Below are 40881 nucleotides of genomic sequence, written 5' to 3'. Positions count from 1 at the left end.
GACACCTATCGTTCTCTCACCGTCCGCGAGCGCCCACTACTCGCGGATACGGGTCAGACCCCACATCCAGGCCCTTTCACCACACATCAGCTGCGGAACCCGGGCGCGAACGTGGGTTGGAGCAGGCGGCCCGACACGACCAGCTCGCGCGCGGTGGCCATCAACGCGCGAGTGAGGCCCCGCTTTAAGGAGTCAGATCGCAGCGATCTCATCCACAATGTCGTCCAGCTGGTTCATCGCGTCGTCGAGATCCTGAGCGAGCCGGGTCAGCTGGCTGCCGCGGGCCGACGCCGCAGCTTCGCCGGCCCGCTTCGCGGCCAGCACGGTCTCGACCTCTTGGCGGAATGTGGCGAGCTGGGCGTCGAGGCCCGCGAACACTGCGACACGAACCTCGTCGAGTTGTTTGGCCAACCGGGCAGCCGCCTCCCGGCTGTCCTTATGCAGGCGGCCGCGCAGTTCGTTCGCCATCTCCTCGCCAACCGTCTGCTTTAGCCTCCGCTCGGCACCCTTGAGCATCACAGGCGCTCCGACAATGGCCTGCGCGACCAGCGCGGCAGCAAGCACACCCCACCCGAACGGCGTGAACAGCCAGACCAGATGAATTGCTAGGCCGGGCAGCAGGGCCTTGGCCATCTCGCGTGTCCCGAACCGCGCCCCGGCGAGTCCCGCCGCTGGGCCCGCGATGATGCCGCCGCCGACTGCGGCCAACGTCCGGGTCAAAGGGGTTTCATCGTCCTTGGACGCCCGGGAGCGGACATCAGAGGCGGCACCGCTCATATCAAGCCGCAGCGCGTCGAGATCTTGCTCGAAGCCCGCGACCTGTGCGTTCAGACTTTCCGCCATCCGCTCCATCCGCTTGGTGAGGTCGGCTTGGAGCTCGGCCCGAACCCACTCACTGAACTCAGCCTCGACCCGCCGCGCAGTGATTTCCGCGATCTCCCCGGCGACGGCCTCGGCTTGCTCCGCGGTCTTCCACGGCTTGAGGCTAAGTTTTTGGTCCGGGATGGCCTCGACCGCGAACCCCGGAACGGAAACAGTGAGCTGGCTGAGCTTGCCCTCGATCCGCCGTGCGACCTCGTCCTCGAGGTCGCCCAACTGATTGGCGAGGTCGCGTGAGATCCGCTCCGCGTCCTGCTCTAACTGCTGGAGCGGTACCTGTGCCTCGGCGTAGCGGCGGGTGAGGTCTTGAAGGTCCTCGGTAAGCATCGCCTGTTGCTTGGCGATGCTCTGCCCGACCTCGCGCCGCAGCACCCGCAGCTGACGGGCCGGAAGCAAGATCTTGATCTTGTGCCGTTCGGTGGTGAGGAATAGCTCGAGGTCGCGCTGAAGCTTGGCCACGCCCGAGGCGTCCCATGCTGCGACGTTTTCGTCCTTGCGGGCGCGGATTCCGGCCAACGCGTCGACCCAGTAGATCCGCCGCTCATCAGCAGGGTGATCCGGGCGCGCCTTCTGGAGTCGTACGAATGCAGAGCGGCGGACTAGCTCCTGCTCCTCGGGCTGGATCTGGTTGATGAAGTTGAGGATGAAGAACGGGTCGTGGCTGTCCAGCTGCGAGGTCATGAAGTCGACCTCGTTGCGCTTCATGTTGGCGCGGGCGTCAAGCACGAACACCACCGCGTCGGTCCGCGTGAGGTACTCCATTGTGAGCTCTTCGCGCAGCGGATCTGCGTTCAGCCCCGGTGAGTCGACGAGTACGACGTTATTGCGACACAGCTCCAGCGGCCACCGCACCTCGGCGCGCGCGTACGGGCTCTGCGCCTCGGGCTCGTCGACGTCGACGACGATCAGCTCACTCAGCCGGTTGATGTCGGCCGGCTCCGGATCCTCCGCGACACCGCCATCGGCGGTGCGGGGGTATAGCAGGGCTGCGGGCTCGTCACCCCATCGGACCTCGGTGAGCAGTGCTGTACATTCGATCGGTAGCCGCGGCAGGGTGTCGGCGCCAAGCAGCGCGTTAATGAGCGTGCTCTTGCCAGTGTTGAAGTCGCCGAGGACGGTTACGACGAAGGCGTCACTGCGAACCCGGTCAGCCGTCCTCTCCACGCCGTCCGCGAGGGCGTCTAGGCTGAGGTCGCGTGCGATACCGGTCATCCGGTCTGCCACCTCGATCAGCTGGGTACGGCGGCGTTCTGCAGCCGAGTATCCGTCCAGTCCCGGACGGGACGCCGTCGCAGTCATGAGTCCTCCCGTGAGGTGCCGCAGTCGTCGGCGACGGCGGCGCGGATCGTAGTGGCGAGTGCGGTGGCTCGATCGGCAAGCGCTGAGTGCTGTGTTGCGGATCTTGTCGGTTCCGCCGAGGCGGCAAGCCGGCTTCTACGCCATGCGGCGCGACGGGCGCTCATGCCATCAAGGATTTCCGCGTACAACGAGCGGATGCGGAGGGCGGCCTGCTCGGTGACTTCCGCGATGGCGGCGTCAACCGCCTGGCGCAGCAGCTGGTCGACGACCTGGCGCTGCCCCTCGGTTGCGTTGCGAAGAGAGCGTTCCGCCAGTATCGCCGCGGCAAGCCCGCCAGCCATTGCGAGGGCGACCGGCGGCATGGCCAACCCGACGGCGCCGGCGAGGACGTAACCTGCGACGGTTCCGCCAGCCGCCCCGATCCGGGTCATCATCTTGCGCCTGCTTAGGTCGGTCATATCGGCCTCGGGCAGCGGTGTATGCGGTGCTGCGAGTCGTGCTGCGGGTCGCGTGGTAGGGGTGACGACGTCGAACCGCTCGGCCAGCGTGGTATCGAGCCACTCGATGTCGGAAGTCATGCCAGCCAGGACCAGTGACTCGTACTTATGGGCGAGTGCCGCAAGCTCGCGACGGAGCCGGTAGGGCGCGTCATGTTCCCAGTACGCTTTGGGGTCCGGTGCGCGCAGCAACTCGTGGCGCAGGGCGCCGACGAGGACGTCAGCGTCCCCCGAAAGGGAGTCGCTCACCCGGCGGACCAGTGCTCGCCGCCGCGTCTCAAATTCGACACGCAATCCGTCCCACATTGCTGCATCACGCGCCAGCTCGGCCCGCTCCCGCTCAACCGCAGCCGTCCGCTCAGCGTCGTGGAGCGCAGCAGCTACGGCTGCTTGCCCGGCAACGTCGGCCACTGCCTCGGCGATGTCGGCAACGGCGGAGGCGATCTTGTTAGTGCGCCATCGCCTGTCCTCATTCTTCTTGGCGTAATCGGCGATGAGGTCGCGGATCGCAACCAGCTCGTCCTCTCCGCCTACCGGCCCGGGGCTTGTGAGAACCGGCGTTTCGGGAGCGAGCTGCTGAACCTTCGAGCGCACGGAACTCAGCGCCGCCGCTCGGTCCTCGGGGGGAAGCTGGTCCAGGAAGCCGACGACAACAGCGAAGAACGGGACATGCCGCCGCAATACCTCCTGCGCAATCAACTCCCGCTCCGACCGGCTTAGCGGGCTGGTCGCGCTCACAGTTAGCAGGACAGCGTCGGAGAGCGTCACAGCCCGCCGCACCTCTGGTGTGCGGTCCTCACCCGCCTCGTTCGTCCCTGGGGTGTCGACCAGCTCAGTGTCTATTGTGGCGAGCCAGGCGCAGGGCACCGCGATCTCGTGGTCACCGGCTGTCCTGACGCTTCCAGAGGCTGCATCCTCCGCCATGACGACCACGAATAAGGCGGTAGTCGGTACCGGTCCCGTGGCTACAACCTCGTGGCCTACTAGCCGGTTCACCAATGTTGACTTGCCCTTGTTGAACTCGCCAACCACTGCGACACGAAAGCCTGGGCGCATCCGCTGCTCGGCGAGCATCTCGAGCTGCGCGCCCAACGCCGGAGCGTTGGTCTCCGCGGCGATCGCGGCGACATCACGGATCCAGCCTCCGAGTGCGCTGCCGACGTCGGTATGCCGAGGCAGAGCCCACGTCTGCTGGTCAGGTAGCCACGGCACCGCTGCCGGTACAAGGGCCTGATACCAGGCGATCGCCTGCGAGGGCAACGCGGAGCGGTAAAGCTCGGTCAGGTTTGGTGTACGGCCCGCCGCGAGCTCGTCGAGCGCGGCGCACACCGTTCGCATTCTGTCTTCGCTTTCCGGCAGCGGCCAGGTAGTGTCCGTTCGTTCCGCTCCCGTGACGGTTTCCGGCAGCTCGGTTCCCCATTCACTGAGCTGGACGACGCTCCCGTCCGAGGGATTCCAGGTCACTGTGCCGAACGGCCGGTGGACACGAGTGCGATCCGCCGTGGGAACAGCGAGCAGTGCGGAGATCAAGAGCCGGCCGTTCTGCCGATCCGGTACCGGAGGCAGCGCAACGGCCTCAATGGGCAGTCGGGCAGTTACCGGATCCCGGTGCAGCCCGGCAACGAGCCCCGCGACGCCCGCTGGCCGGTCGACCGATATCGAGGCGGCCGCGGTGACCAGTCTGTCTCGATTCTCGCTCATGTGCGGGCTCCTGTTTCTGCAGGGCTCAACGGGGCCGCGTGTCCTCCTGCGAACACGGCCTGGTTGCCGTAGTCGTCCCAGGCGTTGACGAAGTCGGCTAGCGCGACGGTCTCGGCCCGTCCGCCTTGGTGACCGCTATCGTTCAGCACGACCTTCCACTCGCCGTTCGAGTTCTGCTCGATACCGGTCAGCCAGACCGCGTGACCCGCAGGCTGGAGCGACTCCAACGGGGCGCCTGTGGCGGGGTCGTGCACGGGATGCCAGATCTCGTTCGCGTCAAGGGTGACCATGACCTTGTCGCCAGCGGCTAGTGCGTCCCACAGCCCCCCGACGGTGGTCGATCCCGACGCCGTCGGCACATGGTAGGCTTGGAAGAGGCGGGTAACGTCCTCCGGCCGCGTGCCCGTGGCTGGGTCGTACCACCCTTGCTGCTCGAGCCATCGAGTGGCGGCGGCCTCGTCGAACGGAACACCGGTGAGCGACTCGATGATCGAGCCCTGACTGACCACCGCGCAGGCCTCCTCCGGACCTTGAAAGTGCCAGTGGACGGCGTCGGCGTCCGGCGTACCGACCCCGCAGACGACCTGGGTGCGGTCGTGCAAGCCAACCGCAGGGTCGGTACCGCAAAGGTTGTGCGGCGGGTGGATCAGGCCGTGCGGCTCGACCTCCGGCGAGAATGAATCGGCGGCTACGACTGCGGCTCCCTCGACGTCTGGGTCGACGGGATTCAGGTGATTATGCGCGTCCAGGGCAAGGTCCGTGAAGAAGTCACCGATCATTAGACCCTCCCCGACGTGCCAGGAGCTCAATCCGCCGGACCGCAAGACGGCTGAGCCGCTCGTCCGCCTCCCGTTCGGCTTGGACCGCACGCGCATGGACCTCGGTAAGCTTGGCGCGCCGGCAAGCTTCCTCCGCCACCAGTGCGCTAACAGGACTGGCTGCGACGCGACGGAGACCGGCGAACGCGGCGGCGCACCGCTTCTCTTCGAGGGCGCGCCTTTTGTCCAGTGCGGATCGCAGAGCTTGTGCAGCCTGCTGGACCGCGGACCGCGCGCCGTTGCACAGCGGACCCTGCACCTGCGCCTTGGCCTTGGTGACCTGGTCGCCGGCTGCGGCGCCGATTACCGCGCCAATAAGACCTCCGATCACCGTGCCGATGCCCGGGAGCAAGATCGTGCCCACGACGGCGGCAGCCGTTGCCGCCCCGCCCATAGCCCAGTTCTCCGTCGAAAGGGACGACGCGACGCCTGCCGCAGCGTTACCGAAGTCGATTTCCACGGCGGGAGACGAACGCTCAGCCGGAACTGCCGGAACGATCATCGCTTGGGGTGCTCGGCCGACGATGGCGGCAAGGCGCCGGTACTCGGCAGCGAAGGTACGACCTGCCTGGGCAATTTGCTCGTCCGCGATACCGGATAGTCGCGCTCCGAAAGCGTTCTGCCGGGCACGGCACCATTGCTCGACGTCCTCACGCACGAGCGGGGCGGCCGTCTCCCGGACAAGGGCCGCGACCTCCTCAGTGGTCTTGCACGCGGCCAGCATCTCCGCCAGCCTTGTCGCGAGGGCCTCGCCGCGGGTGGACGCGTGCAGGTCGATCTCGCGGCGCTGTGCCCGGGACTCCTCTACGAGCCTGCCAGACGCCTTGGCCGCCGCACTTGCGACGAAGCGCCCGAGGTCAGATACCTCTAGCCGATCGAGCTCGCGATGGGCGCGGGCGATCTCGTCGCGGCGCTCCTTTGCTGACGATGCGGCCGCCTCCAGTAGACCGCCAACGAGGTGGGTGGCGCTCATGTTGACAGCGATGACATGGTCGCTCCGTGCCATGTCGGTAAGCGCCGCCTCCAGCCGCAGGAAGTCGTCCGTCTCTGCGTCCTGCGCAGCCGGGGCGGTGAGTCGATCGAGAGCGGCGTTCCCGCTTGCGCCGTAAACCTGCGGGTCCGGTACCCCGGCCCTTTGCAGCCGTACCCCCACGGCCCGCACGAGCAGCGCCCGTTCGGCCGGGTCGACATCGTCGAGCTTGGTTACCACGAACACACACCGGTCCAGGTGACGCTCCAGGGTGCCGGTCAAGAACGTCGTGAGCACTCGGGATACTGGAGAGCCCGCCGGGACGAGCACGACGGCGAGGTCAGCGGTCTCGGCGACCACCCGCTCCACGACCTCGGCGTGCAGATCGTCCGTTGCATTTATCCCTGGAGTATCGACCACTACGACGTCTTGCCCAAGCAGCGCCGCGGGATGCCCGATAGCTACCGTTTCGATCCCGCCACAGACCTGCGGGTCAGCGATCAGTGTCCGTACTGCGTCGCGTGCGTCGAGTGGCAGTACTGCGTGGGGTGAAATGCGACGCAGAGCGCGCAGGAATCGCTCATCTTCCGCTTGCCGAGTGACGGGGTAGGTCACGCGTTCCCCCCCGCGAGATGTAAAGGATACTGACAAATGTGCGGCGTATCGGATTTCTGTTGCTGTTCCGGTGGTCACGACGGGCGCCGTCGGCAACAGCCGGTCCCGCAGCAGCATGTTGATGAAAGTGCTCTTCCCGGAGTTGAACTCACCAACTACAGCAATATATAGCGCGGGATCCCGCAGCCGCTTCCGCACCCGCTCGGCATGTCCAGTGACAGCCGCCAGCGCGGCATCGGACAACCCGAGCTCGTGACCGGTCTTGATCGCCCAGTCAATATCAGCACTCAGCTCTGCGTTGATATCGACCACGGCGGACGGTGATTGCCGATGTCGGGTCACGTGAGGGCCTCCTGTCCGGGCCAGGTGATGAGACGGACTTCCGAACGGTCAGAGTCCCTCCAGGTTCGAGGAGATACATGGCAAACGGTGCCACGGCATGACAGCAGTGGCTCCTCGCGAGGGCGGCCGATTCGTACAAACCCGGCAATGCACCTGAGTCGATCCAACAACGCGTAGATCAGGACCGGCCAAATCCGCTGGTATGTGCCAAGGTTCGGCACGGCTCGTCCCGCCCAGCAACGCAGGAGTTTGGTGCCACAGCCACGAGAGCAAGAACGCGAATACGAGCAAGAGGTACCGGGAGCGAGGGGTACAGCACGACGTCACTTGTCACTTGTATTGGGATCCACGCAAAAGTCAACCACGATCACTCCTGCAGCGAGAGGCTGAGAAGCTCCCGCCCGCTTGACTAAACACCTATCGTCGAGCGGCTCGTTTACCGCTGTCGGATGGCCTGCTCCGCCTGGGGCACAGGTTGCAAAGGGGGCCTGATCGGGCAGCCCATCATTATGCCGCTCCCGACTGCGGCCTTCCTGCGTTCCAGAGCTACCAACCGCCCTCCCCGCAATCGTCGATCCGCCCTTTGGGCGTATGGCGAAGTCTCACAGAGACCAAGGCTAGACGGGGGCTTGACGGCCACCGGTACGTAGATGTGCGTATTGCGACTCGTTCGTCAGGCTCCCGAACAGCCTGCAGCTGCTTGACGTGGTAGACGGCCGCTCCGGGACCGTGCTGGCCGACTGGCTCGCTGCACAGCGCCGGACATGGCGGGAGGCGGTGGGCGCCGTGTCGCTGGAGCCGTTCCGCTCCGATGACCCGGGCCATCGCGCTGGCCGTCGACCTCCCTGATGCGGCGCGGGTGCTCGATTCGCTTCCACGTCGTGCGCCTTGGACTCGCCGCCATGACGACGTCCGCCGCCGGAAACAACGGGACACCCTTGGCCACCGCGGCCGCACCCACGACCGCTCTACGGTATCCGCCGCCGCGACCACCTCAGCGCAACCACCGCCGCCCGGCTGATCGCCGGTGAGCTCACCCTGGCCTGGCCCATCGCCGAGGACCTGACGAACCTTTACCAGCTCCACGAGCCCAAACAGGCCGGTGCCCAGCCGAGCAGCTGTTAGCGCGCATGCCCGATCCCGGAACTGATCCGGCTGGATGCACGCCGCTCGGTTAGCGGCGAGCTCCCACGCGCTTCACCACCCAGATGTGACCGACGGAGAAGGAAGGCAACGAATCTGCACAATTCTAGTGGAAGGATGCTGCAGTAGGCTTTTCAGATACACCTTCAGCGCATCGACAGAAACATCATGCACTACTCCGACCACGTCATCGCAGTCTTAGCAGTTTGTCCGAGAGTTCTAGAATCGGCCTACATCGACAACTCATCCTGTTAGTCGCCTGCGTCGCGCTCGCGCGACCGCCAGCTATGCCCGCCGGGGGGTGCTGCTCAACCACTGACGCCCCCATACTCTACCTTGTAGATCTAAGCACATACGCACATCTACGTACGTCGAGGGCCTCCATCCTATGGCTCATACTCCATTCCAGTGAACGGTATGGGTAGCCGTGGAGATTTGCTGGCATGTTGTATCGACACGCGCGGAGTCTTGCAGCAGGCTTGGCCTGGCCATGTAGGCAGGGCGAGGGACGACACTTCCCGGTGAGGGGTGACAGCTTGGATCCTCAGGTCGGGATGGGCTCGATCGTTCGACATCGTGTACGTGGGCTCGTGGTTCCCGTTAGGGCTGGTTATACGAGTACGCGTCGCTGTGCGTGGCGATTCACTCGCGAGCCAAGAGATGCGTCGGCTCGCGGGACTATCGCGCGGCCGGTCGACACCTCTTTCGTTAGTAGTACTTGCGTGCGACGACGGAGACCGAGTATGGCAGCCACCAGCGTTGTCCCGAGCACCCGCGGTGTGAAGTTCACGAATTGCTGGCCGGGGGGAACGCCGGACCCGATCGTGCGCACGGGCATCGGCACGCTCGCCATCGGCAAGGCGACCGCGGGCCCGTGCCTCACCGCCTGCGACCTCTTCGACGCCCCCTGCCGACGCCGAGCGAGGGCAGACCGCCACCGACCGGGTTGGCCCCGATGACCTATCTGGCCGAGCGCCTGCTTGCGAGCTCGAACATCCCGGAAGACGTCCTCATCCACATCGCCTCGGCCAACGCCTCCAGTCACGACATCCTTGGCGGCCTCCGGCGGGGCCTAGGCGGGATGACCATCCATGTCCAGATACCGAAGCTGGCGGCCGGCACCGACCAGGGCAAGCCCTGTACGCTCGGCGTGGTCTCCGTGTACAACGCGGACGCGGCTCAGCACGGCCACCGCCACGTGGTCCTCGCCTATGCCTACGCTTGGGGCGGTGCACGTTTCCGCACGCAGGTGTACGACCCGAACAGGCCCGGACGAGACGACATCGCTATGGGGCTAAACACGTCCGGCCCGTCCCGCACCACCGTCTTCCACCACAACGTAGACATTGCTCATCCCCGGCAGGGATCCCCCTGCGCGGTAGATTCCATCCGAGAGCGGTCAGCGATCTTGGGCTTCCGCGGGAAGCCATCGGCCGAGGCCGCGGCGTGACCCCCGACGACACCAGGCTGATCGAGATTAAGGAACGGGCCGCCGCGGCGCTCATGCGGCTGCCCGGAGTCACGGGGGTGGGCGTCGGCGGCCGGGAACGCGACGGGAGGCCCACCGGCGAGATCGTGATCAAGGTGTTCGTGCGGCGGAAGCGGGCCGCCGCAGAATTGCCGCTAGGCGAACTGCTGCCGCCGTCGTTCGAGGGCGTCGGGATCGATGTATCAGTGCTCGGAGAATCCCACCTTGACACAGCTCCCGATGCCGACGAGGTGGCCACCATACCCGGATCGCAGCTGGTTGCTGAGAACGACACGGACGCCACGAAGTACCGGCCGTTGATCGGCGGCAGCCGGCTCCAGGTCGATCTCACGGGTGCGGGGTTTGGCACGCTGGGTTGCTTCCTCGTGCACGAGACCGATCCGAACCAGGTCTTCGCGCTGACCAATTTCCACGTCGTCTGCGCGAACAACGTGAAGGTCAAGCCCACGAAGGACACGACACGGGCTGGGCAGCCGACCAACCAGGCCAGCTCGACGAAGTGCTGCTCGGACCAGATCGGCGTGTTCGCCGCCGGCAACGACGAACAGAGCAGGGACGCCGCCCTCGTCCGGCTCGATCCCGGTACGCAATACCTGGCGGAGGTCGTCGGCATCGGCCGACTGAACGGCCCCCGCAACGTCACTACGCAACAAATCGCCGCCCTCGACTACCAGGTCTTCAAGCGTGGGGCCAGGACGAAGCAGACAGGCGGGGTCGTCCTGGCTCTCAATACGACGCATACGGCGGACGACGGCGTCACGCACGACAACGTGATGGTCGTCCGGCCCAATCCCAATTCGGCGATCAAGGCGACCGACTGGACCTACTTCAGCGACCGAGGCGACTCGGGGAGCGTCGTGGTCAACGACAACAGCGAAGTAGTCGCCCTGCACTACGGTGCGGCACCGGACTCCAAACTCAAGACGAATAACGGTCTGGAGCTCCCGATCACGACGATCCTCGGTCTGTTCGGCAGCGCCGACGGGATCCCGGTGCGGATCGCCACCGCCACGGCGGACGGGGTCGTACAGACCGTGCCGGCCAACCACACGTTGCGCATCCCCGCCGAGCTGGCACCTGCTCTGGCCGGACCCCCACCGGGCGTCCGTGTACTCGCGCCCCCGGACGTCCCTCTGCTGCCGAGCACGCCCTCACCGACGCCGGAACTATTGGCAGGCATCAGCGCCCAGCTCCGAGCGTCGCCGGGCGGCAGACAGATCGCCGCGCTCTGGCTGGAGCACCAGCCGGAGCTGGTGTCGTTGGTGAACGAGCACCGCAGGGTCGCCATCGTTTGGCAGCGCTCCGGCGGGCCGGCCTTGGTCCAGACCCTGATCCGGATGGTCGATCGGCACGACATCACGTTGCCTGCCAAGGTGAACGGTCAACCGCTGGCTAGCTCGGTGAGCCGGATTCACGATGCGTTCGCCGCACAAGCGAGCCCCGGCCTGCGCAACGCTCTAAGCTCGGCGCGGGCGGCGCTGCCCGACCTCGCAGGGCTCTCCTTCCCCCAGATCATCGCAGCGCTGGGCGCGGACTGAGGAGGGCAATACGATGCCGGACCGAAACCTCGAGCCCGACTCCGCACGCATCGCGCACGCAGAGCAGGTCCACCGGGACGCAGCCCAACGGCTACTGGCGATCCCCGGCGTCAGCATGGTCGCCTTGGGTAGCAAGGAAACCGGTGGCCAGCCGACCGGCGAGCTGGTGATCCGGGTGCACGTAGCGAACAAGCGGCCGCTCGAGGAGATCCCGCCGGACGAGGTGATCCCGGCCGAGATTGACGGTGTGGGCACCGACGTGATCGAGAGCGACGGCATCGTGCTCGTCGCCGCGCCGCCGGGCGGCATAGTGCGCGACGACTCGACCGACGACAAGACGGAGCGACCGCTCAAGGGCGGTACGCGCATACAACCCGCCCTCTCCTCCGCCAAGGGCGAGAGGTGGGAAGGCACGCTGGGCTGTCTGCTGTGGCTCAAGTCGAACCACGACGTTGGCTACGCGCTGACCAACCAGCACGTGATCGACGGCGCCGGCCTGGTGGCTGCGACCAAGGGCAGTACGGAGGTCGGCCAGCCGACATCCATCTCGAGCTCCAGCTGCTGCAACGATATCATCGGCGTATACAGGGCCGGCGAGCGGACAGGTGCAGACGACCAGGCCGTTGTGCAGTTGCGGGCAGGCACCACATGGCAGGCGCAGATTCTCGGCATCGGCCTCGTCAGCGGTACCCGCAGCCTCAGCACCGCAGACGCACTCGCCCGGCTGCCGGTACGCAAACGGGGCGCGCGCACGCGGTTGACCGGGGGCGTCGTCACCGACGTCAATGGCGTATCAGGCACGGCGCACAACGCGATTCTCATCCAGGCCAACGACAATCCGGACCGAAAGCCGGGCGAACTGCTGTTCTTCGACGAGCACGGAGACTCCGGCTCTGCTGTCGTCGACGACCAGAATCGGGTGTGCGGTCTGGTGTTCGCGCGCCGCCGGACCCGCGCGGAAATCACGGCCCGGGGCGGCACGCCGCCCGCCCTGCCCCCGGACGGCATCGAACGCCCGCTCGGCGTCGCCTGGCCGATCGCGGACGTGCTCGCGCGGTTCGCCGCCGGCACGCCGTCACTGACGTTGGAGGTGGCCACGGCGACCTCGATCGACGAGGTGCACACGGTGCCGGGCGCGGCCCGCGTCGCGGTGCCCGCCGAGCTGGCACCCGTGGTGGCGGCCGAACCGGCCGCGTTCCTCGGTGCGGTCGCCGCGGACGGGTTGCGCGCACCCGTGGGTCGGCCGTGGTTCGCGGCAGACCGGCCGCTGTCTGAGACGCTGGCCGAAGTCCGGGCCGCGCTGGAGGAATCTGCGGCAGGCCGTTATCTGACGCAACTGTGGCAGCGCCACCGCGTCGAGGTCACCCGACTTTTGCGCGACGACCGCCGGGTCGCCGTAACGTGGCACCGCGGTGGCGGCGCAGCGCTGTTCCAACTGCTGTCGCGCATGGTGAGCCGCCCGGAGCTCGCCCTGCCCGAGACTGTGCGCGGCGTGCCCGTCCAGGACTGCGTCGACGCGTTCGCCGTGGTCCTGATCGACCGCGCGAGCGCTTCGCTGGGCGCTGACGTGCGCCAGGCGCGCGAGGTACTGCCCGACCTCCCAGGGAGAACGCTGGCCGAACTGGTCGCCGCGCTCGACGCGATGCCGATCGGGGTCGGCGGCCATGCCTGACAAAGCGGGGACTCTCGAGCGGCTGACGATCGAGCTCGGAAGGCTGTTTCGGCGGTTCGCGGACCGGTTGGGCGATGACGGGGTGCTCGACACGCTGGAGGAGCTCGGCGTTCGGTTCCCCGCCGACTTCCTCACCGATCCGACGATCACCGCCGCCCGTAACACGATCGTGGGCATGACCGGCCAGCTCGATGGGCTGATCGAGCAGGTCGCCGCAGCCATCGAGGCGGACGATGCCGCGGGCATAGTGGCCGCGGGCGCCGCGGTGATCACCCAGATCGGCCGGATCGGCGATGCGATTCCGGAGTTCGTCAGCGCGGTCCAGTCTGGCGGGGCCGCCCTGCCGGGCATCACTGCCGCGCAGATCACCGATCTGACCACCGACCTGGCGCGCAAGATCACCGACCTCGTGCTGGCCGACCTGCTCGAGCTTAGCCCCGGGGCGGGCGCTGTGCTGACCGTGCTCGGCATCGTCGACCGAACCCCCGACCCGGGCGACCCGACCGACCCGACCCGGCCACCCCGGGACGTCGTGGCAGTCCACCTCGATCGGGTGCTGCCCGCGCTGACCAACCCGGTCGCCCACCTCAAGATGCTGTACGGCTGGGGCGGCGCCCTGGACGTTGTCCGGCTGCTGACCGTGCTGGAAGGGGTCCTCGCCAGGCTCGGCCTGCCTGTGTTGCTCCTGCCCGGCGGCAATGGCACCCCCCCGCAGCTCCAGGCGTTCGGCCTCGACCTGCAACCAACCCCGGACGGCACGGGCCTTGCACTGTCGTTGGTGCTGCGCGCTTCCGTCGACACGACCTTTGACTTCCCGGTGTCCCCTCCGGCGTGGACCGCGCACGTCGCGATGCACGGCGAACTGGACGCCGGAACGTCCGGCAGGCTGCAGCCGCCGTTCGACGTCAGCATCGCGACACCAAACGCTCAGCTCACGGGTGCGGTCACCGTCGGGTTAACGGCGAAGCCAGCCGACCCGCTCGTGGTGCTCGGCCAGGCGGGCGGCAGCAGGCTGGAGTTCGCGGAGCTGAGTGTGGACGCGGGCCTCGCCCTGACCTTCGACCCCGGCACCGGCAGCTTCACGGCGGCGCCGACGGCGGCCGGTGAGATCACGGGCGGCAAGCTGGTCATCGACACCTCCAGTGGCGACGGGTTCGTCGCGACCCTGCTCGGCGGCGCGCGGATCGATTCGGACTTCGGCGTCGGGTTCGGGTTCGCGCCGGACACCGGGCTCAAGTTCCACGGCAGCGGCGCGTTGGAGATCGCCGTGCCGGTGCACGTTGAGCTCGGGCCGATCGAGATCCAGACTGTGTACCTGGCCGCGAAGATCAACGGCGCGGCTGTGCCCGTCGAGCTCTCCGCGGGGCTGTCCGCCCACATGGGGCCGATCACCGCCAGCGTCGACCGGCTCGGCGTCGTGGTGAACCTCGGCTTCCCGCCAGGCGGCGGCAACATCGGGCCCGCTGACGTCGCCTTCGCCTTCAAGCCGCCCAACGGCGTCGGGCTGGAGCTGAAGGCGGGCCTCGTCGCGGGCGGCGGCTACCTTTATGCCGACCCCGACCGCGGCGAGTACGCAGGAGCGCTGGAGCTGGAGTTCGCCCAGTTCCTCGCGCTGAAGGCGATCGGCCTGATCACCACCCGCATGCCTGACGGCTCCCGGGGCTTCTCGCTGCTGGGCGTCATCACGGCCGAGTTCGGCGGCACCGGCATCCAGCTCGGGTACGGGTTCACGCTGTTGGGCGTCGGCGGTATCCTCGGCCTTAACCGGGGTGTGAACCTGCAGGCTCTAGCCGAGGGCGTGCGCACCGGCGCGGTCGAGTCGGTGATGTTCCCTACCGACGTCGTGGCGAACGCGCCGCGCATCCTGTCCGATCTGCGCGCCTTCTTCCCACCGCAACAGGGAACGTTCCTGATTGGCCCGATGGCGAAGATCGGTTGGGGAACGCCGACCCTCGTCAGCGTGTCGCTCGGTGTGGTCATCGAGATCCCCGGCAACACCGCGATCCTAGGCGTGCTGAAGGTCGTGCTGCCGACCGAGGAGCTGGCGCTCCTCGTGCTCCAGGTCGACTTCGCCGGGGCATTGGAGTTCGACAAGCAGCGCCTGTGGTTCGTCGCGGAGCTGTTCGACTCGCGCATCCTCACGATGACGCTGTCCGGCGGGATGGGTCTGCTGGTGGCGTGGGGCGACAGCCCCGACGTCGTGCTCACCGTCGGCGGATTCCATCCGTCGTACATGGCGCCGCCGCTGCCCTTCCCGGTGCCGGACCGGCTCTCGGTGGACATCCTCAACCAGCCCAACATGCTCATTCGCGTCTCCGGCTATTTCGCGGTGACGAGCAACACCGTGCAGTTCGGCGCGACGGCGCAGCTGCGGCTGGGCTTCGACGACTTCGGCATCGAGGGTCACCTCAGCTTCGACGCGCTGTTCCAGTTCTCCCCGTTCCGGTTCGTCATCAGCATCTCAGCGGGCATGTCGCTGAAGGCCTTCGGCGTCGGCCTGTTCTCGATCGACCTGCAGTTCCAGCTGGAGGGGCCGTCGCCGTGGCGTGCGCACGGCCGGGGCTCGGTCGGATTGCTGTTCTTCGAGATCTCCGCCGACTTCGACATCGCGTGGGGCGAGGCGCGCGACACCACGCTGACGCCGGTCGACGTGCTCCCTCTGCTGGCCAACGAGCTATCCAAGCTAGAGGGATGGCGCACACAGCTTCCGGCAGGCCGTACGCCCCTCGTGACGCTCCGGACGCTCCCGCCGACCAACCAGCTGGTGCTGCACCCGCTGGGCACGCTCATAGTCCGGCAGCGCGCCGTGCCGCTGGACATCCGGGTGGACAAGATCGGCGGGCAGCGGGCGCACGACGGCAAGCGGTTCAGTGTGACGCCCGCACCGGGCAGCGGCCTGAGGCAGGTGTCCGTTGCAGCGGAAAAGTTCGCGATCGCGCAATTCCAGGACCTGACCGACGCGCAGAAGCTGTCGCTGCCGTCCTATGGCGACCAGGATGCCGGGGTTGAGCTGGCGGGCGCGACCGGCATGGTGGCGTCGGCGCGGGTCGTGCGGCGCAGCGCCCGCTTCGAGATGATCGTGCTGGACAGCCGGGGCCGGGCAAGCGCGAGCCTGGTGCGGACCCCCACCGACGCCCGACCGAGGACTGCGGCGCCACGGGCCGCCGTCGGCGCAGGGGTGCCGGCGCCGAGGAAACTCACCTCGGTCAGCCCAGCGGTGTATCGGCAGCTGCTGGCGGGCAGCAGCACGAGCCGTTCCCCGCTCTCCCGCCAGGACGCCGACCGTCGGCAACCCTTTGCAGCCCAGGACACGATCCGGTTGTCCGACCAGCGGTTTATCGTCGCCTACGTGCGGAACAACGTGCAGGCGTTCCCGCCGTCCGCGGCCCGCCTCCCGACGACCGACGCCGGCGGTGCCGCAGTCGCGACCTTCCGCAGCCAGGCCGCCGCCGCCGACGCGCTGGCCGACTGGGTGGCGCGGCTGCCGAACCTCGCGGGCACCCTGCACGTCATCCCGGCCGCGGACGCCTCGGTGCCGCTCGCAGTGCCCGGCACGTGGTCGACAGCAGGCGGTCTCCCCGCTCCGACGGCCGGCGCGCCCGCGGTGCGGTTGGCAAGCGGGCGGGTCCTTCTCGCGGGCGGCGCGGGTGCCCCCTCGGCGGCCGCGCTCTTCGACCCGGTCGCGAACCTGTGGACGGCCGCGGGCCCGCTGCACACCGGCCGGGAGAACCACGCCGCCGTGCTCCTCGCCGACGGCAGGCCCGCGGTCCTCGGCGGCCGCGCGGGCGACCCGCTCGCGTCGGTCGAGGTGTACAACGCGACGGCCGACACGTGGTCGACGCTGGGGACCGGGCTACACACCGCGCGACACGGGCACTCGGCTACCGTTCTCGCCGATGGCCGCGTGCTTGTGGCGGGTGGCACGGGCGCCCGGGGCCCGACCGGCTCGGCCGCGCTGGCCTCGGCCGAGATCCTCGACCCGGCGACCGACACGTGGACCTCGGCCGCGCCGATGCACGACGCCCGGTCCGGGCACGAAGCGGTGCTCCTGCAGGACGGCCGCGTGCTGGTCGTCGGCGGCGCCCTGTTGACCGGCGGCCCGCGCAGGCCGATGGCGTACTGCGAGCTGTTCGACCCCACGACGGGCACGTGGGCCCCGACCGGCGAGCTGGCGACGGCCCGGATCAGCCATCAGGCGACCCTGCTGGCCGACGGCACCGTGCTGGTCACCGGCGGCGACCCCGCCGGTGACCAGCACGGGAGGATCCGGGCCGACAGCCTGAACAGCGCTGAGCAGTACGACCCAACGACAGGGCAGTGGACGCCCGTCGCCCCGATGCCCGGCCCCTTCGGCAGGCATCGCGCGGTGCTCCTGCGGACCGGCCTTGTCCTGATCAGCGGCGGCACCAGTGGGCCCACCTTCACCGCGGGCTACCGCGCGGCGGCGACATACAACCCGGGCTCCGGCCGGTGGACCGCCACCGGCGCGCTGGCCGACGGCCGGTGGGCGCACACGGTGGTCGAGCTCGCCGACGGCCGGATCGTCGTCACCGGCGGCGTCCACACCGCGGCCCCGGCCGCGGTCGGCCCTGCAAGTCCGGTGTTCGCCGCAGGCACCGAGATCTTCACACCCTGAGCAGCAGCCACCAGAGGGATGCCGATGCCCAACCCAACCACGACCGTCACCAGCACCTGGTCGACGACCGCCGACCTGCCGATCCCGGGGAGTCTCGCAGGCCAGCACGATGGTCCCGCGCTCCTCCCCGACGGCACGGTGCTGGTCGCCGGTGGCGGGGACGCCACATCGGCCGCGCTCGCCCGGGCGGCCCGCTACGACCCGACGGCCGGCCACTGGAAGGCGACCGGAGCCATGCATGCCGCGCGCAGGCTGCACTCGGTCACGGTGCTCGCCGACGGCGGGGTCCTCGTGGCCGGCGGCACGAGCGCGGGCAGTCAATTCCCGCCCTCGGCGCTGGCCACCGCCGAGGTGTACGCGCCGACGACGGGCACGTGGACGGGCACGGATGATCTCCAGGTGGCCCGCTGGGACCACAGCGCCGTGGCCCTGCCGGACGGCTCCGTACTGGTGGCGGGCGGCACCGCCGTGCGGTCGGGTCAGTCGGTGAGGGCGCTGGCGTCGGTCGAGCGATGGGACCCGACGACCGGAAAGTGGACGTCGGTGGCCCCGATGACTGATGCCCGCACCGGCCATCCCGCGGTGCTGCTGGACAACGGCCACGTGCTCGTCGTCGGTGGCAGCGTGCCGACCGGCCGCGATTCGGCCGCTGACCTCGCGTTCTGTGAATTGTACGACCCAGCCACCGACACGTGGACGCCGACCGGAAACATGACCGTCGCGCGCGCCGGACACCGAGCGGTGGCCGTCTCGCCGACGTCGGTGCTGGTCACCGGTGGGCGCCCACCCGGCCGCGGCGGCGACGGCACGTTCGACCCGTTCAGTCGCGCTACCGCCGAGCTGTACAACCAGGGCACCGGCGCCTGGACGGCGGTCGCAGCGATGCCCGCGGGCCGGCAGCTGCATCGCGCGGTCACGCTGGTCGGCGGTCGGGTGCTACTGGTCGGGGGCACCGACGGCGGCGCCAACGCTGTCGGGTACGCGAGCGCCATCGAGTACGACCCAATCGCGAATATCTGGACCGAGGTCGGCGGCCTGGCCGCGGGGCGGTGGTCGTTCGGCGCGGTTGCGCTCACCGACCACACCGTGCTGGTTACCGGCGGGATCGGGCGAGCGGGGCTGGCTGCGGCCGGGGCTCCGGAGCTGACCGCTGGCACCGAGATCTTCACGGCGGGACCCGATACGCCGTGACCACGAACGCCTACTCCTTCCTGCCCTGGTTGCGCACCGGCCTTGCGACACAGATCACCACGCCGCCGGGCACGGCGGACCGGGCGAGCGTCCGCGTGCGGCTGCGGATCACCGGCGACGCGATCGCCGGCGGGATCCTTACGCAGGACGTCGAGCAGGCCGTGCACCTATACGGCCCGGGCGATGTGATCGGCATCGACCCCCGGGCGATCTTGCGCACCGAGCCCCGCGACTGGATAACCAACGCGGAACCGGACTTCCTCGCGCACGTCGAGTTCTACGACGAGGACTTCCCGTGGCGGTACAGCCCCGCGGTGCCCGATGCGGCGACGGTCCGGCTCTCGCCATGGCTTGCGCTGGTCGTGCTAGCAGGCGGGCGCAACCCGAAAGACCCACACGCCGAGTTCGACGACGGCGTCAGCCCCGACCGGCCCCTGCCGTTCATCACCGTGCACGAACCCGCGGCGACGCTGCCACCACCCGACCAGCTCGGCGCGTGGGCCCACGTGCAAGTCAACGGGGCCATCGTCGACGGTGTGACGTCTGACGACATGTCGGTGGCGCTGCCCGCGATGCAGGCTGTGCTGGCCGAGAACCCGGACAACGCCTGCGCCCGCCTGATGTGCCCCCGCCACCTCGCCCCAGACACCGGCTACCACGCGTTTCTGGTGCCGGCGTTCGAGACCGGGCGGCTCGCGGGCCTCGGCCTCGACCCGGCAGCCGCTCCCAGCGCGCTGCACCCGGCGTGGGGCGTGTCCTACGCCCACCAGCCGCTGTCGGGAATGCTGCCGTACTACTTCCGCTGGTTCTTCACCACCGGCAGCACGGGCGACTTCGAGACGCTGGTCCGGCTGCTGCAGCCCCGCCCGCCCGACGCGTTGACCGGCCGCCGCGACGTCGACGTGCACAACTCCCCCGGGTTCGGGCTGCCGGGGATCACCACGCCTGCCGCGCTGGGCGGTGTGCTGCGGTTGGGCGGCGCACTGCAGGTGCCCGGTAGGCCCCCGGACGTCTACGACACGTGGGACGACCAGCCGCCGGCCCAGCCGTACCCGCACCCATTCCAGCGGACCCTGGCCGCGCTGATCAATTTGGGCGACGCCTACCTCGACCAGCCACCCGCGACGGCGAACGCCACGGTCACGCCCGCAGGCCCCGTCGACCCGGTGATCACCCCGCCGCTCTACGGCCGATGGCATGCGCTCACCTCCCGGCTGCTGAACAACCGGGACGGCACCCCGGTCACAAACGAGAGGAACTGGGTGCACCGGCTGAACCTCGACCCCCGATTCCGGGTTGCCGCAGGCTTCGGCGCACGTGTAGTGCAGGAGCGGCAGGAGGAGTTCATGGCCGCCGCTTGGGCTCAGGTGGGCGACGTGCTCGCGGCCAACGCCCGGATCCGGGCCGCCCAGCTGGCCCGGGAGGTCGGCCACGTCCTGCAGACCAAGCACATCGACACGCCGGTCCAGGCCGGCCCTGTCCGAGCGGCCGCGGCCACGGCGGGGTTCGGGCGCGCGCTGCGGCTGACGGCCCCAGTCCATCCCCGGCTGACCACCCCCGCAGCGCCGACGGTGGCCGGTCGCGCCGACGCGCCACCGGCCGAGTCCGTCACGGTGGCGTTCCGGGTCGGGGAGAGTCGGGTCGGTTCGGCTCCGGTGTCGGCGGCGATGCGGCGCATCGCCCGCCCCGGCGCCCGGCTGATGCGGACCCTGCCGTTCACCGACCAGCAACCGCCGGACGCGCTGCTGTCCAGGATGGACGCGACGTCCGGCGAGGTGACCGCCGCGCCGCCGAAAACGACGCCGCCGGGTGTGGTGACGACCGACCAGCTCGACGCGGCCCTGCATCACACGCCCGACGCCGCCCCGGCGCCCGCCTCCGGCCACGGCGCCATCGACGACCTGCCCACCAGCTCCGACTTCATACTCACGCTGCCCGGCGATCCGCGCGTGCCGACACCGGGCGGCCCGGACAGCCCCGAGGCCGTCCGGTTCAAGGTCGCGCTGCGCGACCTGTACGACGGCCGTGCGGCGGCGGAGCTGGGCGGTCAGGTCGACGCCCGCCCGCCGCTGGACGTGTCGGACGCGACTGGTTCCCTGCTGGACGGGCTGCGATCCGATCAGACCGTGCCCAAGACGCTGCTCGCCACCGTCAGCCTGCCGGACCGACTGCAGCCGTTCGCGCAGCGCTTCATGGAGGCGATGGCGTACCCGGTGATCGACCTGCCGATGTACCAGGCGTTGCTGAACCTGTCGGTGGATACCTTCGTACCCAACCTGACGGCGCTGCCGCCCAACACAATCACCCTCCTGGAGACCAACCAGGAGTTCATCGAAGCGTTCCTGGTCGGCCTGAACTACGAGTTCGCACGCGAGCTGCTCTGGCGCGAGTACCCGACCGACCAGCGGGGTACGCCGTTCCGTCAGTTCTGGGACCCGCGCACGGTGCTCCCGGTTGCGGGTGAGACGGAAGCCCAACGCCGGGAACGGCTGTACGACATCCGGCCGATCCACACATGGCCTGCGTCCGCGGAGCTGGGCAAGAACGACAACGATGAGGCAGGCGGCCCGCAACAGGACGACCTCGTGCTCGTGATCAAGGGCGAGCTGCTGAAGAAGTTCCCAACGGCGGCGATTTACGCCCAGCGGGCGCGGTGGGATCCGGACAACGCCCACCCGAACCCTGACCTGGAGCGCGTGCCCGTCGACCTGCTGGACGAGAACCACCCGTCCGCCGAGGAGATCCGGCTTCCTCTGTACGAGGCCAAGGTGGAGCCGGACATCACCCTGCTCGGCTTCAACCTGACGGCCGGAAAGGCCAAGGGCGACGGCCCGGGCGGCGATCCGGGTTGGTTCTTCGTCATCAAGGAACGGCCCGGCGACCCCCGGTTCGGGCTTGACGCGGGGCCCGCGGTGCCCGTGGAGACCTGGAACGACCTGTCGTGGCCCAACGTGGATCCGGACAACCGCGGGTTCATCGAGCTGGGTGGCGCGACCCCGACCGTGCCGCTGCTGCCCCTCGACGATCCGGTCGCCGACGAGGAGAAGAGCCAGCAGCACGACGAGGACGTCGCGCTGCCCTCGTGGCACGGCGGGCTCAGCTCGGCCGACCTGGCCTACGTGCTGTTCCAGGCGCCGGTCCTGATGGCCGTCCACGCGCAGGAGATGCTGTCATGACCGCCCCGGCACCTCTCAGCGACGACTTCCCCGTGCTCCTCGGCCCCGTCCGGGTGCAGACCCGCTTCACGGCGTCGGAGCTGCTAGTCCGCGTCTTCCCCGACGACTGGTCGGTGGACAAGTTCGAGCCCTTGCCGACGGTCGCCGAGCTCACCGCGTTGGACGCCTACTGGACCGCCGTGTGGCAGGCGGGCGGCAACGGGGCCGCCAAGCAGGCCGCCTGGGAGGAGTTGATCGGCCGGGTGCCGTCCGGGCGGGCGGCGTGGCTGTTGTCGAGCCGACAGCCCGCCAACCCCGCTGATCAGCCGACCGGTGTCCCGCCCAGCACGACCGTTCTGGTCGTCCTGACGCCGACCCCCGTCGCCGCCGCTGACCGGCAGGCCACCGTCACGTACTGGACGGCAGTGTGGCGTGCGCACGGCGACCGCGCCGCGACCGGGACCGCCAACATCGCCCTGACCACCTCGGTCGGCGCCACCCGCGGCGCCGCGATCCGGGGTCTGCGCCCCGCCGGGATCGACGCTGCGCCGAGCAATCCGAGCGACGCTGTCCAGGTCGCGTTCCTCGTGCTGCCCGAGCCTGCGCAGGGGGCCACCGCCGCGCAGTCGTGGACGAAGGCGGCGCGGGCACGGCTGCTGCCCGACCGGTTCACGGTGCTCGGCTACGTCGGCGGCCAGCGGGTGATTTCCGTGACCGGGGCGACCATCCCTCCCGAGCTCGTGGTCAGCCCCGACCCCGGGACCACCGACCAGCTGACCGTCGACGAGCAGACCGGGGTCCTCCACGTCCCGGACGACCTGCTCTGGCTGACCGACTTCGACCGGGCCGTGCAGGTCGGTATGGGGGTGCGGATCCCGCTCGACGACAACACCCGGGCAGGCGTGGACCGGCTGGTCGTTTTCGGCATGCGCCGAGCGTCGACTCCGGACCAGACGGCGACGGACCTCGCCGACCTGATCACCCGCCAGATGCGCAGCCCTGCCGGGTTCGCCTTCGTGCCGCAGGGCACGCCGACCAACAACACCGAGCAACGGCCAGCAGGCCAAGACCCGACCCCGTTGGCGCCCCCGGCGGCGGCTTCCCCGGCCGCGCCCACGGACTGGTCGACCAAATCCGACGGCCGGTGGTTCGCCGAGCTCGTCGGCGTCGACCCCGCGATAGTCGCCGGTGCCCACCACGCCGACCAAACCGACCACCGGGACGCGCGGGCCGCGAACGTCGCGCTGTGGCCCGCGACCTGGGGCTCCTACCTGCAGACCATGCTGCACCCCGTGCTCGGCGCCGCTCCCGTCGACGCCACCCGCGACTTCTTCACCCGGCACGTGTCGGGGCGCGGCCCGGTTCCGGCCGTACGAATCGGACGCCAGCCCTATGGAGTACTGCCCACCACCGCGTTCTCCCGGCTGGCCTGGCCGGACGCGGCCGCCACGGCGCCGCACCGCCGCGCGCTGCACCAGCTGCTCACGGCGGCCGCGGCCGACTGGCGGACGGCCAGCGCGAAGGTCGCCCGGCTCGGCACGGGCGGCGACCCCCACCAGATGCTTCTGGACATCCTTGCTCTGCATCCGACATCGGCGGAGTTCTATCAGCGGTACGCCCAGAGCGTCGAGGACGTCTACAACCGCGAGAACCTCGGTGGGCTCGGTCCGACCGTGCTACCCACGTTGGACGAGCTGCACATGCCGCAGTCGGTCCGCGCGCTGCTGGCCCGCCTCGGCCACGTCGGGGCGCCCGACCCCGACCTAATCCGCCGGCTCTTCGTGGGCGCGCAGTACCCGTTGCTCGCGCCGCTCGTCGACGACCGCCCGCTGTCGGAGACCGACCCCGTTCGCGCGTACACCACCGACCAGCGCAACTACCTGCGCTGGCTGGCCGACCTCGCAGGAACCGATCTGGAGACGGTCCGGCTCGAGAAGGGCTTCATCGCCGACCGCGCCCCTGCGGCGCTGCTCTACCTGCTGCTGCGGCACGCCGTGCTGCTCGGGTGGGCGGACGCCGCCCGACGACTGGCGCTGGCCGCAGGCAGCGCATTGGCGCAGGACCCGGTCGACCCACCATTCATCCACATCGGATTAGCCGATCCGGCCGCACCAAGCGAGAGCCGCTTCCGCCAGCTCTACACGCCCGACCCGGCTGTCACCGGAAGCCCCTCCACCCTGCCGGTGGACTACCTGCCGACCGCGCTGGACGGCCGTCTCGCCACCGCTCAGCTGGCCGAGCAGGTGCAGGCACTCGGGCTGCTCGCCGACGTCCCAACGGCTCGCCTGGAACGGGTACTGGTCGAGCACCTGGACTGCGCGACCTACCGGCTGGACGCCTGGCAGCTCGGGCTCGCCAACGAGCGGCTCGCCGAGCTGCGGTACGGGCCCGACGGCACCGCGGCCGCGCGGACCGGCCTGCACCTCGGCGCGTACGGCTGGCTGGAGGACATCCGCCCGCGCACCCGCCAACTCAGCCCCGTCCAGCTCACCGGCGATCTCGCCCAGCTGTTCACGCCACCGGGATCGAGCCCGCTACTGCACGACCCAACCAACGGCGGCTACCTGCACGCTCCGTCACCGGCGCAAGCGCGGACGGCCGCCGTGCTGCGGGCGGGGTACCTGGCCAACGCGACGCCAGAGAACCCAGGCACGTTCGCCGTGAACCTTAGCTCCGACCGGGTCCGGGCCGCGCTAGCGGTGTTGAACGGGCTCCGCTCCGGCCAGTCTCTCGGCGCGTTGCTGGGCTATCGCTTCGAGCGCGGTCTACATGATCGGTTTGCGGAGGCCGAGCTGGACACTATTATCGCCGCACTGCGGGGCGCCTTCCCGCTGCGGGCCGGGCGGCTGGAGGAGACGCGCCCAGCGACCGGGACGTCCGCCGATCTGGTCGAGGCACGCAACGTCGTGGACGGCCTCGAACTGGTGCGGCGCGTCACCCGGACACAGGACACCACCTACCCGTTCGGCGCAGTCGGCCTGCCCGTCGCGACCGACGTGCAGCTAGCCGCGATCTCGGCGGAGGTACAGCGGCTGCTCGACCTACATGACGCGGTTGCCGACCTTGCCATTGCCGAGAGCACCCACCAGACGCTCGCGGGCAACCCGGACCGGGCCGCTGCGACGCTCGACGCGTATGCCAAGGAAGGCTTCCCGCCAGATCCGGCCGTAGTGCGGACCCCTCGCAGCGGGGTGACCCTGACCCACCGGCTCGGCCTGCAGTTCACCCCGGGCCTCCATCCCCCGGTCGAGGGCGCCACCCCGAGAGCACAGGCGGAGCCCGCCGTGAACGACTGGCTTCCGGGTCTCCTGCCTCAAGCCTTCAACGTCGTTGCAACGGTCACATGGACGGATCCGGTCAATGGCCAGGCCCAAAGCAGGGTGGTCAGCCAGCAGGACGTTGGGCTCTCCCCGATCGACCTGCTGTGGGCCGTGCGACCCGCGGACGAGGCGGCGATGACCGATCTCGACGACCGCATCCTCGGCGTCGTCGTCGAGCGGGACGGCCCCCGCCCCGACGCACTGCTCAGCATCCGCTACACCCAGCGCGTCACCAACCGGATCACGTTTTTTGAGCTCTCCGGCCTAGTCGCCACGCTGCGCAGGCTACTCACGACGTCCCGGCCGCTGCGGCCGAGCGACCTCGTGCCCGCCGCGGGTTCTGCCACCGTGGACCGCGGCGCGGATGACGTTATCTCGCTGTCGCGGGAGCGGCCTGCAGCCGTGCGCGCGTCGCTGAACAAGCTCGCCGGCAACGTAACGAGCTACATCAGCGATCTCGGCGCGCTCCTGCAGCTGACCTCGACGGAGCCGCAGCGCACACAGGTGATCAGTGGTATTGACACGTTCCTACAGCGCTACGCGGACCTCGTTGGCACGGCGAGCGGCTTCGGCCTGGTGCGCAGCAGTTGGGGCGAGCTGATCAAATGGCGACGAGACGTCTTCAGAGACGTGCTCGCGGCCGTCGCCGCGACAGCCGACCGGATGGGCCGCTCGCTAGCGGCGGCCGACGCGCTGATCCACCAATACGACGCGCTAGCCGCCACCGCGACCGACGAGGCCCGGTTCGCCCTGCTGCAACAGGCCGAACGGCTGCTCACCACCAGCCCCACCAGCCCTCGCCCGGCCACGCCGAGCCAGCTGCGCGCCACGGTCGCCACCCGCAGACAGGCCTTCGACGCCCGCCTACAGGCACTGCGACGGCAGGGAGGCACCGGCCGAAACACGCTCAGCGGCCTGCTAACCGAGGTCGCCGCGAAGCTTCCGCTGACCGACCTCGACCCTACCGGCCTCGACCTCACGTCCTTCCACGACCGGGTGATCGAGTTCGCTCGTGACCTACTCAATCGGGTGACCGCGCTGCAGTCCGAGATCGCCCGCAGGCTGACCGCCGCCGACGCCGCGCTGGCGGTATACGACCAGGTTGTCAGCGGTCTCGACCGGGTCACGGCGGGAACCGCGGCGCTCTCTGCCCTGCTCGGCGACGACGTGCTGGTCGTGCCTGAGTACACGCTCGGTGATCAGCAGGCCGCCGAGCTGCAGCAAGCCCGCCGAGCGAGCGACGACCTCGTTGCGCACCTCGTCCACGACGTCGGCCGGGACATCCCCGTCGACGACTGGATACACGGCGTTGCGAGGGTGCGGGACAAGGCGCGGCTGTGGGAACGCGCCACCCTGCTCAGCGACGCGCTGCGGGGCGAGCCCGGCCCGTTGGGCGACCCGCCAGGCGTGCACGACCCGACGCTGGTACCGATCCAGCTCCCCGTCCAGCCTGACGATCATTGGCTGGCCATGGAGTTCGCCGCGGGCGCCACGATCACCGAGGACCGGCTGCTCTACACGGCGCACTACGCGAGCACGTTCCTGCCGCAGAATATCCTGTGTGGGCTGCTCCTCGACGAGTGGACGGAGGTGATCCCGGCCGACGGCGAGACGACCGGCATCGCCGTCGACCTGGACAGCCCTGACTCCGAGCCGCCCCAGGCCATGCTGCTGGTCGTACCCCCGGTCCGGACGGGTACCTGGAGCGATGACGACCTGGTCGCCGCGGTCATGGAGACGTTCGATCTCGCGACGCTGCGGGCGGTCGAGCCGGGCCACCTCGACGACACCGCATATGCCCAGCTGCTCCCGGCCACGGTCCTGTCCGCCACCCCACGTCCTATTACGATCAGCACCGACCTCGCGGTCGCCAACCTGCGCTGGAAGAGTCGTGACTGAGTCAACCCGCATCGACGACCTGCCCGCCGCGCTCGCCGACCGGCAGTTTCCGACGGTCGGCGTGTGGAACCGGCTGGAGGGCAGGCCGCGCACCATTGGCTTTGACCGCGCCCTGAGCGCCGAGGTCCGCGATCCGCTGTGGCTGCTCACTCGCCAGTGGCAGATGGGCGAGCTCCTCGGCCAGGACGCCGGATCGCCGGTGACGGTGACGTACTCGATCGGCACATCGACGCCGAGTCGGTTCCGCCCGGGCGTCGGCCAGGAGCCGATCGAGGACCTGCCCAGTGACCGTCCGCTGGAGACGTTGGCAACGCGGCGGCGGGTCCCGTTCGCGTTCGGCGCCGAATCGATCGCGTTCGACCTTCGCCTCATCATCGGTCGTCGCTGGTTCAAACTCCTCGAGCGATCCATTGGGGACTTGAACTCCCTGGAGCTCTTCCGCACGCAGTATGTCCAGCTCTACCCCATCGCGCTCCCTGACCCGTCTAACGACGCCGACACGCAACAGGTGGCCGACCCGGAGGTGTGGGCAACACTTCAGGCTGTCGCGGGCCGCCGTATGGATGGTTACCTCCTCTACCAGCACCTCCTGGGCGGGGGACACGCATCGGACAACATCGTCGACCAGCTGATGCTCTACAGTGGCTTGCTCGACCACCTCGGCACCCGGCTCGTCTCCTGGTTCGACGGCCTCATCGACCAACCCGCGGCCGAAGCCGCCTGGGATGCACGTCGGCTGGAACACCGCTTCTCGGTCGCCGCGGCGGACCCCACCGGGGAAACCGTGCTGACCGCGCCCGAGTTCCCCGGGGGTGAACTGGACTGGCACGCGTTCTCGATCGATCCGAGCGGGCCGCTCGACGGAACAGCATCAGGACCACCACCGGTGAATCGCACGGCGTTCCCAGCGCCGGTGCGGTTCACCGGAATGCCGCTGTCGCGCTGGTGGGCGATCGAGGACGGGCAGACCAACTTCGCTGACGTTCAGCCGGACAGCGCCGACCTGGCCAGGTTGATCTTCCTAGAGTTCGCGCTGGTGTACAGCAACAACTGGTTCCAGCTCCCGTGCGACGTGCCGGCGGGCGTGCTGGTTCGGATGCGAGGGCTGGCGGTCACCGACGTCTTCGGTCAGCGGCTGTGGATCACCCCGGCCGGTGCAGGCGCCGACGAGGACTGGCAACGGTGGTCGATGTTCACGCTGGGCACCCGTGACGCGGCCCCGATCGCGGACACCCGGCTGTTCGTGCCCACGACGGCGCCTAGCATTGCAACGGGTCCCGGGCTGGAGGAGGTCTCGTTAATCCGGGACGAGAACGCCAACCTCGTGTGGGGTGTCGAACGCACGGTCCGCGTCCCCACCGGCGAGAGCCGCCGTGGCTCGGAGGTGTCGGCCGAGGTCGTCGCCCAGCGCCAACGCTTATTTCCGCCGCAGCAACCGACCGACCCTACCGCGGCCGCCGCGTACGCGGTGATGAGCACGATTCCCGAGAACTGGATCCCGTTCATCCCGGTGCACGTGCCGGGCGACACCCGAAGCGTCCAGCTGCAGCGCGCCACGCTGCCCAGCGTCGTCGACGGCCAGCCGGTCCACCCAAGGACATCGTTGCTCCGGGAGGGCCTCGACAACGGCGCGCGGTATTTCATCAACGAGGAGGAGGTGACCCAGACAGGCACCACGCTGCGTGTCGCGTACAACCGGGCCCGCTGTCGGCAAGGGAGTGTCGCGGTGTGGCTGAGCGCCGCTCGAGGCATCGGCCGCTGCTCCGGCTCCAGCGGTCTACGGTTCGACTTCCTCGCCGACACGCAGCCGAGCTGACCGCGTCGGTGAGTGCGAGGCAACAGTCAAATTGACTATAGACCCGACAGGAACGAGCGCGGGCGCCGTGCGCCCGGTGGCCAGCCAGCCTTCTGACGAACGAAGCGGATCAGGTCCACGCGAAGACCGGGAGTACCTCCATATGCTCGAACGTGAGATCGAGGCGGTGATTACTTCGAGACCCTCGTGCCAGGACTCCCTCGCCTTCGACGGCGATCCCGCACTAGTGGGCCGCAGCCCGACCGGCTGGGCCGCCTGCTCGCTGTCCGTCGTCCCCGATCCGCGCGAGGGACAATTCCCCGCTCCGCCGGACCGGTCTCGAGGCCCGGTGCGACCCTCCGCGGCGGGGCCCACGGGCCTCGGGCCGCAGCGCCACTCGATGATTGGCACTGTGCTGTATCAGGACGAGCACGCACGGCCTTCCTACCTGGGCACCGCAAGCAAGCGGCGGGGGACCGGTTCCACGCGGCGCCACCGATCGGCTCGTCGACGCGGGGTCACTCGTCACGTCACGACGAAACTGGAGTTCAGGAATGTCGGACACGGTTCGCGCGGTCGAGCAGGGCCCGGATCGGGCTCTCACCGCGCTGCCTCCGCCCGCTGACGGCGTGTTGGGCAAGTCGTACGCCTACCTGCGTGTGGCGATCGTCGGCCTGTTGATCGCACTCGGCGTCACGGTCACCTGCCAGAGCTCGCGGCAGGGATCGTTCCCGGCGTCGGTCAGCGCCTACTACTACACGGCGTCCCAGGCCGCGTTGGTCGGCGCGCTGATCGGCCTGGGCGCGGCGATGATCGCCCTGAGGGGGCGGCACGCGGCCGAAGACACGCTCCTCAACCTCGGTGGTGTGTTCGCGGCGGTCGTGGCGATCGTGCCGACCTCACTACGTCGCCGCGATCCTGCTGTTCGTCTGCATCCTGGTCGTCGCCGTGATCAACCCGACGCGGCGACGCACGGAGGAGGAGGACGCCGGCGCCCCGGTGCCGGGTTGGCCCCTGGACGCGCCGACGGTCGGCCGGGCCATGCAGCGCAAACCGAGGCAGTTCGACCGCTACGCATGGGTCGCATGGGTCATGCTGATCGGCGCGGTCGCCGGAGGCGCCCTGTGGGGGGCCGGCGTCATCAGCCTGTTCTGGCTCGAGATCTTCGTAGCCCTATTGTCCGCCGTGTTCTGGATAGTGCAGAACCGTCGAGCAACTGCCGCCCCGGCTGCCGAAACAGGCAACCACCACAGACACCACAACATCCTCGTCGATCCATTACCCCTCGCCCGGTTGACCAACCCCCGGGCACCAGAAACAGGTCCCCAGTTGCCCCGTCCAACGGTCGACTGACAGCCGGAGACCGGCTGCGCGATCCCCGGAGGAGGCGAGGCCGTCGATTTCGGATCGAGACCCCGCCGGTACAAAGCGGACCGCGACGGGCTCCCGGAGTACAAGTGCCAAGTTCGCAGAGATTACATCCGCCTAGTGTTTCTGAGCGGGTGTTTCGCGTGTTTCATCCCGGATCTATCACCACCTTTGAGGGTTCCGCTCCCCCACAGCCACGAGACCTTCCTACTCAGGTCGCCGGATTCGGCAGCGGGTCGAGCCGCAGGATCTGCACCAGGACGGCGAAGACCACCACTGCCGCGGTTCCCATCCAGCCTGCGTACCAATTTGTCGTCGCGAACCAGCCTCCGATTGCGAAGCACCAAATCACGAAGGCCAGGGCGCTCATCCCAGCCTGCTGGGCGCGCTGGACCGCTAACACTCGACGGGAGAAGAAGTAACTTGCGACAGTACCGAGGACGAGCAGCAGGCCGAGCCCCCATGACCGCGCTGTCGAGCCGGCTGGGTAGGCGGACTGCACCAGGCCTTGGAGGATCAGATATGCGCTGACCATTTCCACCGGCACGTACTTGATGAACTTTGACCAGTAGTCGTCAGCGGCGGGGGGCGCGACGGGAGGAGGGGCGACAGGTCCCGTTCCGCGGGTCACCCCCGGCCTGGCTCGGCGCACGTCGGCTGGAGTGATGATATTGCGCTGCACGGATCCAACCTTTCGGAGCTACCAAGCACTGCGTCGGCAGCAGCACCGTACGGGGATCTACGAGCGGCGTCAACAAAATGGAAAGGACTCAGATGAGCGTCTCCCGAAAGTCCGCCGTCACTATTTCATGTGGATGCGGTTCGACGACGACTATGTTCGCTTGGGCCGTGGTCTCACTCGAGGAACATCCCGAGGTTCGCGCTGACCCGGCAGGGTTCGGCTCACTGCCGTGCCCGGGCTGTGGGACCTTACACGTGGTCCCAGCACCCCTGGTAGCGATCGGCCTGCTGCCCGATGGGCTCTTCCTTGCCTGCCCCGAAACCGGCTCCGATCCGCACGTACTTGTCAGCTCGATGTCGGGCATGTCGGTTCACCCCTCGCTCGGCACCGTGGTCCGCGCCCACCGCTCCGCCGCCGACGAGATTCTCGCCGGGCACGGTGAGTCGCCGGCCTACCAGGCTTTCCTTGCCGAGCTTGGTGACGCGCGTGAGCTCGCGGAATCACATGCCGCGTTCACCGAATCCATCGCTTTCACCGACGCCGACGCCCTCCGGGCCATTCTTGAGCGCCATCCCATTAGTCTAACCGACGAATTCCTGGACTATCTCGACTGCAATCTCGCTGTGGTGGATCCGGAAGACCCCTTCGACCGCCACCTCTTCCACTCCCAGCGAACGCTGTTCCAGGACCTCCGAGACGGCGTTTCCGTCGACGAGGCCGTGAATAATCTGGCTCGCATGAGGACCACGTATATCGAGAACGTTATGGCGCCGGAATTTCTTGCGGTGATGACCCGGCTTGCAACGCCTGGGCCGCTGACCCCGGAGCGCAATGCCGACTTCAAGCGCGCTATCACACTTTGCATTCAGCAGGGCCGGGTTGAGCTGCAGCAGTTATTGCATTCCCGGCGGGCGACCGAGCGGCTTGATGGCGGTTCGCTATTTACCGAAGAGGACGCCGCGGCGGCCGTTGCCGATCTCCGTGCGGCCCGCGATCTTGCGCCGGAGGGGACGATCGAGCGGGCAGGCGCCAGCAGCGACCTCGCCTTGGCGCTGGCTCGCTCCCCGCTTGGCACGCCGGTTGCCCGGTCCGAGGAGGCCATCGCCCTCTGCGAGGAAGCCCTGCAGTCCTTCTCTCGAGACGAGTACCCCGAGCAGTGGGCGATGATTTCCACTAACCTATCGATCCTGTATCTGGAGCGGGAGGGAGGAGATCCGCTGGCCGATGCCGAGCATGCAGCCGCGCTCTGCCGCAGCGCATTAGAGTTGCGGCCTCGGGACTTGGAGCCGCTGGGCTGGGCCTACTCCACTTTCAACCTCGGCCACGCGCTCGTCAAGCGGGCCAACCGGCTCTCCCGCGAGACGGACCCGGTACCAGTTTTCGCAGAGGCGGACGACCTGCTTGACCAGGCGGCGACCGGGTTTCTCGACTTGGACATGCAGTTCCAGGCGGGACGCGCATTCAGCGTGCGGGCAGGCGCCATCCTGGACGCGGTTCAGGACTCGATCGCCCGACGGCGGCGCCGTGTGGACGCGCGTGTGGACGCCGAGGATATACAACCGGACTTCGCCGTCACACTGGCGGATCTCGCGGTGCTCAATCCGGCGGTCTTTGGGCTCGACGAGCCGCCGCGCTGGGCCGTCGGGGGTCAGGCCGACCGCACACCGCGCCCCGACGAACAAGCAGCTCTTGAGAGGGCTCGTACGTACGCCGGAAAGGCATTGGAGTTGACGCCTTCCGGCGGGGACAGCGCGATGACACGCCACGTCCTAGCCGACATCGAGCGCCTGCTCGGCGCCAATGACACCGAGGTCCGCGGACACCTGGAGGCGGCGCTGGTGGACCTCGCGGGCTATGACGTGCCGTCGACCCGAATCGCGGTCTCTGCCAGTCTCGGGACTATTGCCGCTCGCCAGCGAGACTGGTCGGCGGCGGCCTCGGCGTTCCTAGGCGCTATGGAGGTGGTCGACGACTTTTATGTCCTCAGCAGGTCGAGCTCTGTGTTTGAGAAGCAATTCGCTGACTACTACAAGATCGTCGAATGGGCGGCCTACTGCTTGACTCTTGCAGACCGGCCTGCAGAAGCCGTGCAGATCCTGGAGGAGGGGCGCGCGCGCACGCTGTCTGCAGCCGTCATGCGGGACGAACCGGCCATGGACCGCCTCAGCGCCACAGACCCCCACCTCGCGCACCAGGTGACCAGGGCGCTGCTCTCGGCGACCGGCGCGCCAGGACCTGCGGCGCTTGCCGAGCTGATCCCGCAGGTCCGAGAGCTTCCCGGGCTGTCGGGGTTCCTCCGGCACGCCTCGCTGGACGAGGTCGTGTCCGAGTCGGAAGCCGGCCGCCCCCTGGTTCACCTCGTGTCCACCCCGGCGGGCTCGGTATGTCTCCTGGCGGTGCCCGGATCCACGCCCCCGGCCGTCGAGATCGTCTCCATCAGTTCGGTCACCAGCGCCGATCTCGTCGCCTGCCTTCTCCAGTTCGGCGACGAGGTGGGCGGCCTGCTGGGCAGTGACGCGCGCCGCGACGCGGCGCTCGACCGCATCGGCCGACTGTTGGGCATGATGTTCGGCTCCGCGCTCGCGGAGCGGCTAGGCGGGATAGGCGCGACGGAGGTGGCGATTGTCCCCGCTGGAATCGTTGGTGCGCTCCCCCTTGGCACGGCCCTGCTCGTGCCCGATGACCCGGCGGGGAAGCGCCTGGCCGACGTCGCCGCGGTGACCGTGGCACCGTCCGGGGGTGTGTTGACGGCCTGCCGGCGGCGGCTGCAGCGCATCGGGTCCGCTCCGGCGCACTTTGTGGGGATAGCGGATGCGGAGGAGGCCCGTCCGCTGCCCGGTGCCCGGGCCGAGCTCTGGGCCGTCGGGCGCGGATTCGGCCAAGCTACGACAGTCGCGTATGGGGCGGCCGCAACCCGCAGCTTTGTGCTCGACCACGCGATCACGGCCACGCACATTCACCTGGCCTGCCACGGCACGAACAATCTCGGTGATCCGCTGGGATCGACTCTTGGGCTCGCCGACGGGCCAGTCACTGTACGGGAGCTGTCCGAGCGGCAGCTGACGATGTGCCGGCTGGTGGTCGCCTCGGCCTGTGAGTCCGGTCAGATCGGCATTTTCGGATCGACAAACGAGGTCATCGGGCTGCCAAACGCGATGATCACCGCCGGCGCAGCGGCCACCGTGGCCAGCCTGTGGCCAGTCGATGATGTGGCAACCACCGTACTTATGAGTCGGTTCTACGAACGATTACGTGAGCTGGAGGGCGAGTGCCCGGCCCGCCCCGGCGCGCCGGCAGTCGCCCTTCGCGATGCTCAGGCCTGGACGCGCAGCGTCCCGAGCCGAGAGCTGGATCGCATAGCCGACCGGATCGAGGGCCACGCCGCGGACACTCCCGACGGAGTCGTTAGCAGTGAGCGCGGACTGGTGGCGACACTGCGTGCGATCGTCGGCAAACCCGACACCCGTCCGTTCGAGCATCCCCGGTATTGGGCTCCATTCGTCGTGATTGGGCTGTGAAGGACGTCTACGGCGCCGCTCAGAAGCCACATTCGACGACGTTGCGCCGCTTTTGGGGGGCCTTATCGGCCTTATAGAACGCGGCGGATTCGGCTTCGGCGCGGGCGGTGTCGATCGCCGCCAAGACGGTGGTGGCGTCGGCGGCGAGGCGGTCGATCGTGCGTGACACGGTCGGGTCCGAGGCGGCCGGACCGAACAGGGCGGGTTCGGCGCGCAACAGCGCGATATCGGCCAGACAGTCCCCGCCCGCCGCCAGGCCGAGGGCGAGGTCGAGCAGGATCTTCGTCGGGTCGTGCACCGCGAACCGCGGCCGCCACGGCTCCAACACCGCCCGACAGCGCCCGGTCCAGCCCGACCTTCCCGATCGTCTCGGTCAACAGCAGCGTCTCCGTGTGCGAGACCACCGCCGTCCGGCCGTGTCGATGTCCGGGCACGGGTAGAACCCTATAACCTTCTTCACCTGGAGGGTGCTCCTGCTCTTGGGACGATAGAGACTTCAGCAATCCCTATTCTCCCTGGTCAGCAGCACCCTCTAGCCTACTGACACGCCCCACTCGGTGAACCGCGATGAAAGCCCCGGGTTAGCCCCAAAGCGTTCAGTTAGCCCGTCAGCCACCACCTGAAACCCCAGACGACTGCCGACCCCTAGCGACCGACGATTGCCTAGGGATTGGTCGTGTTGCCAAGCACGTTGAGCGCCTAGGCCGTGGCAGACGACGCTTGGGTGCTCTGTTCACTCGCCGCCTTGACCTCGAAATACGCAGCGGTCAATGACGTCAGGGAGGCCAACGCAGCGCTGGCGAGAGCGGCGATAGTCGGCGCGTTCGGATCGGCCATCACCGGAGTACCAGAGGCTCCATTCGCGGCCGGAGTGGCTGGTATAACATTCAGCTTCAGAATGGCCTAGATGAATATTCCGAGAATGCTGACTGCCACCACGGACACGACAATGCGGTATACCCGGGCCGAATCCAACCCGAGGGATCATGCCCGACGAATGTCCTCGTTATTGTTGGCCTAGCGGTCGCCACCGGGGCTCCGCTCGCTTTGGGAGGCGCGCTCGTGGTCGGGGTAGCGCTTGTAGCCGGGGTGCCGGTGCCGGCTGGAGTGCCACCACGGGTTGGAGTGCGCCGCCACCTTGCGCGGCGCCACCCTGGTCGAGATCATTGTCCATCAGAATTCTCCTTCCTCGGCCACTGAAAGCTTCCAATCTTGGATCTATCACGATATCGAGAGATGCGCGGAAGCGCCTGCTGCGCGGTTGGATCGTGGTCACTGACGCCATGATCGATCGCTTTAGAGGCTCTGCCAGCCCAAGGTGGGATTTTCGCGGCGGTTGTCGCCGGGGGCCTGCGCGGCGCCAACAAGAGGTGCCATTCGTCGGTCGACGGGCGCGTCAGTGGCGTCGCGGTGCTACGTGCCAATCCCACTGCAGCAGCGCACCGGCCACGGCCGTCCCCGTGGGCTGACCACCCTCGAGAGCCGGTCCATCAGATCACGTGTGCGCCGCGGCCGCACTCGCGACGAGTTGCCCGATGGCGGGTTTGCGGATATCGGAGTGTGCGCCGGCGAAGGGTTCGTGGTCGGTGTTGTTGATGACGTCGACACCGTCGACGGCGTAGAACGACCCCGCGGCGAAGCCGTAGTCGGTGCCACCAGCCTCGGGCATGGTCCGGGCTTGTGCCCCGACCGCCTGGAACCCGTCGGATCCCATGCCTCCCCAACGGTCCGCGACCTCCGCCTCGACATCCTGTTGGGCGAGGAACGAGGCCTTGGGATACCACCGGCAGACGGCCCAGTCGAAGGAACTGAAGGTGGCGACGAGCGGCCCATTGACCCGGTCGGCGAGGCCATGCAGGGCTCCGCGCCGGACCCACGGATTCTGCTGCGCCCCACCGAACGACCAGTGCGAGAACGCACCCTGAAGCAGCACGATCGAGGCGATCGGGCTGTCGGTGGGCGCGGCGAGGCCGGCGAGAGCGAACGACACCAGCCGCGCCCCGAAGCTGTGGCCGACCAGGTGCACCCGCAGCTGGGGCGACCGGTGGTGCAGGTCGGCGAGCAGCGGGCCCAGCCCCGACCGTCCGATGTCCCCGGCGCGGGCCTTCATGGTGCTGTAGGACAGCACCCGGACGGCGTCCTTGGCGCCGTTCACCGCTTTGCCGAACCAATCGGTGACGCCCTGAGTCGAGCCGGCCGGCGGGACGCTGCCGAAGACCTCCGCGGTCGCCACGTAGTCCCGCCGCGGGTTGTCGGTCTGCAGCAGCGCGGTCTCGCCGGAGTCTTCGAACTGCGGGGTGTCCGGTTCCGGTGGGGTGAGCGCGGCGATCAGGGCGCTGAGCTCGTCGAGCCGCTTCTCCTTGGCCGCATCGGGCTGGTCGGGACCCAGGGCGGCACACTCATCGATCAGCGCCCCAATCCGGTCGACAATGTCGCGCTGGGCCGGGTCGGCGTAGCCGCTCCGGAGCGAGGCCGCGATCTCGGCCCCGCTGACCGCGGCCGTCCCGGCGCTACCGTCGAGGAGCTCGTCGGTGCCGGACTGGATCGAGCCGGCTGCGGCAGGCGGCGTGGCGGGGGTGTCAGGGAACCACAACGACGGCCAGTAGATGCCGCCGAAGCCCACCGGCCCGAGGGCCGGCAGCGCACCGGCGGCGTCACGGATGACCGGGAACAGGTGGTCGTAGAGGTCACGTGCGCTCTGCTCGGCCGTGCCCCAGCCGTGGCTGATCAGAAAGAGGTCCGCCACCCCGGAGGCGGCCACCTCGTCGAGGAAGCCGTTCCGGTCGGCGGGCGCGATCCCGCCCTTCTCGTCGAACTTCAGGTCCCAGACCGGCTCTCCGGTCGGCAGTGAGGCCATCGCGGCCGTTCCTTTCGTTCACACGTTGGCGAGCATCCGCATCAGGTCGACCAGCCCGGCCCCCTGGGCGTACCGCTCGCGCCCGAGATCGGTGGCGTTGCCGGTGAGCATCTCCTTGACCTGCCGGGGTCTGCCGATGAACTCGGGGCGCGCGGAGAGGAACGCCGCGATCACCCCGGACACGTGCGGGGCGGCCATCGACGTCCCCGACTGCTCGGCGTAGGTCAGCAGCTGGTCCTGCCGAGCCCCGTCGTCGGCGGGCAGCGGCGTGTCGGGCGAGTCGAGGCCGGCCTTGGCCCGGACCTCCCCGGTCGCGGCTGAGCAGATCCACTCGCCCGGCGCGACGACATCCGGCTTCGTCCGCCCGTCGAGCGTCGGGCCCTTGCCCGAGGTCCAGGTCACCCCGAAGGCGTGCGGGGCATCGCGATGCGTCGATCCGACCGCGATGCAGTCCTGGGCGTGGGCCGGTTCGGTGATCGAGCCGAGGACGGCAGAGGGGCTGGCCGCGTCGTTGCTGGTCGAGCGGGCGCCGTAATTGCCAGCCGAGATCACGACGACAACTCCGGACGCGACGAGCTGGTTCACCGCCTGACACAGCGGTGACTGACCGGCGGCGTACTGGTCGGGATACCACTCGCAGCCCAGGCTCAGGTTGACCCCGTGTACGCGCAGCAGCGCGGGATCGACATTGACCTCCGTGCGCAGGTAGGTGAGTGCCCGGATCACCGCGGCCGACGACGTCACCCATGTCCCCTGGCGGCTCAACCGCATCACCTTCAGGCTCACCAGCTCGCACGCAGGGGCCATCCCGGACAAGGTGCCGTGCCGCACCCTCGGGACGAACCCACCGTCGGTGGCCTCCTGAGACTGCGCGACGCGCGGGTGCGCACCGGTGGGGCTGCAGCCCGCAATGATCCCAGCGACGTGCGTGCCGTGCCCGCTCTCGTCGACCAGCGCCGTCGGCACGACCGGTACTGCCGGCACCCCGGCCGGCGCTAGGCCGGCCGCGGGAACGAGGGGCCGCGCCGGGTCGGCCGGGTTGACCAGATGGCTGAAGTCCCGATGCAGCGCACTCGTCGCCCCATGCGCCACCGCGTCCCCCCGACCCTCCTTCGCGAGCTCCAAACCGAAGAAGTGCGGATGGCAGGAGTCGATCCCGCTGTCGACAACCGCCCACACGATCCCGTGCCCGAGCGCCGCGTAGGACCGCCAGGCAGCGTCCGCCTTGACCGTCGGCGCCGACCGGTCGATCTGGGCGTCGAGGGTGTAGTCCGGCCACACCCGGAAGATCGTCGGTGGCCGCCCGCTGCCGTCGGCGAGCCGCATATCCTCCTCCACGAGGTCGCGAAGCACCATCCGCGACAGGACGCACTGGTACAGCTTGGGCGTGATGTAGGCAAGGCCCTGGGGCGTCTCCGGCAGCCCGGAGTCAAGCATCGGGTCAGGATTCGGCCACGATCCACCCGCGCGGTCGGCGAACCCTGCCCAGAGCGCGTGGAACGCACGCCGAACCGCGAGCAGACCACCCGGAAAGCGCACGTTCAGCTCGATGAGCATCGGCACGGGCGCGACCGGATCCACCGTCGGCGTGCCCGTAACGCCGGTCGGAGGCAAGTGCAGGTCACCCACGATCGGCGAGCGGTATCGGGGGGACGACTCGTCCATAGAGGTCCTGTTCGCAGCGAGTTCCACAGGCGCGTTGTCACAGATCCCGCGCCCGGAAGACTACAAGGATTGTGACAGCCAGCGCCGTCGCCTGTCGAGGCGATATTTCGGACCTGTGCGCCAACATACAAAGGCCTATGAGCCTGACCGCCTGCATGGCGACAATACGCAGATCTACGTATTGCCGGGCGCCTTCTCGATGAACTCAGCGGACTGGTGCCGGAGACACAGAGGCGCAGTCGGGCGCGATCCGTCGCCGAATTGGGCCCCGACTCGGTGATCTTGGAGGTCTTTCGATGAGGGATCTAGGTGTGATGTGCATCACTTAGAAGAGTCTGAGGTGTCTGTGTGGCACGGTTGAACGTTGCTTCGCAGTCTCTCGTCTGCGCAAGTCGACTCACTCGAGGACCGACATTCCGCTGCCACGGATCAGGCCGAGCTTGGTCTCTCGTTCCGCGAGCCTCGCCCGCGTGTCGACGGAAGGGCTAGTGCGTTGACCACGAACGTTCACCGGGTTGGCGACACGCCGGGTGATGGCCCTGGCGAGCGGGTCGGGAACTCCCACTCTCGGCGCTGAGATGAAGTCGGCGGCGGAAGTGGGGCTTCGGGATGGCAGGACCGGTCAGAGCACGACGGTTGACCGAGGAGGAGGGGCGGCGGCTGACTCAGATCGTGCGCCGCGGACGGGGGAACCCGATCCGGGTCCGCCGGGCGTCGATCATCATGGCGTCGTCGTCGGGGACCCCGGTGCCGGCGATCGCCCGCCTGGTCGCCGCCGACGAGGACACCGTGCGCGATGTGATCCACGCATTCAACGAGCGAGGGCTGGCCGCGCTGGACCCTCGGTGGGCGGGAGGCCGTCCCCGCCGCATCAGTGACACCGATATCGCGTTCCTCGTCACGACGGCCACCACCCGCCCGGACAAGCTGGACCTGCCGTTCACCCGGTGGAGCATCCGCAAACTCGCCGCTCACCTGGCCCGCTGCCACGAACACCGGATCGTGATCAGCCGCGAACGACTCCGGACCGTGCTGCGCGCCGCCGGGATCTCGTTCCAGCGAACCCGCACCTGGAAAGAGTCCACCGACCCGGACAAGGACGCCAAGCTCGACCGGATCGAGGAGGTGACCAGCCGGTTCCCGGGCCGCTGCTTCGCGTTCGACCAGTTCGGGCCGCTGTCGATCCGCCCCTGCCACGGCTCCACGTGGGCACCGGAGACGAAACCGACGCGGCTGCCCGCGACCTACACCCGCACGCACGGGATTCGCTACTTCCACGGCTGCTACAGCCTCGGCGACGACCAACTCTGGGGTGTGACGCGACGCCGCAAAGGCGGCGACCACACCCTCGCCGCGCTCAAGTCGATCCGCGCCACCCGCCCCGACGGCGCCCCGGTCTACGTCATCCTGGACAACCTCTCGGCGAACAAGACACCGAAGATCCGGGCGTGGGCGGCCCGGCACAAGGTCGAGCTGTGCTTCACCCCGACCTACGCTTCCTGGGCCAACTCGATCGAGGCCCAGTTCGGGCCGCTGCGCACCTTCACGATGAGCGCGTCGAACCACCCCAACCACACCGCTCTGGCACGGCGGCTGCAGGACTACTACCTGCGCTGGCGCAACGCCAACGCCCGCCACCCCGACGTCCTCGCCGCCCAACGACGTGAACGCGCCCGCGTCCGCAGCGAACGTCAGCAGCGCTGGGGCCGACCCAGCACCGCCGCATGATCAAAGCCGGTGAACCTATGTGGTCAACGCACTGATATGTAGTCCGTCTTGTCAAGGGGCAGGGTGAAGCGGTGCCCAGGACCGTCGTCGTGGGCACCGCTTCG

Annotated in this window: 19 protein-coding genes and 1 pseudogene; 11 read left to right on the top strand and 9 right to left on the bottom strand. The window is 68.8% G+C overall.

What is annotated here, in order from left to right; translation table 11 throughout:
• Nucleotides 1-192: 192 nt before the first annotated feature.
• From LWC33_RS29575 to LWC33_RS29560, 4 genes are read right to left on the bottom strand one after another with little or no spacing between them, the layout of a single operon-like run.
• The gene (locus LWC33_RS29575; protein WP_233307982.1) at nucleotides 193-2178 is read right to left on the bottom strand and encodes a dynamin family protein; all 1986 of its coding nucleotides are present in this window, start codon (nucleotides 2176-2178) and stop codon (nucleotides 193-195) included.
• Nucleotides 2175-4376: a dynamin family protein gene (locus LWC33_RS29570; protein ID WP_233307981.1), complete on the bottom strand. Its 2202-nt coding sequence runs from the start codon at nucleotides 4374-4376 to the stop codon at nucleotides 2175-2177. The genes LWC33_RS29575 and LWC33_RS29570 overlap by 4 nt, the downstream gene beginning before the upstream one ends.
• The gene (locus tag LWC33_RS29565; protein ID WP_233307980.1) at nucleotides 4373-5155 is read right to left on the bottom strand and encodes a C39 family peptidase; all 783 of its coding nucleotides are present in this window, start codon (nucleotides 5153-5155) and stop codon (nucleotides 4373-4375) included. Before LWC33_RS29565 ends, LWC33_RS29570 begins: the two co-directional genes overlap by 4 nt.
• Complete coding sequence (locus LWC33_RS29560; RefSeq protein WP_233307979.1) at nucleotides 5145-7121, bottom strand: dynamin family protein; 1977 nt, start codon at nucleotides 7119-7121, stop codon at nucleotides 5145-5147. The genes LWC33_RS29565 and LWC33_RS29560 overlap by 11 nt, the downstream gene beginning before the upstream one ends.
• 2098 nt (nucleotides 7122-9219) lie before the next feature.
• Between LWC33_RS29560 and LWC33_RS29555 the strand changes: the two genes are divergently transcribed.
• The 9 genes from LWC33_RS29555 to LWC33_RS29515 all read left to right on the top strand — a co-directional run bounded on the left by LWC33_RS29555 (nucleotide 9220) and on the right by LWC33_RS29515 (nucleotide 30312).
• Nucleotides 9220-9714, top strand: a complete 495-nt coding sequence (locus LWC33_RS29555; RefSeq protein ID WP_233307978.1) for a hypothetical protein — start codon at nucleotides 9220-9222, stop codon at nucleotides 9712-9714.
• On the top strand, nucleotides 9711-11291 hold the full coding sequence (locus LWC33_RS29550; protein ID WP_233307977.1) for a chymotrypsin family serine protease: 1581 nt from the start codon (nucleotides 9711-9713) through the stop codon (nucleotides 11289-11291). Before LWC33_RS29555 ends, LWC33_RS29550 begins: the two co-directional genes overlap by 4 nt.
• A gap of 13 nt (nucleotides 11292-11304) precedes the next feature.
• A complete protein-coding gene (locus tag LWC33_RS29545; protein WP_233307976.1) occupies nucleotides 11305-12963 on the top strand; it encodes a hypothetical protein in 1659 nt (552 codons plus the stop codon).
• Between the two features lie 82 nt (nucleotides 12964-13045).
• Nucleotides 13046-17599: a DUF6603 domain-containing protein gene (locus tag LWC33_RS29540; protein WP_233307975.1), complete on the top strand. Its 4554-nt coding sequence runs from the start codon at nucleotides 13046-13048 to the stop codon at nucleotides 17597-17599.
• Nucleotides 17600-17623: 24 nt separating this feature from the next.
• Nucleotides 17624-18790 carry a Kelch repeat-containing protein gene (locus LWC33_RS29535; RefSeq protein ID WP_233307974.1) on the top strand — a complete coding sequence of 389 codons (1167 nt, stop codon included), beginning with the start codon at nucleotides 17624-17626 and terminating at the stop codon, nucleotides 18788-18790.
• Nucleotides 18787-21966 carry a hypothetical protein gene (locus tag LWC33_RS29530; RefSeq protein ID WP_233307973.1) on the top strand — a complete coding sequence of 1060 codons (3180 nt, stop codon included), beginning with the start codon at nucleotides 18787-18789 and terminating at the stop codon, nucleotides 21964-21966. Before LWC33_RS29535 ends, LWC33_RS29530 begins: the two co-directional genes overlap by 4 nt.
• Nucleotides 21963-27164, top strand: coding sequence for a hypothetical protein (locus LWC33_RS29525; RefSeq protein ID WP_233307972.1), 5202 nt, complete (start codon nucleotides 21963-21965; stop codon nucleotides 27162-27164). Before LWC33_RS29530 ends, LWC33_RS29525 begins: the two co-directional genes overlap by 4 nt.
• A complete protein-coding gene (locus LWC33_RS29520; protein WP_233307971.1) occupies nucleotides 27157-28980 on the top strand; it encodes a hypothetical protein in 1824 nt (607 codons plus the stop codon). The genes LWC33_RS29525 and LWC33_RS29520 overlap by 8 nt, the downstream gene beginning before the upstream one ends.
• Before the next feature lie 927 nt (nucleotides 28981-29907).
• Nucleotides 29908-30312 carry a hypothetical protein gene (locus LWC33_RS29515; protein WP_233307970.1) on the top strand — a complete coding sequence of 135 codons (405 nt, stop codon included), beginning with the start codon at nucleotides 29908-29910 and terminating at the stop codon, nucleotides 30310-30312.
• Between the two features lie 226 nt (nucleotides 30313-30538).
• Here the strand turns inward: LWC33_RS29515 and LWC33_RS29510 are convergent, their stop codons facing one another.
• The gene (locus LWC33_RS29510) at nucleotides 30539-31009 is read right to left on the bottom strand and encodes a hypothetical protein (RefSeq protein ID WP_233307969.1); all 471 of its coding nucleotides are present in this window, start codon (nucleotides 31007-31009) and stop codon (nucleotides 30539-30541) included.
• Nucleotides 31010-31263: 254 nt separating this feature from the next.
• Here LWC33_RS29510 and LWC33_RS36310 point away from each other — a divergent pair, with 254 nt between their 5' ends.
• Complete coding sequence (locus LWC33_RS36310) at nucleotides 31264-34527, top strand: CHAT domain-containing protein (RefSeq protein WP_233307968.1); 3264 nt, start codon at nucleotides 31264-31266, stop codon at nucleotides 34525-34527.
• A 19-nt stretch (nucleotides 34528-34546) separates the two neighbouring features.
• On the opposite strand, the pseudogene LWC33_RS29500 reads toward LWC33_RS36310, so the two are convergent.
• From LWC33_RS29500 to LWC33_RS29485, 4 genes and pseudogenes are all read right to left on the bottom strand, one after another.
• Nucleotides 34547-34864, bottom strand: a pseudogene (locus LWC33_RS29500) (transposase); the annotation flags it as partial.
• Between the two features lie 680 nt (nucleotides 34865-35544).
• Nucleotides 35545-35694: a hypothetical protein gene (locus tag LWC33_RS29495; RefSeq protein ID WP_233307967.1), complete on the bottom strand. Its 150-nt coding sequence runs from the start codon at nucleotides 35692-35694 to the stop codon at nucleotides 35545-35547.
• Nucleotides 35695-36022: 328 nt separating this feature from the next.
• Nucleotides 36023-37384 carry a hypothetical protein gene (locus tag LWC33_RS29490; protein ID WP_233307966.1) on the bottom strand — a complete coding sequence of 454 codons (1362 nt, stop codon included), beginning with the start codon at nucleotides 37382-37384 and terminating at the stop codon, nucleotides 36023-36025.
• 18 nt (nucleotides 37385-37402) lie between these two features.
• Nucleotides 37403-38821: a S8 family peptidase gene (locus LWC33_RS29485; protein ID WP_233307965.1), complete on the bottom strand. Its 1419-nt coding sequence runs from the start codon at nucleotides 38819-38821 to the stop codon at nucleotides 37403-37405.
• Nucleotides 38822-39685: 864 nt separating this feature from the next.
• On the opposite strand from LWC33_RS29485, the gene LWC33_RS29480 reads away from it, so the two are divergent.
• Nucleotides 39686-40777, top strand: a complete 1092-nt coding sequence (locus tag LWC33_RS29480) for an IS630 family transposase (RefSeq protein ID WP_233307964.1) — start codon at nucleotides 39686-39688, stop codon at nucleotides 40775-40777.
• Nucleotides 40778-40881 lie beyond the last annotated feature (104 nt).

The sequence above is a fragment of the Pseudonocardia terrae genome, from assembly GCF_021343995.1.
Taxonomy (GTDB): Bacteria; Actinomycetota; Actinomycetes; order Mycobacteriales; family Pseudonocardiaceae; genus Pseudonocardia; species Pseudonocardia terrae.
This window is presented reverse-complemented; position numbering and strand designations above follow the sequence as displayed.

Coding starts and splice junctions, on each gene's coding strand:
- LWC33_RS29575 (WP_233307982.1), bottom strand. CDS start 2,178: ATGACTGCGACGGCGTCCCGTCCGGGACTGGACGGATACTCGGCTGCA.
- LWC33_RS29570 (WP_233307981.1), bottom strand. CDS start 4,376: ATGAGCGAGAATCGAGACAGACTGGTCACCGCGGCCGCCTCGATATCG.
- LWC33_RS29565 (WP_233307980.1), bottom strand. CDS start 5,155: ATGATCGGTGACTTCTTCACGGACCTTGCCCTGGACGCGCATAATCAC.
- LWC33_RS29555 (WP_233307978.1), top strand. CDS start 9,220: ATGACCTATCTGGCCGAGCGCCTGCTTGCGAGCTCGAACATCCCGGAA.
- LWC33_RS29545 (WP_233307976.1), top strand. CDS start 11,305: ATGCCGGACCGAAACCTCGAGCCCGACTCCGCACGCATCGCGCACGCA.
- LWC33_RS29535 (WP_233307974.1), top strand. CDS start 17,624: ATGCCCAACCCAACCACGACCGTCACCAGCACCTGGTCGACGACCGCC.
- LWC33_RS29525 (WP_233307972.1), top strand. CDS start 21,963: ATGACCGCCCCGGCACCTCTCAGCGACGACTTCCCCGTGCTCCTCGGC.
- LWC33_RS29495 (WP_233307967.1), bottom strand. CDS start 35,694: ATGATCTCGACCAGGGTGGCGCCGCGCAAGGTGGCGGCGCACTCCAAC.
- LWC33_RS29490 (WP_233307966.1), bottom strand. CDS start 37,384: ATGGCCTCACTGCCGACCGGAGAGCCGGTCTGGGACCTGAAGTTCGAC.
- LWC33_RS29485 (WP_233307965.1), bottom strand. CDS start 38,821: ATGCTTGACTCCGGGCTGCCGGAGACGCCCCAGGGCCTTGCCTACATC.